General features: G+C 66.4%; 46 protein-coding genes. 25 read left to right on the top strand and 21 right to left on the bottom strand.

Features of this window, described 5'->3' with window-relative positions:
- From HB677_RS15360 to HB677_RS15345, 4 genes are all read left to right on the top strand, one after another.
- Positions 1-1,589 (top strand): DUF6119 family protein (locus HB677_RS15360; protein ID WP_213816616.1); only part of this gene is annotated, 1,589 nt, incomplete at its 5' end.
- Positions 1,590-1,744: 155 nt separating this feature from the next.
- Positions 1,745-2,422 carry a DUF1266 domain-containing protein gene (locus tag HB677_RS15355; protein WP_213816615.1) on the top strand — a complete coding sequence of 226 codons (678 nt, stop codon included), beginning with the start codon at positions 1,745-1,747 and terminating at the stop codon, positions 2,420-2,422.
- Positions 2,423-2,615: 193 nt separating this feature from the next.
- Positions 2,616-4,109 carry a PIN-like domain-containing protein gene (locus HB677_RS15350; RefSeq protein WP_255546660.1) on the top strand — a complete coding sequence of 498 codons (1,494 nt, stop codon included), beginning with the start codon at positions 2,616-2,618 and terminating at the stop codon, positions 4,107-4,109.
- 154 nt (positions 4,110-4,263) lie between these two features.
- Positions 4,264-4,605, top strand: coding sequence for a hypothetical protein (locus HB677_RS15345; protein WP_213816613.1), 342 nt, complete (start codon positions 4,264-4,266; stop codon positions 4,603-4,605).
- Between the two features lie 47 nt (positions 4,606-4,652).
- On the opposite strand, the gene HB677_RS15340 is transcribed toward HB677_RS15345, so the two are convergent.
- Entirely contained in the window at positions 4,653-5,090 is a 438-nt protein-coding gene (locus tag HB677_RS15340; RefSeq protein ID WP_213816612.1) for a MarR family winged helix-turn-helix transcriptional regulator, read from the bottom strand.
- Between the two features lie 80 nt (positions 5,091-5,170).
- On the opposite strand from HB677_RS15340, the gene HB677_RS15335 reads away from it, so the two are divergent.
- The gene (locus HB677_RS15335) at positions 5,171-5,626 is read left to right on the top strand and encodes a redoxin domain-containing protein (RefSeq protein WP_213816611.1); all 456 of its coding nucleotides are present in this window, start codon (positions 5,171-5,173) and stop codon (positions 5,624-5,626) included.
- 24 nt (positions 5,627-5,650) lie between these two features.
- On the opposite strand, the gene HB677_RS15330 is transcribed toward HB677_RS15335, so the two are convergent.
- The 5 genes from HB677_RS15330 to HB677_RS15310 all read right to left on the bottom strand — a co-directional run bounded on the left by HB677_RS15330 (position 5,651) and on the right by HB677_RS15310 (position 11,275).
- Complete coding sequence (locus HB677_RS15330) at positions 5,651-5,926, bottom strand: hypothetical protein (protein ID WP_213816610.1); 276 nt, start codon at positions 5,924-5,926, stop codon at positions 5,651-5,653.
- Complete coding sequence (locus HB677_RS15325) at positions 5,926-6,264, bottom strand: cupin domain-containing protein (protein ID WP_213816609.1); 339 nt, start codon at positions 6,262-6,264, stop codon at positions 5,926-5,928. The genes HB677_RS15330 and HB677_RS15325 overlap by 1 nt, the downstream gene beginning before the upstream one ends.
- A gap of 6 nt (positions 6,265-6,270) precedes the next feature.
- A complete protein-coding gene (locus HB677_RS15320) occupies positions 6,271-6,621 on the bottom strand; it encodes a VOC family protein (RefSeq protein ID WP_213816608.1) in 351 nt (116 codons plus the stop codon).
- A gap of 60 nt (positions 6,622-6,681) precedes the next feature.
- A complete protein-coding gene (locus HB677_RS15315; RefSeq protein ID WP_307852620.1) occupies positions 6,682-9,204 on the bottom strand; it encodes a glycosyltransferase in 2,523 nt (840 codons plus the stop codon).
- Positions 9,205-9,733: 529 nt separating this feature from the next.
- Positions 9,734-11,275, bottom strand: a complete 1,542-nt coding sequence (locus tag HB677_RS15310) for a glycosyltransferase family 39 protein (RefSeq protein WP_213816607.1) — start codon at positions 11,273-11,275, stop codon at positions 9,734-9,736.
- A gap of 125 nt (positions 11,276-11,400) precedes the next feature.
- Here HB677_RS15310 and HB677_RS15305 point away from each other — a divergent pair, with 125 nt between their 5' ends.
- Positions 11,401-12,600: a glycosyltransferase family 2 protein gene (locus tag HB677_RS15305; RefSeq protein WP_213816606.1), complete on the top strand. Its 1,200-nt coding sequence runs from the start codon at positions 11,401-11,403 to the stop codon at positions 12,598-12,600.
- A gap of 100 nt (positions 12,601-12,700) precedes the next feature.
- Here HB677_RS15305 and HB677_RS15300 read toward each other — a convergent pair whose 3' ends face one another.
- Positions 12,701-13,042, bottom strand: a complete 342-nt coding sequence (locus HB677_RS15300) for a carboxymuconolactone decarboxylase family protein (protein ID WP_213816605.1) — start codon at positions 13,040-13,042, stop codon at positions 12,701-12,703.
- A 165-nt stretch (positions 13,043-13,207) separates the two neighbouring features.
- On the opposite strand from HB677_RS15300, the gene HB677_RS15295 reads away from it, so the two are divergent.
- Entirely contained in the window at positions 13,208-13,609 is a 402-nt protein-coding gene (locus tag HB677_RS15295; RefSeq protein WP_213816604.1) for a cupin domain-containing protein, read from the top strand.
- A gap of 21 nt (positions 13,610-13,630) precedes the next feature.
- Here HB677_RS15295 and HB677_RS15290 read toward each other — a convergent pair whose 3' ends face one another.
- Positions 13,631-14,242, bottom strand: coding sequence for a TetR/AcrR family transcriptional regulator (locus HB677_RS15290; RefSeq protein WP_213816603.1), 612 nt, complete (start codon positions 14,240-14,242; stop codon positions 13,631-13,633).
- Between the two features lie 48 nt (positions 14,243-14,290).
- Between HB677_RS15290 and HB677_RS15285 the strand changes: the two genes are divergently transcribed.
- Entirely contained in the window at positions 14,291-15,205 is a 915-nt protein-coding gene (locus HB677_RS15285; RefSeq protein WP_213816602.1) for an NADP-dependent oxidoreductase, read from the top strand.
- A 19-nt stretch (positions 15,206-15,224) separates the two neighbouring features.
- Here the strand turns inward: HB677_RS15285 and HB677_RS15280 are convergent, their stop codons facing one another.
- The gene (locus HB677_RS15280; protein WP_213816601.1) at positions 15,225-15,824 is read right to left on the bottom strand and encodes a TetR/AcrR family transcriptional regulator; all 600 of its coding nucleotides are present in this window, start codon (positions 15,822-15,824) and stop codon (positions 15,225-15,227) included.
- A gap of 111 nt (positions 15,825-15,935) precedes the next feature.
- Here HB677_RS15280 and HB677_RS15275 point away from each other — a divergent pair, with 111 nt between their 5' ends.
- Positions 15,936-17,099, top strand: a complete 1,164-nt coding sequence (locus HB677_RS15275) for an epoxide hydrolase family protein (protein WP_213816600.1) — start codon at positions 15,936-15,938, stop codon at positions 17,097-17,099.
- Between the two features lie 63 nt (positions 17,100-17,162).
- The gene (locus HB677_RS15270; protein WP_213816599.1) at positions 17,163-17,807 is read left to right on the top strand and encodes a LysE family translocator; all 645 of its coding nucleotides are present in this window, start codon (positions 17,163-17,165) and stop codon (positions 17,805-17,807) included.
- An 83-nt stretch (positions 17,808-17,890) separates the two neighbouring features.
- Here the strand turns inward: HB677_RS15270 and HB677_RS15265 are convergent, their stop codons facing one another.
- The 6 genes from HB677_RS15265 to HB677_RS15240 form a co-directional block, all read right to left on the bottom strand.
- On the bottom strand, positions 17,891-20,434 hold the full coding sequence (locus HB677_RS15265) for a lamin tail domain-containing protein (protein ID WP_213816598.1): 2,544 nt from the start codon (positions 20,432-20,434) through the stop codon (positions 17,891-17,893).
- A gap of 164 nt (positions 20,435-20,598) precedes the next feature.
- Positions 20,599-21,351: an MBL fold metallo-hydrolase gene (locus HB677_RS15260; RefSeq protein WP_213816597.1), complete on the bottom strand. Its 753-nt coding sequence runs from the start codon at positions 21,349-21,351 to the stop codon at positions 20,599-20,601.
- Positions 21,348-22,322, bottom strand: a complete 975-nt coding sequence (locus HB677_RS15255) for an SDR family oxidoreductase (RefSeq protein WP_213816596.1) — start codon at positions 22,320-22,322, stop codon at positions 21,348-21,350. The genes HB677_RS15260 and HB677_RS15255 overlap by 4 nt, the downstream gene beginning before the upstream one ends.
- Before the next feature lie 158 nt (positions 22,323-22,480).
- Positions 22,481-23,158 carry a bifunctional 2-polyprenyl-6-hydroxyphenol methylase/3-demethylubiquinol 3-O-methyltransferase UbiG gene (locus HB677_RS15250; RefSeq protein WP_213816595.1) on the bottom strand — a complete coding sequence of 226 codons (678 nt, stop codon included), beginning with the start codon at positions 23,156-23,158 and terminating at the stop codon, positions 22,481-22,483.
- A gap of 89 nt (positions 23,159-23,247) precedes the next feature.
- On the bottom strand, positions 23,248-23,826 hold the full coding sequence (locus HB677_RS15245; RefSeq protein WP_213816594.1) for a TetR/AcrR family transcriptional regulator: 579 nt from the start codon (positions 23,824-23,826) through the stop codon (positions 23,248-23,250).
- An 87-nt stretch (positions 23,827-23,913) separates the two neighbouring features.
- Entirely contained in the window at positions 23,914-24,675 is a 762-nt protein-coding gene (locus tag HB677_RS15240) for an SDR family oxidoreductase (protein WP_213816593.1), read from the bottom strand.
- Between the two features lie 89 nt (positions 24,676-24,764).
- Between HB677_RS15240 and HB677_RS15235 the strand changes: the two genes are divergently transcribed.
- A complete protein-coding gene (locus HB677_RS15235) occupies positions 24,765-25,598 on the top strand; it encodes an SDR family NAD(P)-dependent oxidoreductase (protein WP_213816592.1) in 834 nt (277 codons plus the stop codon).
- A gap of 89 nt (positions 25,599-25,687) precedes the next feature.
- Here HB677_RS15235 and HB677_RS15230 read toward each other — a convergent pair whose 3' ends face one another.
- Positions 25,688-26,254: a helix-turn-helix domain-containing protein gene (locus HB677_RS15230; RefSeq protein WP_213816591.1), complete on the bottom strand. Its 567-nt coding sequence runs from the start codon at positions 26,252-26,254 to the stop codon at positions 25,688-25,690.
- 86 nt (positions 26,255-26,340) lie between these two features.
- On the opposite strand from HB677_RS15230, the gene HB677_RS15225 reads away from it, so the two are divergent.
- Positions 26,341-27,699 (top strand): NtaA/DmoA family FMN-dependent monooxygenase, encoded by a 1,359-nt coding sequence (locus HB677_RS15225; protein WP_213816590.1) that lies wholly within the window; start codon positions 26,341-26,343, stop codon positions 27,697-27,699.
- A gap of 649 nt (positions 27,700-28,348) precedes the next feature.
- Here the strand turns inward: HB677_RS15225 and HB677_RS15220 are convergent.
- Both HB677_RS15220 and HB677_RS15215 read right to left on the bottom strand, forming a co-directional pair.
- Positions 28,349-29,329: an aldo/keto reductase gene (locus HB677_RS15220; protein ID WP_213816617.1), complete on the bottom strand. Its 981-nt coding sequence runs from the start codon at positions 29,327-29,329 to the stop codon at positions 28,349-28,351.
- Positions 29,329-29,823, bottom strand: coding sequence for a MerR family transcriptional regulator (locus tag HB677_RS15215; protein ID WP_213816589.1), 495 nt, complete (start codon positions 29,821-29,823; stop codon positions 29,329-29,331). The genes HB677_RS15220 and HB677_RS15215 overlap by 1 nt, the downstream gene beginning before the upstream one ends.
- A 174-nt stretch (positions 29,824-29,997) precedes the next feature.
- On the opposite strand from HB677_RS15215, the gene HB677_RS15210 reads away from it, so the two are divergent.
- Together HB677_RS15210 and HB677_RS15205 are read left to right on the top strand one after the other, a co-directional pair.
- Entirely contained in the window at positions 29,998-31,011 is a 1,014-nt protein-coding gene (locus HB677_RS15210) for a sigma-70 family RNA polymerase sigma factor (protein WP_213816588.1), read from the top strand.
- Positions 31,012-31,087: 76 nt separating this feature from the next.
- Positions 31,088-31,462: a hypothetical protein gene (locus HB677_RS15205; RefSeq protein WP_213816587.1), complete on the top strand. Its 375-nt coding sequence runs from the start codon at positions 31,088-31,090 to the stop codon at positions 31,460-31,462.
- Here HB677_RS15205 and HB677_RS15200 read toward each other — a convergent pair.
- Together HB677_RS15200 and HB677_RS15195 are read right to left on the bottom strand one after the other, a co-directional pair.
- Positions 31,459-32,121: a PIN domain-containing protein gene (locus tag HB677_RS15200; protein ID WP_213816586.1), complete on the bottom strand. Its 663-nt coding sequence runs from the start codon at positions 32,119-32,121 to the stop codon at positions 31,459-31,461. The genes HB677_RS15205 and HB677_RS15200 overlap by 4 nt on opposite strands.
- A gap of 21 nt (positions 32,122-32,142) precedes the next feature.
- On the bottom strand, positions 32,143-32,583 hold the full coding sequence (locus HB677_RS15195) for a helix-turn-helix domain-containing protein (protein WP_213816585.1): 441 nt from the start codon (positions 32,581-32,583) through the stop codon (positions 32,143-32,145).
- A 143-nt stretch (positions 32,584-32,726) separates the two neighbouring features.
- Between HB677_RS15195 and HB677_RS15190 the strand changes: the two genes are divergently transcribed.
- From HB677_RS15190 to HB677_RS15160, 7 genes are all read left to right on the top strand, one after another.
- Positions 32,727-33,323 carry a GNAT family N-acetyltransferase gene (locus HB677_RS15190; RefSeq protein WP_213816584.1) on the top strand — a complete coding sequence of 199 codons (597 nt, stop codon included), beginning with the start codon at positions 32,727-32,729 and terminating at the stop codon, positions 33,321-33,323.
- 84 nt (positions 33,324-33,407) lie between these two features.
- A complete protein-coding gene (locus tag HB677_RS15185) occupies positions 33,408-34,508 on the top strand; it encodes an SDR family oxidoreductase (protein WP_213816583.1) in 1,101 nt (366 codons plus the stop codon).
- A 604-nt stretch (positions 34,509-35,112) separates the two neighbouring features.
- Entirely contained in the window at positions 35,113-35,337 is a 225-nt protein-coding gene (locus HB677_RS15180; RefSeq protein ID WP_213816582.1) for a hypothetical protein, read from the top strand.
- A gap of 40 nt (positions 35,338-35,377) precedes the next feature.
- A complete protein-coding gene (locus HB677_RS15175; RefSeq protein ID WP_213816581.1) occupies positions 35,378-35,848 on the top strand; it encodes a helix-turn-helix transcriptional regulator in 471 nt (156 codons plus the stop codon).
- 9 nt (positions 35,849-35,857) lie between these two features.
- Positions 35,858-36,268 carry a VOC family protein gene (locus tag HB677_RS15170; RefSeq protein WP_213816580.1) on the top strand — a complete coding sequence of 137 codons (411 nt, stop codon included), beginning with the start codon at positions 35,858-35,860 and terminating at the stop codon, positions 36,266-36,268.
- A 40-nt stretch (positions 36,269-36,308) separates the two neighbouring features.
- Entirely contained in the window at positions 36,309-36,683 is a 375-nt protein-coding gene (locus tag HB677_RS15165) for a hypothetical protein (RefSeq protein WP_213816579.1), read from the top strand.
- Between the two features lie 95 nt (positions 36,684-36,778).
- Positions 36,779-37,171: a DUF1801 domain-containing protein gene (locus HB677_RS15160; RefSeq protein WP_213816578.1), complete on the top strand. Its 393-nt coding sequence runs from the start codon at positions 36,779-36,781 to the stop codon at positions 37,169-37,171.
- Between the two features lie 64 nt (positions 37,172-37,235).
- Here the strand turns inward: HB677_RS15160 and HB677_RS18595 are convergent, their stop codons facing one another.
- Positions 37,236-37,820, bottom strand: coding sequence for a hypothetical protein (locus HB677_RS18595; RefSeq protein ID WP_255546654.1), 585 nt, complete (start codon positions 37,818-37,820; stop codon positions 37,236-37,238).
- A 158-nt stretch (positions 37,821-37,978) separates the two neighbouring features.
- Between HB677_RS18595 and HB677_RS15150 the strand changes: the two genes are divergently transcribed.
- The 4 genes from HB677_RS15150 to HB677_RS15135 all read left to right on the top strand — a co-directional run bounded on the left by HB677_RS15150 (position 37,979) and on the right by HB677_RS15135 (position 45,309).
- A complete protein-coding gene (locus HB677_RS15150) occupies positions 37,979-38,611 on the top strand; it encodes an alpha-ketoglutarate-dependent dioxygenase AlkB (protein WP_213816577.1) in 633 nt (210 codons plus the stop codon).
- Positions 38,612-38,701: 90 nt separating this feature from the next.
- Positions 38,702-39,865, top strand: a complete 1,164-nt coding sequence (locus HB677_RS15145) for an amidase domain-containing protein (RefSeq protein WP_213816576.1) — start codon at positions 38,702-38,704, stop codon at positions 39,863-39,865.
- Positions 39,866-39,994: 129 nt separating this feature from the next.
- Positions 39,995-43,954: a Pls/PosA family non-ribosomal peptide synthetase gene (locus tag HB677_RS15140; RefSeq protein WP_213816575.1), complete on the top strand. Its 3,960-nt coding sequence runs from the start codon at positions 39,995-39,997 to the stop codon at positions 43,952-43,954.
- A gap of 8 nt (positions 43,955-43,962) precedes the next feature.
- Positions 43,963-45,309, top strand: coding sequence for a M1 family metallopeptidase (locus HB677_RS15135; RefSeq protein ID WP_213816574.1), 1,347 nt, complete (start codon positions 43,963-43,965; stop codon positions 45,307-45,309).
- Positions 45,310-45,898 lie beyond the last annotated feature (589 nt).

The raw sequence follows: 45,898 nt of genomic DNA, 5'->3' as shown, positions 1-45,898 counted from the left end.
GCGTCACAAGACTGACGATTTATTTGCTTCAAGCCGGCACTTCCTTAGATGACGCAACCGATCCTGACAAGTCGCCACTTTCCGCGGAGCTTACTTCTGCGTCCGGCATGACTGGGCGGTTCTACTTCAGCAGGACCCCAGTCAATCCGCCCGCGTGGGTCGGCTTCGTTCAGCCGATTGTGTCGACGCCTATCGCCGGCGTCCTGTCGGCGTCCGCCTCCGGACTGCTCGTCGTTGAGGCTTCGGGCCGGCTGTTTGGCGTTTGCTTTGGATACGGACGAGGACTTCTTAACTCGGCCGCAATTGAGCGACTCTTCGGTCTCAAGGTTGCCCTGAACAGAATGGATCCGTCGCAAATCCGAAGCGTGGATACGAAGACGTTCGAAGACATGGTCGTGACGAAAAACACTCACACCAGCAAGAGCAGTGAGCTGCCCAGCTTTGGAGTAGACATTTCTCGGGACATTCTTCGGGCTGTAACGGGGAAGCCGAGAGATTCCACATTCGCTAAGCGGGTTTCCGGCTCGGATGCGCTCGTCATCGCTGTCGACCTACAGGCCCACGATTTGCTGAAGAAGTGCTCCGAGCTGTTGAGCGCATTTCAGGAGACGACTTACAAAACGAATTTTGGTTGGATCGATCAGCTCTCATTAGTGAACGACACGGCAGTCATTGGCAAACTGAGCCAGATGGTCGTGGCGCAGCTCCAATCGAGCGACACCGGATCGACTCACATGGCCATGCCTGAGCCGATCGAGTGGGAAGACAACGACAGTTTCAAGATTGCCGGCACCAAGAAATTGTCGTATGAGGACCTAGATCTCGATGACTATCTATTTGAGCTCGGGTCCGACACCAAAAAGCTGACCATCGACCTCCTGAAATCTAGGAAAGTCTCCGTGAAATTCGGTCGAAGCGGCAACTACGACGCGAGGTGGACTATCTACCAGTGTCTGGTGAGCGAACAAAGGATCGGCACCGACCTTTTCGTGCTGATCGAAGGGAGGTGGTTTGGCGTCAGCGACTCCTTGGTTAAGGAAGTCGACGCATTCGCTACTTCCGTTGTGGACGTGGCGCCCCGCTTACCCACGTCGCTGCCAAAAGAAACTGAACCGGAATACAACAAGCGCGTAGCAGGTGCTGAACCAGATGAGTATCTGCTGTTGGACGCCCGGATCAATCGACCGGGCGGAGCGACCACCGGAATTGAGTTCTGCGACTTGCTCGCGGCGGATGGCACTTTCATACACATCAAACGGAAGTCGAGATCGTCAACGCTCAGCCACCTGTTTTCGCAGGGCACGGTCTCTGCGGAGGCTTTCTTGTCTGATGCGCCTTTCAGGGACGCTGTAAGGGCGTCGATCGCCACGCTAGACGGCGCCAAATCGCGGTGGCTGGCACTGGTTCCGAGCTCTGCCGGCTTGGTGCGGCGGCAGGACCACCGGGTGTCATATGTCGTGCTGGCCGACTCTTCGAAGCCCGGCGTCGACTGGTTGCCCTTCTTCAGCAAATTAAACCTCATGCAGCATGGCCGGCAGCTGAGCACGATGGGCTTGGAAGTCTCGATCGCCCGCATTGGGTCCGTCTGACATCGATTCGCATCCTATGTTCCGCGAGTCGGGCGGCTGTCGGCGGTGCCCACCAGAGTTATGACGGGCCAGTCAAGAGCCGGGAAATCTCAGGAGTTCCGCCAAGATGAGGTGCACGCTTCAACCGCGCACCATCGATGCTGGGGGAACGACTCGTGGGACTGTTTGGCAAGAAGAAGAGCGACGAGCCGGCAGCGGCTGGCGGGGATCCAAACCAGCAGCTGCTGAGTTACGGCGCGATCTTGGTGACGGCGAACAAGCGGAAGCCGGAGACGCTCGGGATGGAGACATCCGGGAAGTTCGATGCGGCGGCGCTTCTGCGGAGTGCGTGGGAGGTGTCCAGCACCGAGGAAGCTCGCGCGACGATCGAGTGGCTGCTGACCGAGGGCGACCGGGACGAGCACGACGACGCCTTCCGTGCGTACCAGAACGGCGACCCGACGATGCTGCCCGCGGCGTCCCGGAAGATGCTCGACACGATTTACAAGGGCGTGAACGGCGCCACGATTCGCGGCGGGAAGATCACGAGGGATCAGCTCGGGTCATCCACCAGCATTCTTGCCTGGGACCTGGAGCGCGCTGCGTTCGTGGCGCGGCTGGCGTTCAACGCGGGGTATCTGAGCGAGGCCGAGGCGTGGGAGGTGCTGGCGCGCGTGCAGGCGGTGGCGCGGGCGAACTACTCCGAGTGGCTGGCGTACCTGATTTCGTTTATCTCCGGGCGCAGCATCGTGATGGCGAACTCGGATGCCGATGAGATGCACTACATCTTCCTCGATGGCCGGAACCTTGACTACATGAAGAAAGAGATCTGGTATCTGAATCCGCTTAGGTGACGGCAGAGCCTGTCTCGAATGCTCGCCTCGAGCAAGAGACGTGACCCCTGTACGTGGGCTAGAACGAGTGCGCGAAGTTTGTGAGACTTAATCAAAGTACGGACTTTGCGATCGTTTGCGCTCGCAGGGACCTCACTATTCGAGCTTTCATTTCAGTGACTTCTGATTTAGACCAATTGGGGCCCCCTTGAACATGTACCGAGGATTTGAGGGTTTCCAGGACCCTACTGAAGAGGAAGTGCTGGAGCTGCTTCGTTCGGCTCCCGTGATTCTCGATGCAAATGTGCTTCTGGATATTTACACTTTCGAGGAACCCGCTCGAGTGCTGGCCCTGAGTCGGCTCGAGGTGTTACAGGAGCGAGCGTGGGTTCCCCATCAGGCTCTGCTGGAATTCTGGCGTAACCGGCAGTCAGTTATTTCGACCCTACAAACTCCCGGGCCGCCCCTTGAAGCGGTTCGCTCTGAGCTGTTCGCGATTGTGAATGGCCTTCGGCCAGATCGGGAGCGGCCTGACGATATTCAACAAATCAGGAACACAATCGAAACTCAGCTGACGGAGATTTCCGACGCGGTGTCCGCTGCGCGAGGAACACCACTAGACGTTGATGCGTTGCTCGCGGATACTAGCCGCGATCCAGTTCTTGAGCGTTTAGAAGGCATCTTGGAGGACCGCGTCGGGGCGCCGTTCGAGTCCGACGAGTATACGAAAATGGTCCAAGAAGGTCTCGATAGATTCGCACTCCAAATTCCCCCCGGGTATGAAGATCTGAAAGATAAGAAAGATCAGATACCAGAAAGAGGAACCGGGGACTTCTTGCTGTGGGAACAGTCCTTGCGCCACGTAAAGGAGACTGGCCAGCATGCGGGGTTTGTCATCGTCACCAATGACAAGAAAGACGATTGGCGAGTCCTTCTCAGCAAGCCAAGGAAACGCGTCCTCGGCGTTCGTCCCGAATTAGTCTCAGAGGCACTGAACCGGACGGGCGCAAAGTTCGTCCTGCTGACGCAGTCGGACTTCTATCGCCTCATGGCCAAGTTGTACCCGGGCGATGACTCGGCGCTCGACTCCCTCATAGATGCGACGACGAGGGGAACCGAAGAAGAGTCGGAAACAGGGGTTGAGACCTGGACGGCGGAGACGTACGGGCGTCTCATTAGCGACCTTCGAGCAACGGGAAATCATGCTCAGGCAGCTGTGATAATTCTGGCCTCCGCCGGGGATGGTTTCGTCGACCGCGCCGCCATTTACGCCAGCGCAGGATTTGCGGAGGAGCGTTCCCTTAGGAGGTTCTCGCTGCCGGCTCAGCGCGCGATGTTGACGCTAATTGAGGAAGGGGTGCTTCGCGAAGAATCCCAGTTGCCGCTGGAGGCGATTTACGAACGACCTGGTAAAACCATTGGCTACAGGGTTCCCGCTGACTTCGTTGAGTTCGAAGCAGCTCGAATGTCGCCGAGGGAAATGACGTGGATATCGGCGGCTGTTGAGGTCGCGAGCCAAGAAAAGAGCCGAGGCTGGTCCGTCGCGGAATTAATAGACGGCATTCGAGATCAGGGTCTTAAAGACTTCTCATCGGCTAAGACGCCAGAAGCAACCCTGCGTAGAGATCTCAATAGTGAGCGGCAAAAAGCATTCACTAGGGGCAGCGACGGACTGTTCACACTGTCTGAGGACGCAGAAATGTTTTAGCGAGCAGCTTTTCAGTCGCACACAGTCCTACATCCGATGAAGAGGGGGAGCAACACCCGTTCGGGGTGAGGGCAGCGGGCGGCGGGGCGAGCACGGTTGGGGCGCCCGGGATGAGGCGTGGCCCGGGGCATCCACTCGTCTAAGGAGGCGCGGCGTGGGGGCGGGAGCGTATCCGATCACCATCATTGTGGTGGTCGCGATCATGATCGGGATCATCTTCTTGCTGCGCTTTGGGGTGCGGCAGGACCGTCGCGTGCGGGACGTGCGGGCGAAGCCCGGCGCGACGCAGAAGCTGGCGATCACGGCGCTGGTGGTGGCGTTCATCGTTCCGCCGGTCGGGGCGCTGCTCGGACACATCGCGCTGTACCGCATCGGCATGGGCGTCGCGCGCGGCCGGCAGATCGCGGAGAACGCGCTCTTCGTCGGCTACGGCCTCTGGGTGCTGGAGATGCTGACGTACGTGGTGCTGTATCCGGGGCTGCGCTGGTTCGACTGAGCGTCGGTCGGCTGGGCGAGTGCCGGTGCCCACTGCACTCGAGGGGGCTACTTGGTCTCGAGGTGCGTAGTCAGGCGGGTGATGGCGTCGCGGACCGCGGCGTACTCGGTTTCGCCGAGGTGATCCGCGAACTCGCGCTCCATCTGGGCGAGGATCTCGAAGGCCGTCGTGAACGCCGTGTGGCCTTTGTCGCTGAGAACGACAAGTTTCGCGCGGCGGTCGGCCGGGTCATCCACTCGTCGAATGTAATTGGTCTTCTCGAGGTCGTCGATCATCTCGCCCATGGCCTGCTTGGTCACGCCGAGCTGGGATGCGAGCACGCTCGAGCGGGCGCCACCCCTGGCGAGGAGTTCCAGGAGCATCGAGTGGCGCATGCGCAGATCGCTGTAGCCGGCCTCAGCCAGGCGGCGGAAGATCTCGGTTTCGAAGGCTTTGGTCAGGCGGGTGGAGTCCATGCCCAGTGGGATGAATTCGGTGTCCGTCATGTTCGAAGAGTAGCCGAATACGAAATAGTAAGGTAGCTTTACCGACAAGTTACCTTACTAATTTCTTCCGGAGGCTTCACATGATTGAAATCGGCTCAACGCCCACGCTCTCGCTCGTCAGCACGGAGGGAAAGTCCTTCGACCTGAAGTCCAACGAGGGTGACAAGGGCGTGTTCGTGTACTTCATGCGCGCGCTGTCGTGCGCGCAGTGCAACGCCGCTGTCGCGAAGATGGCGAAGGGACACGACGCGTTTGACAAGGCTGGCGTGCGTGTTGTGATTGCCGTTCCGGAAGACCTCGCCTCGGCCACCGCCTGGAAGGCGAAGAAGGCCCTGCCGTTCGACGTGGTGGTTGGCCAGTCGGGCACCGCCCACGAGGAGGTCGGCCTGCTGCGCAAGGTGTTCGGTCTGCTGCAGCAGTCGGGAAGCATCCTGCTCGACCGCGACGGTGTCACCCGCTACGCGCACGTGTCCACCAACCCGGGCGCGAGCTACAACGAGGCCGAGGTTGCTGGGGCTATCGCGCAGCTGGCGTAAGGCAGCCCGCGTTCGGCGCGACCGCTACGTGACGGGCTCCTGCTTGCCGGCATCCGCCCCATGCTTCGCCTCGAAGGCGAGCCGTAACTTGCGGGAGCTGCGCAGCTGCATCGCTCCGTTCAGGAGGATGAACGCGGCCAGTGCGGGGAAGTACCAGTCGAGATGGAGCTCGCTGTCCACGAAGGCGAGCAGCACCTCCCCGATGAGTAGCACGCCGCCGAGGGACGCGAGGCAGATACCGACGATACGGACACGGTTGATTCCGTGACGCTCCTGGATCAGGGACGGCCGCGTGTCCATCAGCTGACGAACACGAGTTCGGGCTGCGTGTCCGCCTCCAGCAGGAAGTAACCGAGGAACGTGACACCTTCGTCGGTCGCGTCGAACTTGGTGATGGTGGTAGCGGATGGCTCGTAGAAGGTGTCACCGGCGTGCAACGTGACCTCCGGGTCATCCGCTACCTGAAAGACGACAGAGCCCTGCTCGATGGTTCCGAACACGGGCCCGTTGTGGGTGTGGGCGCCGAGCGCGGTGGACGGGGCGATCGTGATGCGCCGCACCTCGACATGGGACACGGCCAATGCCGCGGGGAGAGAGTGGTCGGACAGGATGACGCGGGAGACGGGCGATTCGGTCACGGGGGCTCAGCCCAGCTCGGTGACGAAGCCGATGGCGTTGCCGTCCGGATCGGTGAGTTCGAAGTATTCGACGGCTCCCTCGAAGCGTTGCACGTCGGAGACTGTCAGGCCCTTGTCGGCGAAGAGTAGCTGCGTGGCCGTCGCGTCGTCGACGCTGATGTTCAGGGAGATGCCCTCGACGTCGGCGGTGTCGGGGAGCTCGGCGAGTTGCAGCCAGACGGGGCCGAGGTTCCACTCGGCGAGGCCGGGCAGTGGCTCCTGGTCGGGAGCGCCGAGGTCGAATGCGTTTTGGTACCAGGCCGTCGCGCGAGCCAGGTCGGTTACGGGGATGCCGATGGTCGCCTCATTGAACTTCATAGGGGGACCCTACTAAAGGCGGCTGCCGCGGCGGCACCCCTGTTCGCTGGGTGAACCGGCTTAGGCGGTGTCGGTGCGCTGGGCGAGCTCCGCGGTCCGCGTCGCGATGTGGAACTCGCGCACGGCCGCCGCGTTGTAGGCGTCCACGTCGAGGGCGGCGGGCTCTACCTCGCCACGGAGGAACGCTTCCATTCCCTGTGCGAGAGCCGCGTCATCCTGATCCACGACCAGAATGTGGGACTCGGGAAGCGCGTCGCGCACCGTCGCGAAGTCGACCGACACAATGGGCAGCCCCGCGATGGCGGCCTCGAGCAGCACCATCGGCTGACCCTCGTAGTTGCTCGACAGCACGAAGCAGTCTGCGTTGGCCAGCAGCGGGAACGGGTTCGAGAACGGGCCGACCACGAACGCGGCGTCGGTGAGTCCCAGGTGAGTGACGAGGTGCTCGAGGTGCGACTGGAGGGGGCCGTATCCCACGACCAGGAGGCGCGCTTCGGGGTGGCGGTCGCGAATCATGGCGAACGACCGGAGCAGGCGCTCCTGGTTCTTCTCGGGCGAGAAACGTCCTACCGAGACGAACCAGCGCAGGTCGTCGCGGTGCTCGAGATCGTTGAGCCAGGTGCCGGCGCTGGCGTCTTCGGTCTCCTCAAGCGAGGTCAGCGGCTCGAGGAGCCCCTGCTCGACGTGGGAGGCGTCGACCATGTTGCGGGCGGCGACGAAGTGCTCGGGCTCGAGGTTCCAGCGCGCGGCGAGAGACTTCGCGTTGACCTCGGCCAGGCTCTCGGAGACCGAGATGAGCGAGTCGAACCGGGAGTAGGTGGCGAACACCGCGGGCAGCGAGCGGCGCATGCGCATGCGGCCGCGGGTGACCCGGCGGGTCTCGGACTCCATGTCGTTGTGCAGCCAGATCGACCGGATCGCGTCGGGCGAGTGCGAGAAGAGATTGGCCCAGAAGGGGCTGTATCCGCTGAAGTCGATGACGGCGTCAAACGTGCTGTCGCCGAAGCAGCGTTCCCACTCGTCGGCCCACATGGTCTGCAGGCTGGCGGGCTCGGTCGGGCGCGGGGCTCGGGTCGTCGCGTTGCGCACGCGGCGCAGGGTGTGCGTTGTCTTGTGGCCGTTCATGCCGCCGAAGCGGTGGAACTGCCGCACGTGCGGCGGGATGCGCAGCTGGTTGGCGCGCTGGTCGTCACCGCCCGGCTTCTGCAGGATGACGGACACGTCGAACAGGGAGCTGTCGATCGCGTTCAGCAGGTTGAGCGCGGAGCTGGTGATGCCGTTCGAGCGCATGCCGCCGAGATGCAGCAGGATGCTCGTGCGCGTCGACGACGACAGGGAAACGAGGCGGCGGTCTGCCGTGCGTCCGCGGAACACGATGTCGACGACGCGAGCGGATGCCCCACCATCGTCAAACGGGACGAACTGGTCGAAGTACGCGAGCTGGGTAGGCGAGTACTGCGGTGAGGGCAGCCCGACGGCGTCGAGGATGCCCCGGGCGAGCTCGCTCACGGAGTCGAACACGGCGCCCGGCAGGTCTTCCAGATCGAAGTAGGTGCCGCGGTCGTCCGCGTATTGCTCCGCGTCGGGGATGAAGAAGAACGCCGGACGGTTCAGCGGCAGGTAGTCGACGATGATCGACGAGTAGTCGGTGATGAGCACGCTGGAGATACCCAGCACGGTGTTCGTCGGGATGTCGTTCGGCACCACGATGTGGCTGGCGCCGCCCGTCTTCTGTGCGAGTTCGTAGACGACCTGGTGCGTCTTGAGCAGCACAACGAAGCGGTCGCCGAGGCGAGATTGCAGGTCAGCGGATGCCTCGAGGAGTTCCCGTGCATCGTTGGCGGGGTTCGAGAACGAGGTGCCCTTCCACGTCGGTGCGTACAGCACGATCTCGCGACCGCGGAGATCGATGCCGGCAGCTTCGAGGCGCTGGCGTGCGGCGGTGTCGTCGGCGGGGGTCATCCACTGATGATCCATACGCGGGTAGCCCTCTTCGATCACCTGTCCGCGATAGAGGCCGCCGAGCTTGTACGCCTCTTCGTAGACGCGGTGGGTCATGAACGGGCCGCCGGAGAGGAGGTAGTCCGCCATGAGGAAGTTGCGGAGGGTGTTGGCCGACTCCGCGGCGCCGTCGGGCATGTCGTAGCCCATGAGCTTGAGCGGGGTGCCGTGCCAGGTGTTGACGTAGGTCTGGCCGGGGCGCTTGCTGAAGTCGGCGGGGAACGTCGAGTTGTTGATGAGGTACTGGCTCGTGGCGAGCGCGGCGAAGTACGCGGGGGTGCGGCGGGTGATGAAGCGCACGTTGGGGGCGGAGGCGAACTCCGCCTGAATCTCGGTGTGCCGGGCGAGGTTGTCGAGCACCCAGATGTGGGTGAGGTGCTGCATGTCGGGGGCGCGGAGCAGCTCGCGGAAGATGGCTTCCGGGTTGCAGAGGGCGCCGTTGCCGGCGAACGACTCGTAGAGAACGGAGCCGGAAACGATCGGGCGATCGCGGCTGAACGCGTGCAGTTCGGCGCGCACGCTTCGCTGCGCCTTGCCCAGGGTGCGGCGCAGCGGTGCCTTCAGCCGGTCCAACGGATTCACTGAGAATCCACCTCGGGTGCGGAAAGCACACCCGTTCCAGCTGTCATGCACGTCACTATTTCGTCCTCCATCGTTAGAGGACAGGGTACCAATCGTGCCTGCGAGGTCCCGGACCGCGATTCGGGATGACTCGGACCGCCGCCGCCTCGGCGAAACGAAAGCGGGCGATTGCGCTGAAAACGGTCAGGCGCGCTGGCCCGTTTTCAGCGCTTTCGCCCGTTAACAGCTCGCGCGCGCAAATCGGGCGGGTTTGCAGCGGCCGAGGGCCCGGTGCCGCGTAAACCGGGCGAGTTCGGCGGGGTGAAGCGCGGTGGCGTCCGGATCCGGGCGAGTTCGGCAGCCCCGGGACGCCGGGTGGCGCGCAATCCGGGCGACTTCGGCGCCGGTTCGTGGTTAACGGCGTCACAGCGGGCGAGTTCGGCGCGGACGGGATCACTGCCATTGCTACGACGGGCGAGTTAGGCGCTTCCGGGCGTGCGCGCTCGCCCCGAAGAGCCGCATTCGCCCGTGTTGTGGTCCGAGTGACGCGTCAGGCGCCGGGACGCTCGTACTCGTAGATGACGCTGCGGTGGGTGGCGAACTGGCGGGTCACGGTAAAGCCGAGGTGCTCGAGGTCGTCGCGCCCGGCGGTGTGGGTGGAGCCGTCCACGGAGTACTCGACCATCCACAGTCGGTGCACGCCGTCGAGGCGGCCCAGCGCTGCGGCGTCGGCGATCGAGTACGCGCGGTCGTACCAGCTGAGGCTGGTGCGGTACGGCGACTTGAGAGTGACATCCTCGAGGCCGGTGTAGTCCGCCGGGTACACGTGCATCGCCAGCCGGGGTCGGAGGGAGGGGCGGGTCGTCTCGTCGAAGGCGATGGCATCCCCGGGTTCGGCGTGGGCGCCAATCACCTCGCTGATCTGGGCGAAGTCGCTCTCGTTCTTTGCGTAGGGCTGGCGCTGGTTGAACCAGACCGGGACGGCGCACAGGGTGATGATGACGAGGCCGGCCGCGACCAGTGGGGCACGGCGACGCGCGGCCCAGTCGAGTCCTACGGCGATGAGAAGTGCCACGGCGGGCGCACAGTACGAGAGGTAGCGGGGTGTGTAGATGTGGGCGATGGGGTCGGTGCTGATGAGGATGACGGCGGGCACGAAGGCCCAGGTCGCGGCGAGAACATCGAGGCGGGGCATCCACCCCTCCGACGGCAACCGGGGCAGGCGGCTGCGCGACCTCCATGCGAGGATGCCGGCGACGAGGGCGAGGAGGATGAGCGTCCACGCGACAATGGCGAACAGGGGCTCGCCGAACCAGAGGTCGACGGTGACCTTGCGCCCGCTCACCTCGTCGTAGCGCTGGAGGAACGAGATCTGCCCGCGCTCGACGTATCCCCACACGATGATGGGGCTGGCGGACGCGACGACGATCGCGATGGTTTTCAGCCACCGCAGCATAAAGGCGCGGGAGACGCGCGCGCTCAGCAGCACCAGCGCGTGCGCGATGATGATCAGCACCACATAGAGGAACACGTAGGTGCCGAACGCGAGCAGCGCGCCGTACGCGAACCACCAGCGGCGCGAGGCGGTGCGTCGCTCGAGCAGCACCAGCAGCAGCACCGTCAGCCATGCGACGATGGCGGCGGAGAAGGCGTACGAGCGGGTTTCCGAACCCATGTAGGTGACGCGGGGGAGCACCGCGCAGATGATTCCGGCGGCGATCGCGATGCGGGTGCCGCCGAGGCGGCGGGCGATCACCATGACCGCGGCGACGGTGACGCCGATCGCGAAGGCGCTCGGCAGCCGCACCGAGAACGGGGAGCTGCCGAAGATCCCGACCCACACGTGCAGGCCGAGGTAGTAGACGGCGTGCACGGCGTCCACGTGCGTGATCATTGCGGCGAGGCTCACGACGCTGCGGTTGGCGGACATCACGCTGGCGGCCTCGTCGCCCCAGAACGACGGAATCCACGACCCGATAGCCGAGACCAGCACCGCCGCGACCGACACGACCACGACGACGATCGCAAACCGGGGTCGCCGCGGCACGCCCGGTCGAATGCGGGAGGTGTCGATGGAAAGGTTCGTCGTCATGAGGTTGGTTAATGGTCACACGCCGCATTCACTCATTCTGTGATGTTCATCCCAAGGATGCTCGGAGTTCTCTGCCGCCCCGTATTCTTAGTGCTTTCTGGCACGCGTGCGGCGAAGGTGGGGGTATGGACGTCACGATCATTGTCCCGACCTTCAACGAGGCGCCGAATGTGCGCACGCTGGTGGGGCGCATCACTGCCGCGCTGGATGGGCGTGTTGCCGAGATTGTCTTTGTCGATGATTCGACGGATGACACACCCGCCGTGATTCGCGCGGTGGCGGCCGAGTCCGCCCTGCCCGTGCGGCTGATTCATCGTGCAGAGCCCGTCGGCGGGCTGTCCGGTGCCGTGCTCGAAGGAATCGCCGCGAGCACGGGCAACTGGATCGTCGTGATGGACGGGGATTTGCAGCATCCGCCGGAGATGATCCCGGTGCTGCTGGCCAGCGGCGTGGAGCAGAATGCCGACGTCGTGGTGGCCTCACGGCACCTCGACGGTGGGTCATCCCGCGGCCTCGACAACCAGTTTCGGCATCTCGTGTCGAGCGGCAGCACGGTGCTGACCCGGGCGATGTTCCCGATCAAGCTGCGCAACGTCACCGACCCGATGACGGGGTTCTTCGCCCTGCGTCGCGATTCCGTTGACCTCAGCGACCTGCGCCCGCGTGGTTTCAAAATTTTGCTCGAGATTCTCGCCCGCACGAACCTGGTCGTGGTCGAGGAACCGTTTGTGTTCGGCAAGCGTGAGGCCGGGTCATCCAAGGCCGACCTGCGCCAGGGACTGCGGTTCATCACACAGCTGGGTGCGCTGCGGTTCGGGCGGCTCTCGGGCTTCGCCGTGGTTGGCGCCATCGGAGCGATCGCCAATGTCGCGATCATGGGTGCGCTGCAGGCGTTCGGCGTTTGGTACCTCGCGGCCGCGATCACCGCCGCGATCATCACGATCATCGGCAACTTCGTGCTGCTGGAGCGCTTCGTGTTCCACGATCTGCGGGATGGCGGGCGGTCGGTCTGGATCCGCTTCGCACAGTCGCTGGCGTTCAACGGCACCGAAACAGCCGTGCGCACGACCGCGCTCTACTTCATCGTGGAAGCGCTGCCCGTGCCGAGCCTCATCGTGCAGGCCCTGCTCATCGCGGTCGGCTTCGTCGTGCGCTTTGTGTACCACTCCCGCATCGTGTACCGACCCGCGCGCACGACGGCCCCGGCCCCCTCGGTCGCGTTGTCGGTTGCGCCGGAGTCGGAGATCGCGTCGGCGTCGGCCTCCTCGTCGGCATCAGCCTCTGGTTCTGCCGAAGACGATGCGGCGTCGCCCACCGAGGCCTGATCTAGCTCTCGTAGTTCGGTGGGGCGCGGCCTCCCGTGCTTCGGCAGGAACGCTCTCTCGTCGTTCGGCGCGCGAGCAACGCCGGTCACGCGGGCGCTGGCTACTCGGAGAAGACGCGCTTGGCGACGTTCATCGAGCCCATGCCCTTGGGCCAGCCCGCGTAGAAGGTGACGTGGGTGATGGCTTCGATGAGTTCGTCCTGGCTGACGCCATTCTCGACCGCGCGGCCGAGGTGGAAGGCGAGCTGGTCGTAGTCGCCTCCGGCGGCGAGCACCGCGACCGTGATCAGGCTGCGGTCGCGGGGAGAGAGCTCGGGGCGGTTCCAGACATCCTCGAACAGCACATCGTCGGTGAGTTCGGCGAGCTTCGGAGAAAAGTCGCCGAGGGTGCGGCGGCCGCCGCCCACCTGCGTGGGGTACTGGTTGCTGGTCGAGTCAGTCATGCGATGTGTCCTTTGTGTCGATGGAGTAGTGGTGGTTGGGTTCCACCCAACCGCAGATCCCGCGCGCGAGGGAGACCCTGCTGATGGGCGTACCAGCAGGGTCTCCCTCACCGAACGTGACCGTCGTAGCGTCGTGAGGAGTACAGCCAAGACGAAGGAATACCCATGGAAATCCGGCCTCAGAAGCCGACCATCCTGAACCCGAGCGAGCAGTTTCCCGGCCAAGTCTGGCTCGACCTCATCGCGACCCCACAGACCGACGACCAGCGCGTGACCGTTGCCAAGGTGCGATTTGCCCCCGGGGCCCGCACCGCCTGGCACCACCACGCCCGCGGTCAGTTCCTCCACGTCACCGAGGGAGTCGCCCGCTTCGGCACCCGTGACGGCAAGGTCATCGAGGTTCACCCCGGACAGACGATTTATGCGGCCCCCGGCGAGGAGCACTTCCATGCTGCCAGCCAGGGCACCTTCATGGAACACATCGCAATCATCGAAGCGGCGGATGACCCCACGAAGTCGACCACCTGGCTCGAGCAGATCACCGACGAGGACTACAACGGCAAGTAGTCGCCGGTATCGGGATAGCGCTCAGCTGCGGGTGAGCGGGAGGCGAACCGCGGGCGGAAGCGGCGCCTCCGCCTGAAATGACTGCAGCATCAGGGCCGCGAAGCGCCGGGACGCGGCCACCCGCATCTCGGGCGTCTCGGCGCGAATGCCCTCGTTTGCCATGAGCGCGAGGCTGATGTCCTCGATCACGAAGTCGCCGCGGAGGACACCGGTGGCCTTCGCGCGGCGGACGAGTCCGGCCATGAGGCGCAGGGAGGTGTCCCGCTGCACGGTGAAATCCTCGGCCCTCGGCAGCTGCGAGGTGAAGGCCCGCGCGAAACCCCGGTCGAGGGCGTGCATCACCATGAGTTTCTCGATGGCGACGGAGAAGCCGCGCCATGGGTCATCCGCTGCCAGGCCCTCTTCGACGATCGCCGCGCAGGACGCGAGCTGATCCGCGAAGGCCTCGGTCAGGAGCGCCTCCTTGGTGGGGAAGTGGCGATAGAGCGTGGCGGGGCCGACCGCTGCGCGCCGGGCGATCTCGCGCAGCGGGACGTCGATGCCCTCGGCGGCGAAGCTGGCGCGGGCGATGGCGAGGATGCGGGCGCGATTGTCGCGGGCGTCCGATCGCTGCGCTATCACTTCGGTGGTCATGGCTTTCACTTTAGTCAAACGGACGGGGTGCTCCGTTAGCGTCGGGGCATGAGAGCTGTGCAATTTGATGAATACGGTCCGGCCGATGTGGTGCACGTCGCGGAGGTGGCGGAGCCGCACGCGGGTGCCGGGGAGATTCGGATCGCGGTGCGGGCGTCGGGGGTGTCGGCCGGCGAGATGCGGATTCGCGCGGGGGAGATGCGCGCGATGCTGGCGATCGAGTTTCCGTATCGCACCGGGTTTGATGCGGCGGGTGTGGTCGATGAGGTGGGCGACGGCGTCCTCGGGGTGCAGGTCGGCGACGAGGTGTTCGGGTACACCGGATCCGCGTCGCGCGGCGCGAACGCCGACTTCGCGGTGCTCGTGGCGTGGGCGGCGAAGCCGTCCGCCTGGAGCTGGGAGGAAGCCGGCGGTGCCGCGGGCGGTGTGGAGACTGCGACGCGCGTGCTTGACCTTCTCGGTGTGAGTACGGGCGACACGGTGCTGGTGCAGGGCGCCGCCGGCGGGACCGGGAGCATTGTGGTGCAAATGGCCGTGGCGCGGGGAGCCGCGGTGATCGGGACGGCGCGGGAGGCGAATCATCCGTTCCTCGCATCGTTGGGGGCCGTGCCTACGACGTATGGTGACGGGCTCGTCGAGCGCGTGAGTGCGCTGGCGCCCGAGGGTGTCGACGCGGTGATTGATTGCGCGGGCGGCGCGCTGGCGCACCTGGTGGCGATCGCCGGAGACCCGGCGCGAGTGGTGACGATTGCCGACATGACGGCGGCTGAGCATGGCGTGCACATGTCCCGTGGCGGAGTGGATCCGTTGGCGGTGCATGGGCTGGCGCTCGCGGGCGCTCTGGCGGATGCGGGCGAGCTCAGGATCCCGGTGGCGGCGGCGTTCGCGTTGACCGATGTGGCCGACGCGCATCGGCTGAGCGAGAGCCGGCACGCGCGCGGAAAGATCGTCCTGGTGAACTGAGCGCCGCGGGCGACGCGCGTTAGTGCTGGGTGGCGACGAGCTCCGTGGCGCGTGCCTCGGGGACTCCGAGGATCAGCAGGCTCGTGACGGTGGCCGCGCTGGCGCTCAGGCTTTCGCCGGCGATGTTGTTGTCCGCGATGCTGAAGACGGCGGCGTAGGCGACCTGGCTGAGGATTTTCGCTGGCAGGTGGTGACCGAATGCTCCGCTGTCCTGCCCCTTCTGCACGAGAGTGGCAAGGGCCTCATCGACCGGTCCGAGCAGCGCGTGGATTTCCTCCCCGTACTCGCCGCGCCGCAGGGCAAGCAGTACGCGGTACCGGTGGGCCAGAGGCCACAGGCGGGAAATGAAATCGACCCACACCGCTTCGGCGGCGTCATGGGAGGCGTTGGCTTCGTCGAGCACCGCCGCGAACTCGTCCACCGCGCGTTGCGAGAGAGTTCGCACGAGGTCGGCGCGAGTGGGGAAATATCCGTAGACCGTGCGCCGCACCACGCCTGCGGCCGAGGCGATGTCGCCCATGCCGGCGTCCGGGTTCTGCCCCAGTACCTCGAGGGCAACATCGAGGAGGCGCTTGCGCGTGTCATCCATGGATCGCGTGCGGACGGATTCGGTGGTCACCCGTGAAGTATTGCACACTCGTGTGCAACGGAGTAGATTGCACACCGGTGTGCATTTGCACATCCGTGTGCAACGAAATGTTGCACGGTGATTTGTTCAGAAAGCACGGTCATGACCACATCGACGCCCGCACCCGCATCGCTCATCCGCCCGTTCACCGTCGCGATTCCGGACTCCGAGATCGACGACCTGAAGCTCCGGCTGGCTAGAACCCGCTGGCCGAACACGGAAACCGTTCCCGACTGGTCGCAGGGTGTTCGGGTGGACAACGCCCGATCGCTCGTTGACTACTGGCAGCACGAGTACGACTGGCGTCGGTTCGAGCGGGAGCTCAACGGACTCCCGCAGTTCGTGACGGAGATCGACGGACTCGACATCCACTTCATCCACGTCCGGTCGAAGAATCCGAAGGCCATGCCGCTGATCCTGACCCACGGGTGGCCGGGCTCGATTGTCGAGTTCCTGAAACTCATTGGACCCCTCACCGACCCGGTGGCGTTCGGGGGAGACATCGACGACTCGTTCGACGTCGTCATCCCTTCATTGCCAGGGTTCGGTTTCTCGGGCAAGCCGGCCGAGACGGGGTGGACCATTCAGCGCATTGCCGCGGCATGGGTGGAGCTCATGAACCGCCTCGGCTATGAGAAGTGGACAGCCCAGGGTGGTGACTGGGGTTCTGTCGTCACCACCGCGCTGGGGGCGATGCAGCCGGAAGGTCTGCTCGGGATTCACCTGAACTCGCAATACGCGTTCCCCGCCGTGATTCCCGACGTGCTGTCACCGGAGGAGCGCTTCGCCGTCGATGGGCTCGCTCTCTATGGCGGTTACCTCGGCGGGTCCAACCACCTCCAGGGAACGAAGCCCGAAACTGTCGGCTTCGCCCTGGCGGATTCTCCGGCCGGGCAGGCGGCCTGGATCTACGAGAAGTTCCAGTCGAAGACCGACAATGATGGCCTCGCCGAGGACGCGCTCAGCGTCGATGACATGCTCGACGCGATCTCGCTGTACTGGTTCACCAACAGCGCGGCATCGTCCGCGCGCATCTACTGGGAGAACAGGTCCGGCACCATGGCGGGACCGCAACTCACGCTGCCGGTGGCGGTGACGGTGTTCCCCCGGGACATCCCACGCTTGCCGCGAAGCTGGATCGAAGACACCTACACCAACCTCATTCACTACGGTGAGGCGGAGCATGGTGGCCATTTCGCAGCGTTCGAACAGCCCGACATCCTGGTCAGCGAGATCCGCGCGGGGCTGAGGAGCCTTCGCTCGTAGCCCACTGCCGGGGCATCCGCCACAATGGTGCTGTACCGCACCCCTACGATGACCGGAGGCCCCATGCTGCCCGCTGCTAACGCCGGTGCCTTCGCTCTGACGGCGCTCGCGCTGATCGTCATCCCGGGACCGACGGTGCTCTTCGTCATCGGCCGATCCCTCGCGCTCGGACGCAAGGCGGGCTTCGTCAGCGTGCTCGGCAACTCGATCGGGATGGTCCCCGCCATCGTCGCCGTCTCGTTCGGCGTCGGCGCGCTCGTCGCCGAGTCGCTGCTGCTCTTCACGATCATCAAGTTCGCGGGCGCGGCCTACGTCATTTACCTCGGTGTGCAGACCATCAGACACCGGGATGCCACGACCGAGGCGGTCACGGCGGCGGCGTCGGGTCCTTCGCCCTCGACCATTCGGTTGCTCCGCCAGGGGTTCCTCGTCGGGGTATCCAACCCCAAAACGATCGTGTTCTTTATCGCGGTGCTGCCGCAGTTTGTGGACTTCAGATCGGACGCGATTCCCGCGCAGATGATGCTGCTCGGTCTGATCTTCCTCGGCATCTCCGTCGCGAGCGACACCGTCTGGGCCGTCGTCGCGGGCACCGCACGCGCCTGGTTTGCGCGCAGCCCGAAGCGGCTGTCGCAGGTGAGCGCGGGAGGCGGAATCACCATGATCGGCCTGGGCGCGGTGCTCGCCGTCAGCGGCAACAAGCACTGAGCCCGGGCTGGCCCCCGGATCGAACGCAACAGGGGCGCCTCACCGTTGTCTGGTGAGGCGCCCCTGTGTACGTGACGTGTTAGCTAGCGGCTGCGGACCACGGCGACGGTGTTGCCCGTGCGCGTGGGGACGAGCCCGCGCACCACGAGGCTGACGGCGCCGCGCGCGGATGACGGCGTGGTGACCTTCACTGCGAAGCTCCCCGAGCCGGACGCGTGCGCGGTTGCAACCGAGATGCGCTTGCCGCCGTAGGTGAGCACGAGCGGCTCGCCCGGTGCCAGGCCCTTCACCGAGATGGTGAAGGTGAGTCCGGCGACCACCGAGGAGCGGGACAGCGTCAGCCCGAGCGACTTCGACTTCGCCACAACGTACGTTGCGGTGGTGCCGGTGCGCTCGGTCGTGGAGCCCACGAACAGCAGCGCCTGCTTGCCCTCAACGATGTTCGCCGCGATCGAGAAGCGCGCCTCGCCCACACCGTCGGCGTCTGCCGTCCCGGTGTAGACCGTCGTGCCCTGCAGACGAACGTAGAAACGTTCCTTCGGAGCAAGACCGGATGCGCTCGCCGAGATCGTCGAACCCTGCACGTGCAGTCCGGCGGTCGTTGTCGCGCGGAACGTGGTCGCCGGCAACGGGGTGTTCGTCGGCGCGCCCGTGGGTGTGCCAGTGGGCGTGGGTGTCGCGGTCGGCGTTGGGTCGGACGGGACGGTGGATGCCACGCAGTCGATGGTTCCCTGACGCAGCGAGTATCCGCCGTCCTGGTCGTCGTCGGCCCAGAAGACCGGCTTCGATCCGTTGACACACAGCGCCTGCGGGGCGGTGACGAATCCCTCGTTGTTGAGGTTGCCCATGTTCGCCGGGCGGTTGTAGACCGTGGTCACCGCAAAGTGTCCCGCGGTCGTCCCGGTCGCGGCGACATCCAGCAGTGCGAACTGACCGCCACAGGTGTTGTCGCAGACGGCCCAGAGAGCCGACTTCTCGGCGTCCCACTGCACCTCCATGACTGCGGGGAAGCCGGTCGTGATCGTCGCGAGGCGCGTCAGTTTCGAGCCATCCGTCTGGTCCAATGCGTAGGCGTAGATGGAACCCGTGCCCTCAACGCCGACGAAGAACAGTCCGGCGCCGTGGTTGGGGTAGCGGCTCGGGTCGTAGGTCTTGCCGGTGGTCTCGTCGATGAAGCCCTTGCTCACGAGCGCCGCGTCGGGCACAAGGGCAACGCCCTCCGGGCCCAGGTTGGAGCCGAGCACCGGCAGATCGGCGGTGAGGTTCCACTCGATCGTGGCGTTGATGGACGTTGTGGTCCCGGTGGTGTCGAACCGCAGCACGGCCGGACGGCTGACGCCGCTCGCGCTGTTGTTGCGTTCCACCGAGGCGTAGACGGCTCCGGGCGTGACAACCAGGCCTTCGGTGTCGGGGTCTCCGGTGCCGTCGGCGTAGTGGAGCGCCTTGCCGTTAGCCCAGCCGTCGGTGGTGACGGGCACCCACTGCGTGCCGACCTTCTGCAGTCGGTACAGGGTGCTGGGGCCGTTCTTGATGGCCCGCAGGGTGTCCGGCGCGCCGTTGGTGCCGAGCTCGTAGGCGAGGCCGCTCATGTTGGTGCCGAAATAGTTCTGCACGTTCGCGGTGGTGACGTCGGGGCTGCCGGGCCAGGTCAGCGCCGTCGGCACTGTCGGTGGTGTCGTCGGCTCCGAGGTGGGCGGCGTGGTGCTGGTGGAGCAGTCGTTGACAGCGCCGCGGGTCTTCGAGCCCATGACGACAAAGGCACCGGTGCCGTCGGGGCAGCGGCCCCAGGTGGATGGCGCGGAGTCGGTGGTCCACGAAAAGCTGTCGATCAGCGTGGTGCCGTCGGACCGGAACAGGCGCGCGGAGTCCGCACCCTTGCCCAGGCCGAAGCTGTCGGCAACGTCGAACACGACGTAACCGCCAGCCGCGACGGTGGTTCCGGCGGGGATGGTGAAGGACTTCTCGGTCTCATCCTTGAGGACAAGGCCGGATGCATCGAACGCGGCGGTGCTCGTGTTCTTGAGCTCGATCCAGTCCTTGGGGTCTCCGCTGGCATCGATCTCGTTGATCACGAGCGGTGCGGCTGACGGCGTGCCGGTCGGAGTCGCCGTCGGCGTGGCCGTCGGAGTCGCGGTGGGGGTAGCCGTCGGGGTCGAGGTGGGCGGGGTGGTGCTCGTGGTGCAGGTGTTCGGGGCATCCCGAGTCTTCGACTGAGTGATGCCGAAGGCGCCCGTGCCGTCGGGGCAACGGCCCCACGTCGCGGGGGAGGCGTCTGAGGTCCAGGTGTAGCCGTCGATCAGCGTGGTGTTGTCGTTCAGGTAGAGGCGGGCGGCGTCGCCCTTGGCCCCAAGACCGAACGCGTCAGCGACCTCGAACGATGCGTAGCCCCCGGCCGGAATGACCGTGTTGGCGGGGATGTCGAAACGGTCGGCGGCTTTGTCGTCCTTGAGGATCAACCCGCTGGCGTCAACGGCGACCGTGCCGGTGTTCTTGAGCTCGATCCAGTCCTGCGGTGCTCCGCTCGCATCAACCTCGTTGACGACGAGTGTCGGAAGAGCCGGAGCGGCGCTGGCGGAAGGCGCCGCGATGGGGGCAACCGCACTCAGCAGGAGCACGGCCAGAGCCACGGAAGAAGTCGCGGCCGTTACCGGTCGCCAGAATCGTCTTGTCAAGAAATCGCCCTTCGCGAGCACGTCAGTGGGCCCGGACAGGACCCCCAGTACGTTCCCGCGACAAGGCAAACGGGAGGTAAACCCGAGGCGACTAGCGCGCGCGGATTAAGCTCCGCAGGTTAGGAGGGGCCGGCCTCCAGGGCCCGCGCGACGGCGCTCTCGACGGAGGTGCGCCAGCTCGGGCCATGCCCGGGCAGCACTATTTCGGCGCCGGTGGCGGCCAGCTTGTCGAGGGACGCGAGCGCCCGCGAGCTGTCGGCGGTCGCCGCACCGGACACGATCTGTGGCCCCTTCGCCCCGGTGTAGGGGTTGAAGGTGACGAGCGCATCGCCCGACAGCAGCGTCGACGCCGAGCGCAGGAAATACGCGCAGTGCCCGTACGTGTGACCGGGAGTAAAGACGACTTCCGGATGCCCGGGCACATCGAGGGTGATGCCCGCGTGCACGTCGAGGATGCCGGTCAGCCCCTTCACCTGCAGCGCGCCGGCTCCGACCATGCCGAGCAACGCGGGAAGGGCGGCCGGGTGCCTGATGGGGTAGATCAGGCGCGGATTCTCATGCGCGTATTGGTACGGATGCTCCGCAATGGCGTGATCCGCCCGGTGCGCGTAGACCGGGATACCCCACTCCTGCCGGGCGCGCAAGGCGAAGCCCAGGTGATCGAAGTGCGCGTGAGTGAGGATGAGCGCCCGCACATCGGTCGGCTCGTAGCCGAGCGCGGTGATGGCGTTCTTCAGGTACGGCCACGTCTTGGGGTGGGCGGCATCCACGATGGTGAGCGCGCCCTCCTCCTCGAGGATGTAGCAGTTCACGTACGCATGCTGCAGCCGGTGAACCCCGGGAGCGACGTTACGCGTCAGGCGCGCGCTCATCGACGTCCCCACCTGACCAGCACCGTGGTGGCGGCTACCACCGCCGTCAGCACGAGCAGCTTGCGGCCGCGGTATCGGGCCGCCCCGTGCCATCCGCCATTCACCGTCTTGTCCTCGCCGAGTTCGGGCTCGAAGACCGCGCCGGAGGTGTCCTCGGCGTGCGAGCGATGCGGCCGCTGGGTCACGTTGACGAGGGCGCTCATCTCCGCCTCGACGATGCGCGGGGCGAGTCGGTGCTGGCGGGTGAAGGCGCGTCCGAGGAAGCCGACGACGATCTCGGGCCTCGGCGACTTCGCCATGCGCTCGATCGTCTTGGCGATGAGCTCGGGAGGATAGACGGGAGGGATGGCTCGCGCGGTGCGCCCCGAGTAGTTCGCGGCGTGGGCGAAGAACGGAGTGTCGATCGTGGGCGGCAGGATTGTGCTGATGCGTACGCGGCGGAAGCCCTCGATCTTCAGCTCGCGGCCGATGGCGACACCGAGGGAGCGGACGGCGGCCTTGGACATGCCGTAGGCGGAGGTGTACGGGGTGGCGATCTCGCCGATGATCGATCCGATGTTGATGATCGTGCCGCGCTTCTGCTTCTTCATCACCTTCAGCGCGACGCGGGAACCGTGCACGACGCCCATGATGTTGACGTCGAGGACGCGGCGAAACTCGTCAAGGGGAGCTGTGTCGACCGTGGCGAACAGCCCGATGCCTGCGCCGTTGACCCATACATCGATCTGGCCGAACGAGCCGACCGCGATGCGGCCGAGCGCCTCGACGTCGTCGTTGCTCGTGACGTCGGTCGGAACCGCGATGGCGTCGGCGCCGAGTCGCACGCACTCGTCGGCGAGCATCTCGAGGGCTGCGCGGTCGCGGCTGGCGAGCACGAGGTTCGCCCCGCGCCGGGCGAAGCGCAGAGACGTGGCGCGGCCGATGCCGCTGGAGGCGCCGGTGATGACGATGACGGGTGCCTTCTTCGGCATGGTGCTGGTCCTTTGCGTCGCGGGAGGCGGCCGCGCGGTCGGCTGACCGCGTGCCTGTCCTCCGACGCTAAACGCGAAGCGGCACCCGGGACGCACGGTTGACGTGGTGCACTGAGTGCCTATAGTGCGGGTGCTTCCTGCGGGTGCTTCGCAACACCTCAGGCGGGACGCACCGCCACCACGACGATGTCGCGGACGTCGCCGGTGGTGCCGTCGGGACGCCTTCCCACGCGGGACCGCGACTCCGCCGCCTCGATGCGCAGGTGCTCGCCCTCGATGGCCGCGACCACGTCGGCGGCGGTGAACATCATGTCGCTGTGGTGCTGGTGCGCGTCGGGGGCGAAGTCGGCGGCGTCGTGCCCGACGATGAGCAGTGTGCCGCCGGGTGCCACGGCCGCGGCCAGCGCACGGAAGAGATTCGTGCGGATCGGATTGGGCAGGTGCATGAACTGCGACGACACCAGATCGAATGAGCCGGGCTCCGGTGCCCATTCGGCGAGGTCGTGCTGCTCCCAGGTGATGCGGGTGGCAGCAGTGGGGGCGGATGCCTCGGCCCGGCCCCGCGCTTTATCCAGAGCGTTCTGCGAGATGTCGATGCCGGTGACCCGCCACCCCTGCGTCGCCAGCCAGATGGCGTCGCCACCCTCGCCGCTGCCGATGTCGAGTGCCGTTCCGGGAGTCAGCGGGGTCGACTCGGTGACCAGCACCGGGTTGGGGTTGCCACTCCAGGTGAACCCCGGCTCTGCGTAGCGGTCCTCCCAGTACGGGCGCCCGAACGGGGTCGCCTCTGCGTCGGTTGCGGCATCCGCTGCGGGCGAGGTGTGGTCGTGAGTCATGGGTGGGGCCTCCTCCGCAATGATGGCGGTGTCGGTTGAGTCCTGCCAAGCGGATTTGCCGGGGTAGCAAATGGATGCCCCGGGGCCCGTTACTTCGGCGCGTTGAAGCGCAGACCGTCGAGTTGCAGGTCGAGCAACTGATCCGTGAGGCCGGCCTCGTGGAACTCGTCGGCGATGAGGACGATTCCCGAGATTCCCATGAGGATGCGCAGCGGGGGGAGATCGGTGCGGATCGAGCCATCCGCTTCCGCCGCCGTCAATAAAAGGGACAGCGCATCGACGAGTCGCTGACGGGTTTCCATGCGTAGCTCGCCGCCATCGAGCAGTACCGCCTTGAGGGCTTCGGCCATGCCGTACTTGGCGAGCATGTAGCTGACGAACATTCCCATCCACGTGCGCAGCGCGGTGATGGGGGTCATCGTCTCGAGGAGCGTGGCGGCCGCTTCCGCAAGCTTGGTGGTCTCGGTGCGGTAGACGGCCTCGATCAGAATCTCCCGCGATGGGAAACGGCGGTACAGGGTGCCGACCCCGACGCCGGCGGCCGTGGCCAGCGACTTCATCGAGGTGTCGGCGCCGTCCGTGGCGAACAGCTCAGCGGCGACCTCGAGCACGCGGTCATGGTTGAGCTGCGCGTCGGCACGGAGTGCGCGGGACGGGCTGTCGGTCATGAGCGGCTTTCTCTCGGGGGAAGTGCTGCGCAAAGAACGATACCCGGCGCGGCCCGGCGCCTCGTCCCGATGGCGCGGCACCCCCTGTCACCAGGTCTGTGCGCTGGCACGCACCAACATCTCGTTGACGGAGACCCGGCGATCGCGGGTGACCATGTACGACACCGCGTCGGCGATGTCCTCGGGGCGCAACACCTCGAACGCCGTGACCATCTGTTGAATGCCCTCGCGTACGCCGTCGCGCGCGTGGGAACTCAGCTCGGTCGCGACCGTGCCGGGCTCGACCAATCCCACTCGCACGCGCTGGCCCATGACTTCCTGTCGCAGCCCCTCCGAGAAGGCAGTGACACCGAACTTCGTGAGGCTGTAGACGGCGGTGCCCGATCGGGCGAGACGTCCACCCGTCGAGCTGATGTTGACGAGATCGGCGACGCGGCGAGCGGATGTCTCGGCCGCATCGATCACGTGAGGAAGGGCCGCCTTCGTCATGTACAACACTCCATTGAGGTTGACGGCGATCATGCGGTCCCACTCCTCTGGCGCCGCGTCGACCACCGGTCCTGGCAGCATCAGGCCGGCGTTGTTGACGAGGATGTCGAGTCGTCCAAACTCGGCGATCACGGCGTCGACAGCGCCGGCCGCCGCCAGCTGCGAAGTCACATCGGCTTCGACCACGAGCGCCTGGGTGCCGCCAGCACGAAGTGACGTCGCCAGTTCTTCGAGGCGATCGCGGCGGCGTCCGAGAAGCGCAAGGGAGGCGCCGTCGTCGGCCAAACGTCGCGCGGTTGCCTCGCCTATCCCGCTGCTGGCGCCGGTGACCATTGCGACCGTAGTACTCAGGATGCTCATGTGGATTGTCCCTTCGAAACAAATTAAGCGGATTGGGTTCCGCTTATGTAAACTATACGGAACCTCATCCGTTTAGCAAGGAGCATCCCATGAGTACCTGGTTCATCACCGGAACGACCAGCGGCATCGGTCACGAAACAGTCGTTGCCGCGCTCGCCGCGGGGCACAACGTCGTGGCGGCATCGCGCCGACCTGTCGCTGTCGACGAGCTCGTCTCCGCATACCCCGAGCGCTACCGAACTGTGGCGTTGGACGTCACCGACGCCGGGTCATCCGCCGCCGCCATTGCCTATGCCGTCGAGGAGTTTGGCGGCCTCGACGTCATCGTCAATAACGCCGGGTATGCCAACACCGCGTCGATCGAGGAGGGAAGCGAAGAGGACTTCCGGGCCCAGATCGACGTGAACTTCTACGGCGTCTACAACGTCACCCGCGCTGCCCTTCCCCTCCTTCGTCGCCAGCGTTCTGGGGTCATCGTGCAGATTTCCTCTATCGGTGGCCGGGTCGCCGGGTCCGCCGGCATCGCGGCGTACCAGGCGGCCAAGGGTGCCGTTGAAGCGTTCTCCGATGTGCTGCGCACCGAGACCGAGCCGTTCGGGGTGAAGGTCATCATCGTCGAGCCGGGCGGATTCCGCACCGGATGGGGATCCGGCGCCACCGGTTCCATCGTGGAGCCCGGCCCCGACTACGACGCGAGTGTGGGCGACCGCCTGCGCGCATTTGCCACGTATGTCGGCAACGAACCGGGTGACCCGGCGCGGGCGGCCGCGGCGATACTCGACGCCGCCGAGGCATCCACCCCTCCCCGCCGGTTGATTCTGGGAAGCGACGCCCTCGAGCGGGCCCGCACGAATTTCGCGTTCGAGATCGCGGAAGCGGATGACTGGGAGAAGGTCAGCCGGTCAACCGACTTTGCCGCATAGCTGCCGCCCCTAGGTCACTCCGTGGGCTGAGCGAGCAGGTCGACCGGGTGGTCACGCGGGAAGACGGTGCCCGGGTCGGCTGGAGGGGGTCAGTGGCTGCTGACGAGCAGCACGCGGGTGCGGCCGGCGGCGTCCGCGGGGACCCGCATTCCATGGGGGAGTGCTCCGTCGATCCACAGCGACTCACCCGCGGCCAGCTCTGTTGCGGCGGCATCGCCGATCCACACGTGCAGAACCCCGTCGAGCACGTAGATGAAGTCCTCTCCGTCGTGGGCGAAGGGCGTGGCATCCGCATATCCCGGCGCAATGTCAAAGAGGAATGACTCGAGCGCCTTGCCGGGGCCGCCGCTGAGAATCTGTGCGGTATCGGTCGTGCCGTCGGTGGCGGCCAGGTGAACGCTGGCGCTGCGGGATGACTCGGTCGGGGGCATCAGCTGGGCGGGTGCGATTCCCAGCGCCGATGCGAGGGCGTACAGCGTGGGAACGCTCGGGTAGATGCGGCCGTTTTCGACGTTGGAGAGAAAGGGCTGGGATACCCCGGCGAGCCCGGCGAGTTTGCGCATGCTCCATCCGGCCTTGGCGCGCTCGAGCCGCACGGCGGTGCCGAGGGCCTGGGACAGGCCGTCCGAGGGGCTTGGTTCGTCCGCGACATCCACTCGTCCACAGTATCGAGCTTGCGGTGAGGCGGGCCGAACTGATAACTATTAGTTATCACAATGTCACGTTGGACGAAGGGCTCGTTTTGACCAAGAAGATTTTCCTCGGTGCGTTCGAAGAGCTCACGCCCAACTTCATCAGCAACGCGTGGCATCACGAGCGCGGTGACACCGGCGATTTCGCGACGCTCGAGTACTGGCAGGACATGGCGCGCAAGCTCGAGGCCGCCGGGTTCGACTTTCTGTTCTTCGCCGAGGCGATCGGTTACCCCATGAGCGGGGACGACGTGCCCGAGGTCGTCATTCGTGAGGCAGTGCAGTTTCCGGTGCACGACCCGATGACGATCATCTCGGGGCTGGCGGCGACGGTCGACCGGCTCGGCTTTGTCGTGACGGCGTCGACCACGGCGCAGCAGCCGTACCTCAACGCCCGCGCGTTCACGACGCTCGACCACTTCACCAAGGGCCGCATCGCCTGGAATGTGGTGACCAGCGACAACCAGGTCGCCCTCGTCAAGATGCTCGGCCAGACCGAAGTCACGCCGCACGATGAGCGCTACCGTCGCGCGACCGAGTTCCTCGAGCTGTCGTTCAAGCTCTGGGAAGGTGCCTGGGAGGACGACGCCGTCGTCAACGACAAAGCCACCCGCACGTTCGCCGACCCCGCCAAGGTGCACCGCATCAAACACGAGGGCGAGTACTTCCGGCTCGACGGGTACTACCCGGCGACGCCGTCCATCCAGCGCACGCCGATGCTGCTGCAGGCCGGTGCTTCGCCCACGGGTCGCGCCTTCGCTGGTCGCTTCGCCGAGGCCGTGTTCATCCAGGACCGCGGAATCGACTCGGTCAAGAAGACCGTCGCCGACCTGCGCGCCCGCGCGGTGGCCAACGGCCGCGACGCCGACTCCATCAAGATCATGGACGCGGTAGCCATCATCGTCGCGGACACCGAGGAAGAGGCGCTGCGCCTGCGAGCAGAGTTGGATGCCACGCCCACGCGTGAAGCCGCCGCCGCCCTGTTCATGGGCTGGAGCGGGGTGGACCTGATGAAGTTTGACCTCGAACAGACGCTGGACGAGGTCACCACTGAGGTCGGGCAGACCATGCTCGCCATGTTCCAGGTGCCCGGCGCGAGCCCCACCGTCGCCGAGATTCTCGACCGCATCACCACGTCGATCGGCGGGCCGCGCATCACCGGGACGCCCGAGCAGGTCGCCGACGAGCTGCAGGCCTACATCGAGGAGGGCGACCTCGACGGCTTCCTCATCGAGTACACCTACGGCGGCATGGCTACATATGAGGACTTCATCGAGAAGGTCATGCCCATCCTGCGCGAGCGGGGCATGCTGCCGGATGTCCCGCGGTCGGGCACCATGCGCGAGCGCCTCACCGGTGGCGGACCCCGCCTGCCCGCAAACCACCCCGCGGCCCAGTACCGCCGCTAGCCTGCGGGGCCGCCCAATTCGACGTTGCGGCGGCTGCAACCTGCGCTGTTCGTCGCGTGCCGCCGGTCCGGTACCGGCCCCGTGTCGCGTGATGCCAACCCGGCGCCGGCCGTGCGTGCCGCCCGCCCCCCGGCTCGCGAAACTGCATCGAAGGAGCACAAATGGCTGTTGTCTGGCCCCGCCGACGACAAAGTTTGCTCCTTCGATGAACTTGGGCAGCTGTTTCACTCAATCCGGGCATGTTTGGCGGCAGCGGATGCCCCAGATCTCGGCAATCACTCGAATCCGGGCGTGTTCGGCGAAGGCGGATGCCTCGGGCCCCGACAATCGCCCCAATCCGGGCGAGTTCGGCGCCCCGGATGCCCCGGGCTGCGGCAAATCGCCCGAATCCGGGCCAATCCGGGCACGATCGACCGCCCCCACTCCGATGGATGTCATAACCCGGGCGAATGCGGCGCTACGGGGCGAGCGCGCACGCCCGGTTGCGCCGGACTGACCCGTTTTCGGTGAAGAGACGTTCGCCCACGGGGTCGGCGGCGGCGAAATGCCCCGGCGCAGCGCAAACGGGCGAAAGCGCTGAAAACGGTCAAGCGCGCTGGCCCGTTTTCAGCGCTTTTGCCCGGATTGCACGGGCAGCGCCCACCCCGGGCTAGCGGTCGGCGCCGACGGGGAGCGCCAGTCCATCGCGGGAGCCGGCGATGTCGTCCGCGGGAAGTGCCTCGGCCAGGCGCCGGCGGTCGTCCGAGGTCAGCTCGATTTCCGCGGCCCCCATGTTCTCGTCGAGACGCGCACGCCGACGGGTACCCGGGATCGGCACCGCCCCTTCCGCAAGCAGCCACGCGAGAGCGACCTGGGCCACGGTGACGTCCTTCTCGGCAGCGATGGCCTCGACCCGCTCCACGAGCCGCCGGTTCGCCGCGAACGCCTCGGGCTGGAAGCGCGGGAGACCCCGGCGCGCGTCATCCGCGTCCAAATCATCCAGCGAACGCACGCCACTCGTCAGCACACCGCGGCCCAGCGGAGAGAATGCGACGAGGCCGATGCCCAGCTCGTCCATGACCTGCTTCTCGCCGTTGTGCAGGACGTCGCGGCTGAACAGGGAGAATTCCGACTGCACGGCGGCGAGCGGATGCACCGCGTGAGCCTTGCGGATGGTGTCGGCTCCTGCCTCCGAGAGGCCCACGTGGCGAACCTTGCCCTCGGCGACGAGCTCGGCCATCGCGCCCATGCTCTCCTCGATGGGGACGTTGGGGTCGACGCGGTGCAGGTAATAGAGGTCGATCACGTCGGTGCCGAGGTGCATGAGGGAACGGTTCGCGGCGCGCTTGATGTATTCGGGGGTGCCGTTGCGGCCGTGGACCGTGCCGTCGTCGTCGGTCTCGGACGACGCCTTCGTGGCGAGTATCACCTCATCGCGGCGATCGCCCAGCGCGCGGGCGATGAGCTTCTCGTTCTCGAAGGGGCCGTAGGCCTCGGCGGTATCGATGAAGGTCACGCCCTCGTCGACCGCGTGGCGCAGGGTCGCGATGGATTCCGCCTCATCGCTCGAGCCGTAGAACGCGCTCATGCCCATGGCGCCGAGTCCGATCGCGGATACCCGCAGCCCATCGCCCAGCAGTGTTGTCTTCATCATTTGGTGTCCTCTTTCGGTAGGGGGAGTCGTGTGGTGGGTGCCGCGGTGGCGGGGTGCGCGGCGCCGGGGTGCGCGGCGGTGCCGGGGCTGGCAGCAGCCGCGCGATACGCCGCGATCTTCGTGTCGATGGCGACCAGGTGCCGCTTCGTGCGTTCGAGATCCTCGATCACGCGCTCGCGGTGCCGCTCGAACTCGACGACCCGCTGCGCCTCGGTACCGGGAGTGCGGCTGAGATCGGCGATCACGCGCACATCGGCGATGGGCATGCCGGTCTCGCGCAGCATCACCAGTCCGCCGATCCACTCGAGGTCGCGCAGTCCATACCGCCGGCGCCCGCCCGCATCCCGCGGAGTCGGGTCGAGCATGAGCCCCTCGCGCTCGTAGTACCGCAGCGCCTCGACGCTCACTCCGGTGGCCTCCGCGGTGGCGCCGATCGACAGCCCCTCCGGCGGAACGGCGACCGTGACTTCGGGGAGCAGTTTTTTGTCCATGGGCTCATCCTGCAACCTGTAGTGCGCTACAGGTCAAGCGGATGCCACGAATTGACGCGATCCGAGAAAACTTTCGCGATCCCGTCACAAACGCCCGGGGCATCCGGTCTTATAAGGTGAACGGCTCTCTGATTCCTGATCCCGACCCGCGATGCCGGACCGAAAGGCCACCGAATGAGTGCGAACGACGAAGCCACAGTGGATGACCCGGAGCGCGCCATCCCGGCAGCCGCAGTCAGCGCTGGCCTTGCAGACCGGGCCGAGCTCGTCGGCCCGGCGCGCGCAGACCTGGCCGATCTCGACGAACCGGCCGACCCGGCCGAGCTCGCCCGGGCGCTCGTCATCTTCGAGGACACCCGCCCGCGTCTGTTCGGCATCGCCTACCGGATGCTCGGCAGTGCTGCCGAGGCCGAGGAGATCGTGCAGGAGGTGTGGCTGCGCTGGCAGGCGTACGACCGCAGCGTCGTGGAGAGCCCGGCCGCGCTGCTCGCCACCATCTGCACGCGCCTGGCGATCAATGCCGCGCAGTCCGCACGGGCGCGCCACGAGACGTACATCGGGCCGTGGCTTCCCGAGCCGGTGGATACCAGCGCCGACCCGGCCCTCGGTGCCGAGCGGGGTGAGGCCCTTGAGTTCGCGGTGCTGATCCTGCTCGAGAAGCTCACCCCCACCGAACGCGCCGCCTACGTGCTGCGCGAGGCCTTCGACTACGCATACTCGTCCATCGCCGAGATCGTGCGGCTGTCGGAACCCGCGGTGCGCCAGCTGGTCAGCCGTGCGCGCAAGCACCTCGCGGCCGAGCGGCGCGCGCCGGCGACCACGGCAGAACAGCGTCGCCTGCTCGCCGCATTCCTCACCGCGGCGCAGTCGGGGGATCTCACCGCGCTCGAGAACCTGTTCGCGGCCGATGTCGTCAGCTACTCCGACGGCAACGGCGTGAAGCTCGCCGCCCGCATCCCGATCATCGGGCGCACGCGCGTGGCGAAGTTCGTCGCCGCCTTCTCGTCCCACTTCTGGACGGGCGCCGAGCTGCGCTGGATCGAGACGAACGGCCAGCCCTCGGTCGTCATCTCCCGCGATGGTGAGGCCTACGCCGTGCTGGCCGTGTCCGCCTCCGAGGGCATCGACCAGCTGCTCTGGATGATGAGCCCGCCGAAGATCGCCGCCGTCAGTGCGCTTCGGGCGTGAGGACCGACCGCCCCGCACGAGCCGGGCGTTCGCGCTGGCGGGGCGCCGGGTCATCCGCACCGCCCAACTTGCTGGCTTGAGGCTCGCGCATCACGAGGATGCGGTGCACGCGATGCACCGCGCGTGGGCGGATCGGGATGCCCCGGGGCTGGCCGCCCTCATGGCGCCAGACGTCGTCGCGCTGACCGATGGCGGCGGGGTGGTGCCGACCGAGCTGTTCCCCGTGCGCGGGGCGGGGGACGTCACCGAGCTGTTGCTTCGGTCATCGGCAGCGTGCAGCCAGGTCGAGATCGTCGAGCACCCGGTCAACGGGCACACCGGGCTGGTGGTGCGCGACGCCGGGCGGGTCATCGCGATCGTGATTCTCAACGTGCGGGCGCGACTCGTGTGCGATGTATGGGTGGTGCTCAACCCCGACAAACTCCGAAGATGGAATGGTGACTACGACTAAGCGGAGCGGACTGAATTAGGCCGGTCCGCTTCGTAAGACGAGCCGCGGACACCTGAGTTGAAATCCCCCCGAGCAGTCGGCCCGCTGAGAACCCTCAGATGTTCATGAACCCGAGCAGCAAATGCTGGGCAACCACTCTTGGTGAGCGCCTCCACCAAACCCATTGGAGTTTCGCCGGCTGTGGCCCGACGAGACCAATATGCGCGTTGCTCATCGACGACCGCTCGCACGCTCAGCGCAGCGGAGTCGTCGATAAGCACGAAAAAATCGTCGGCCGAATACACCGAATAACTGAGGTCGACATTCCCTGCGAGAGTCGAAAAACCACCATCGTTAGTCAGCAAGATATCGGCCTTGCAGTGAACTGCAGCCGCGTGCACATGTCGGTCGTTGGCGTCTGAGCCGTCGAAGTCGATGGAGGCGTCGAATTCGCCGAGTACCTCATCGACGTTTTCCACGAAAATGTCGTGAAGACGCGCAGTGACGCTCCCGTTCCATTCCGGGTTCTTGCGTCGCAGTCGATAGAGCGCTTCGGCGATGACATCGTGCGTGGTATGAAGCTGGAACATAGTGCCGACCTGGTTATGGAGCATGAAGGTCCAGTCCCGCAAAGTGCGACTAAAGAGAATGTTCGCGTCTATGAATATTCTCTGTGCCACAGATGTACCTTACGACGGAGGTCAGACTTCTCCGACTTCCTCTTCCAGTTCGCGCAACTTTTCGAAGGCAATCTTGCGTGCAGCAGCACGCTTTGTCCTCAACTCGAGCACGTCGGCTGACCTGAGCCGTGAGTGCGATCCCACTTTGTGAGATCGAATCTCACCCGCTTCAATGAGCTTCATAAGCGTGGGACGCGAGACTCCGAGCATGTCAGCGGCCGCGGTCGTAGTGAGTTCCTCAGGCGTGGACATTAACGTCATGGTGCCGCCTTCGGCAGCACGTTCGATAACTGCCACGAGGAAGCTCGAGAGCGCCGCCGGGATTTCGACTGCTGCACCACCGACGGAGACTAACAGTCTCTCTAGCGGCTCGTCGCACGCGTCGTCGATAAGCCCAGCTGCCTCAGCTCGCAGTTCTTCGGTGACAATTACAGTTTCTCTATTGAGCAGGGTCGTAGTCATGACGATGCCAGTTCTTTCGTATCGGTTCTTAGTGTGTCGAATAGTCCTAACGTTAGTGGTTTCACTTGTAAGTGCAATGGGTGTTAGTAAGTTCGCGGTGCGGACGGGTAGCCGGGGAGTCCGCGACGATTCAAGATGGAGAGGTGCACGTCACATCCATCGTCCCCGCGAACGAGGCCTCCTGGGAGGACCTCACCACCATCTTCGGCCAGCGCGGGGCGGCGGCCGATTGCCAGTGCCAGTGGTTCAAGATCCCGCACCACGACTGGCGGTCCGTGCCGCCCGAGGAGCGCGCGGAGCGCTTCCGCGAGCAGACCGCGTGCGATCACCCGCGGGCCCGCGCCACGACGGGACTCGTCGCCTACCTAGGCGGCGAGCCGGTCGGCTGGTGCGCGGTCGAACCCCGGGTCGTCTACGTGCGGCTGCAGCGCACGCGCATCCCGTGGCTCAATCGCGACGAGGACCCGCTCGACGACGGTGTCTGGACGGTCAGCTGCTTCGTCACCCGCGTCGGCTATCGTCACCGCGGCATCAGCAGGGCGCTCGCCGCGGCCACCGTGGACTTCGCCCGCTCCCGCGGCGCGCGTGCCCTCGAGGGCTACGCGATGATCACCGAACCCGGCAAGAACATCACCTGGGGTGAGCTCTACGTCGGCAGCCGCAGCGTCTTCGAGGCGGCCGGCTTCGCCGAGGTGAGCCACCCGTCCCCGCGCCGCGTGGTGATGCGCATCGACTTCTGAGCTGTCACGTGCGGCTTGGCTGCGCATCGCCTGAGTGGATGCCCCGGGCGGAATGCATCGCCACGCGCGCGCCTTGTACTCCTAATGAGTAACGGCAATCACCTGGCCCATCCGTCCGAAACCGGCACCGCCCTCGTGGTCGGCGCCAGCGGCATCACCGGCGGCGCACTGATCGAGCAGCTCGTGACGGACGGCTGGAGCGTCATCGGGCTGTCGCGCTCCGCGGTCTCCTCGCCCGGCGTCACCGGCATCGCCGCGGATCTGCTCAGCCCCGACAGCCTGCGCACCGCGCTCGCCGAGGCCAAGCCCACGCACGTGTTCTTCACCGCCTGGTCGCGCCGCGCCACCGAGGCCGAGAACATCGAGGTCAACGCCGGAATGGTGCGGGACCTTCTCGCCGCGCTCGACCACGCACCGGTGCAGCACGTCGCACTGGTGACCGGGCTCAAGCACTACCTCGGCCCGTTCGAGGCATACGCCGCGGGCGAGATGCCTGATACCCCGTTCCACGAGGAGGAGCCGCGCCTCGACACCCCCAATTTCTACTACGCGCAGGAGGACGAGCTGTTCGCGGCCGCCGAGCGGCAGGACTTCACGTGGTCGGTGCATCGCTCCCACACCGTGATCGGCTACGCCGTGGGCAACGCCATGAACATGGGCCTCACGATCGCCGCGCAGGCCGCGATCACCAAAGAGCTTGGCCGTCCGTTCATCTTCCCCGGCAGCGAGGCGCAGTGGAACGGCCTCACCGACATGACCGACGCCGGCATCCTCGCCGAGCAGATGATCTGGGCCGCGACCGATCCGGCCGGAGCCAACGAGCCGTTCAACATCGTCAACGGCGATGTCTTCCGCTGGCGCTGGATGTGGCCGCGCCTCGCCGCGCACCTCGGCATCGACCCTGCGCTCGTCGAGGGATTCGACACCGAGCCGCGTCCGCTCGAGCAGCAGATGGCCGGGCTCGAGGGAGTCTGGGCCACGATCGTCGAGCGCAACGGACTGGTCGAGCCCGACCTCGGACGCATCGCGTCGTGGTGGCACACCGACGCCGACCTCGGCCGCGAGATGGAGGTCGTCACCGACATGGGTAAGAGCCGGGTGGCCGGGTTCCTGGGATTCCGTCGCACCGAGCAGGCGTTTGCGGACCTCTTCGCGAGGTACCGCGCAGCCCGCATGATTCCGTAGCCCCGGGGCATCCACTGTCCGTCCGTCGGCGCGGCCCCCTCCACGCCCCGGCGGCTGTTTCCGACCCCGGCGCCGCACCCCCGCTTCTCCACATGCGGAGTTTTCGCCTCTCGAGCGACCCAGGCTCCGCAGCTGGGTCAATTCGTCCAAAAGTTCCTAATCTGGCGCGGGGCAGGCGCGGGGCTGGCGAAACAGCCGGCGCGGGGCTGGCGCGGGGCAGGTGAAACGGCCGGAGAGCAGGTGGCACGCAGTTGGCCGGGCAGCAAAGGCTTGGCGGGCCGCGTCGCCCCGGTTTGGAGGATTCCGAGACCGACCGACCGGTCACTTTGTACGTTTCACAACACGTGTGGCCGAAATAGCGTATGCTGAAGGCACTGGACATCGAGAAATCTGTTCTGGACGCCATTCCCCTGTGAATGCCGCGCACCGGATTTCTTCCAGAAGCGCCCGCTGAAATCAGAGCAGACAGCGCGAAACCCCGCCGACACCGTCGGCACACAACTCGAAGCCATCCAGCTCGATCGAGTATCGATGGCTCGCCTGCGGCATTTTCGCCGCGATACTGCGCTGCGAATCAGCGCCACTAAACGAAAGCACTACAGCAATGACTTACACGAATACCCTTTCACGCCAAAACGTCGAGTTCATCGTCGGCGGCTACGCACTTCTCGCCACCGACCCGATGTTCTACTCGCGAGCCCGTGAGCTCGCCGCCATCCGCTCGAATGCTGCCGAACACGGCATCTTCGACATCTCCGACGCCGACTTCGATTTCGCTCTCACTGAGCGTTTCGGCAACGGCGCCACCTACGAATTCCCCACCGCGTAACGCCTGTTCCGCGGGCAGGCGTGCGGTGTAGCCTCATCGCATGCTCCCGCAGGACCTCGCCGCACTCGCATCGCTGCGACGCGCGCGGGACCTCATCGATCGCGACTACGCGAAACCGCTCGACGTGCCGACCATGGCACGTCGAGCTTTTATGTCTCCGGCGCACTTCTCGCGCCAATTTCGCGCGGCCTACGGCGAGACCCCCTACAGCTACCTGATGACGCGGCGCATCGAACGTGCCATGGCACTGCTTCGGTTCGGGATGTCGGTGACCGACGCCTGCATGGAGGTGGGGTCCACCTCGCTCGGATCCTTCAGCTCGCGGTTTACCGAGATCGTCGGCGTGACCCCGAGCGCCTACCGCGCGATGGATCACCACGCCGTCGACGCCATGCCCGCGTGTGTGGCCAAGCTCCGCACCCGACCCGCCCGAGCGCAACAGGCGCCAGCGCAGCAGACCCGAGCGCAACCGAGCAGGATCGAAGAAGCGGACCTCGTCCCCGTTTCCTAACGTGGACGCATGAGCATAAATCTCCAGTACCGCAACATCACCGTCAACGACGTGGATGAGTCCCTGCCCTTCTACCGAGATGGCCTCGGTCTCGAGGTGCAGAACGACGTGGCATCCAATGGCTATCGCTGGGTGACGCTGGGAAGCCCGACGCAACCCGGCCTCGCCATCGTGATCTCGGAGCCGCATGCCGGCCGGTCGCAGGCCGACGGCGACGCGCTCCAAGAGCTCATGGTCAAGGGTGTGCTGCCCATGCTGGTCTTCAGCTCCGGAGACGTGGATGCCGCGTTCGACAAGGTGCTCTCGACGGGCGCCGAGGTTCTGCAGGAACCGATCGACCAGCCGTGGGGTCCGAAGGACTGCGCATTCCGCGACCCCTCGGGCAACATGGTGCGCATCTCGCAGGCGTCCGCCGCGTAGCCCGGAGCAAATGCCGCTGGCTGCTGTGCTTCACTGAGCCATGCGAGTCGAAGAGCACACCTTTGCCGATGACGAAGGCGACGGTGGCGTCGAATCTCACCCGACTTACATGGTCGAGTTCTGGACCGTCAAGGATTACCTCGGTGTTGAGACACGGCGCGTGCTCGACGCGCGGGATCTCCGCGAGGTTGAGACGTGGGCCGAGAGCCAATCTCCGGACCAGTACACGATCTATTGCGAGGTCTCGTACTCGGCAGGCGATGCCCGTTGGGTGACATGGGTCAGAGTGAGTGGATTCGGTCCGGATCAGCCTGGCTCTGTTGCAGACCACCTGTCGGATCCCGAGAAAGTGCGGCGGGTTCGGGCGATCATGGGCCCCGACTACGACGCCGACTCTCCCACCTACAACCAATAGCGCCGGGCCCGCGCATCCAAAAGTGGCTGCGATTCGCACAGAGGGGTTGAGCCCTGGCCGGGGACCCGGACTAGCCTGACTCACAGGAGGGCATCGTGGCTGACACCTACGCGAACGTTGACGAGTACATCGACTCATTCCCCGAGGACGTGCAGCACATCCTGCGCGAGGTCCGAAAGCGCTTGCTCCTGGCCGTTCCCGGCGCCGAGGAAAAGATCCGTTACGACATGCCAGCCGTCATGCTGGGCGGCAGTTACGCGATTCACTACGCCGCCTGGAAAAAGCACGTTGGCCTCTACCCCGTACCGCGCATGGACGAGGCCTTCGAGCTCGACATCGCCCCGTACCGCGCAGCCAAGGATTCGGTGAACTTCCCGTATCCGGCGATCGACTACGACCTGATTGAGCGGATGGCCCGGGCATCGTTTCCCTTCGCCGCGAGTCCGTCGACCCCGCGTAGCGCAACGAAGGCCCGCACTCGGGAATGAGTGCGGGCCTTCGGTTACTGCTGCCTGGCGTATCACCGGCTGGCGTGGTGCCATGCGGTGATGGCTAGCCGGCGATGATGCGCTTGAGCTCGGTGATCGTCTCGTCGAGCTTGGCGATGGCTTCGGCGCGCTGCGCCTTCGTGGCGGTGCCGCGGTACTCGCGGAGGGTGTGCAACAGCTTGCTGGCCCGATTCATCAGGCGGATGTCGCCCTTCTTGGGCGCCTGGCGTCCGGCGAACGGGCCGAAGCCCGCCGCGGCGGCGAAGGCGCCGGGGCCGAACCCACGGCGTCCAAAGCCGCGCGGGCCGAAGCTCTGCGGGCCGTACTGCTGCGGGCCGAACCCAGCCTGCGGTCCGAAGCCCTGCTGGGGGCCGAACTGCTGCGGGCCGAATGCCTGGGGGCCGTACTGCGGACCGAAGCCCTGCGGGCTGAACTGGCGAGGGTCGACACCCTGGGGTGCGAAGCCGCGGACGAAGTGCTCGTGGTTGTGGTGATGGTGGCCGCGGCCACCGCGCTTTCCGCGTCCGCGTCCGCGGTCGTGCGTGTCGGTGTGGGTGGTGGCCGATTCGTCGGTGGACGTGGTGTCGGTCGTGACGCCGTCTGTGGCGTTGTCAGCGGTGTTGTCGGTGGTGTCTTCAGTGGTGTTCATGAGGTGTAAGTCCCTTCGAGTGAATCACCCGATGTGATTCTTCGCCATGTTCTTCGGCGATGCGTTAACGATATATCGGTATGTATCGAAACGTCAAGTGTGGCCGAAAAACTTTCTCGTGACTAGAACATACGTTCGAATGTCTTTAGGCTGAGGTCATGAGCATTACCTTCCAAGCCTCGATATTTGACGACCTCACCGCCGACCCCGAACTGAACCCCCTCACCGGATTTGTCACCCGCATCGAGCTCGGCGAGGGTGCGTGGCTCGACATCCGTCCGGGCTGGGTCACCAACTCCGATGCCCTGTTCGAGCGCCTCGTCGACCGCGTGAGTTGGAAGGCCGACACCGTCGCGATGTACGACCGCGTGGTCGAGGTGCCGCGTCTCGTCTCCTGGTACGGCGCAGGCTCCCGCTTTCCGGATCCCAGCCTGTTCGACGCGCAGGCGAATTTGAACGACTACTACGGGCGTCCGAAAGACCAGGTCTTCGAGACCGCTGGCCTGTGCTTTTATCGCACCGGTGACGACAGCGTCGCGTGGCACGGGGATCGGGTCGGTGCGGGCATCGACCGCGACACCATGGTCGCGATTCTCTCGGTGGGAGCGGCGCGCACGCTGTCACTCCGGCCCAAGGGTGGCGGACTCACCCGCAAGTTCCCGCTCGGCCACGGCGACCTCGTGGTGATGGGTGGCAGCGCCCAGCGCACGCACGAGCACGCCATCCTCAAGACGAAGCAGGCGGTCGGGCCGCGCATCAGCGTGCAGTTCCGCCCGGTCTGGTCAAAATAGGTGGACTAAACGTTCCACCGTTTGTATATGCTCGGGAGCACTGCGCGAGTTGACGGCACCTCGCTTCGCTGAATCGCAGTGCCTGGAGCCATGACACCGCACGATTTGCCCTCGACCCGCCGCGCGCGCGCCCGCGCCGGTATCTCGATCGCCGCCGGTCTCGTTCTGGCTCTCGCCATTCCGATGGCGGCGTCGGCGGCCCCCGTGCCGACGACCGCACCCACGGCCAGCGCGACGCCTTCCGCGACACCGAGCGTGACTCCCAGTCCCACGGCATCCCCGACCGCCTCGGCCACGCCCTCCGCCACTCCGTCGGCGACGGCCAAGCCGACTTCGGCGCCGACCGCCACCGCGAAGCCCACGGCATCCCCGAGTGCGACGCCGAAGCCGACTGCGACGCCGAAGCCGACGGTCACGGTGAAGCCCACCGCGACGCCGACACCCACCCCGAAGCCGACGGCAACGCCGACGCCCACCGCGACGCCGAAGCCTCCGGCACCGGTCATCCCGGCCCCCGTCGCCAAGCTCATGTCGATTTCGTCCGGGCACACCGCCGGGGCGCGCACGATCGTCATCACGGGAACCAACCTCAGCTCGGTAGTCGCCGTCGACTTCGGCGGCACCCGCGCGACCGGCCTGCGGGTCACCTCGAACACCCGCATGATCTTCGTTCTGGGCGCCGCGTACAACTACCAGCCCGGCAGGGTCCCGGTGATCCTCACGCAGAAGACCACCCTCAAGCGGTTCTCGACCCCGCTCATCTTCACCTACAAGGTGGTCAGCGCGGTCGACAAGGAAATGAACTACGCCTTCGACAACTGGAACACCCGCGGCACCAAGCGCTGGGTGTACATCGCGAACAACGACTGCGTGAACTTCGCCAGCCAGGTGCTGCTCGCCCGTGGCTGGAAGATGAACAACTCCTGGTACAACAACGGCGGGTGGAAGATGAGCGCCAGCTGGAGCTCATCCACCGCGCTGCGCAACTACCTGAAGGCGCGCCCCAAGCTCGCGACCGCCCTCACCGAGAAGCAGCGTGCCTCGGTCAAGGTCGGCGACATCGTGCAGTTCGACTGGGACGGCAACGGTAGCCCCAACCACACGGCGATCATCTCGAAGAAGACCGTCGACGCCGACGGTCACATCACCCTCCTGTACGCGGCGCACACGAACCACCAGCAGTACGCGAACGTCGACTGGGCCTACACGAAGAAGCAGCCCCACGTGAAGATCATGTACTGGAGCGTCAAGTAGTCGCGAGCGCCACCCGCAGGTAAACAACGGGTGAACACCGGGCCCCGTTGGCGCCCTCACCGTTTGCCCGAGGCGTGTACCCTCTGGCGCAATGATCCTCATATCTGAGGTGCCGTCGGAGAGGATGCAGTGAGCGAGATCACCCTGCAGCAGGACGTACTTCTGGCGGGATCACGGGTGACCGAGGCGCGCACGCTCGTCGACATTCTGGTGGCCACGGCGCAGAGTCATCCCGACGCCCTCGCCCTTGAAGACGCCGACGGCGCCCTGACCTATCGCAGCCTGCTCGGCATCGTCAACGAACGCGCGGTCGGCCTCGTCGAGTCGGGCGTGCGCCGTGGGGACAAGGTCGGTATCCGCATTCCGTCCGGCGGTCGCGACCTCTACATCTCCATTCTCGCGACGCTGGTTGCCGGCGCCGCCTACGTGCCTGTGGACGCGGATGACCCGGAGGACCGCGCTCGTCTCGTCTTCGGCGAGGCCCACGTCGTCGGAGTGATCGGCGTGGGCGGGGTGTTTGTCACCCGCGACGTGGTGGACGCCGACGCGCTGGCGGACCGCCCGATCCCGGATGGCTTCGCCCCCGACCTGCTCACCGTCGGCGGCACCGGCGTCATCGCCACGGTCAGCGCACCGCGCACCACCGACGATGCCTGGGTGATCTTCACGTCCGGGTCGACCGGCGTGCCCAAGGGCGTGGCCGTGTCGCACCGCTCGGCCGCCGCGTTCGTCGATGCCGAGGCGCAGCTGTTCCTCGCCGGCGATCCGATCGCCCCCGGTGACCGCGTGCTCGCCGGCCTCTCGGTCGCCTTCGACGCGTCGTGCGAGGAGATGTGGCTCGCCTGGCGTAACGGCGCGTGCCTGGTGCCCGCGCCGCGCTCGCTCGTGCGCTCGGGCGTTGACCTCGGCCCGTGGCTCATCGCGCACGGCATCACCATCGTGTCGACGGTGCCGACGCTCGCGTCGCTCTGGCCCGAGGAATCCCTCGAACTCGTGCGCCTGCTGATCTTCGGCGGCGAGGCCTGCCCTCCCGAACTCGTCGCCCGCATCTCCGCCCGCGGGCGCGAGGTCTGGAACACCTACGGCCCGACCGAGGCGACCGTCGTCGCCTGCGCGTCCCTGCTCGGCGGCCCCGGCCCGGTGCGCATCGGCCTGCCCCTCGACGGCTGGGATCTCGCCGTCGTCAACGACCGCGGCGAGCCCGTCGGCGAGGGCGAGAGCGGCGAACTGATCATCGGGGGAGTCGGCCTCGCGCGCTACCTCGACCCGGCCAAGGACGCCGAGAAGTACGCACCGATGCCGTCCCTCGGGCCCGGCTGGGAGCGCGCCTACCGCAGCGGCGACCTCGTGCGCTTCGAGCCGGAGGGGCTCGTGTTCCTCGGCCGCGCCGATGACCAGATCAAGATCGGTGGCCGCCGCATTGAGCTGGGCGAGATCGAGGCAGCGCTGCGCGCGCTGAACGGAGTAGCGGATGCCGCGGCCGTCGTGCAGACGTCCGCCGCGGGCAACAAGCTGCTAGTCGGCTACATCACCCTCACCGACGGCGCCGAATTCGACCGTGCGGCAGCCAACGACGCGATCCGCGACGAACTTCCCGCCGCCATGGTTCCCCTGCTCGCGGTCGTCGACGCCATGCCGACCCGCACCTCCGGCAAGGTGGACAGGTCCGCGCTGCCGTGGCCCCTCGTGGGCGCGGCCGACGGCGAGGGCGCCGGAGCCGGCCTCACCCCGACCGCCGAGTGGCTCGCCGAGAAGTGGACCGCAATTCTCGGCTCCCCGGTCGCCGGGCCCGACGAGGACTTCTTCGCCTCCGGTGGCGGCTCGCTCACCGCGGCCCAGCTCGTGTCTGCGATCCGCGAGCGCTACCCGGACACCCGCGTCTCCGACATCTACGACCAGCCGCGCATCGGCGCCCTCGCCGACGAGCTCGACTCGCGCGTGCCGATCGCGAGCGCACGCGAACGCTCGGTGCTGCCCACCCCGCTCGGCAGCCGCATCGCCCAGACCCTGCTCGGCATCCCGCTGCACGTGCTCGTTGGCCTGAAGTGGCTGGTGTACCTCGCCGCCGCGAACAACCTCCTCACCGCGTGGGCCGACGTGACCTTCGCGCCGACCGTTAACTGGTGGTGGATCGTTGCCGGGTACCTGCTCATCATCACGCCGCTCGGCAAGATGGCCATCAGCGTGGTGGCCGCACGCCTACTGTTGCGCGGAGTCGAGCCCGGCAACTACCCGCGCGGTGGTTCCGTGCACCTGCGCCTCTGGCTGGCCGAACAGGTTGCCCTGCTGGTGGATCCCGCCAGTCTCGCCGGCGCCCCCTGGATCAGTTATTACGCCCGCGCTCTCGGCGCGAAGATCGGCCAGGGCGTCGACCTGCACTCCCTTCCTCCGGTCACCGGCATGCTGACGATCGGCGCCCGCGCCGCCATCGAACCCGAGACCGACCTCGCCGGCTACTGGATCGACGGCGACCAGCTGCGCCTCGGGGCCGTGCACATCGGCGCCGACTCCAAGATCGGCTCACGCAGCACCCTGCTCGGCGGAACCGACATCGGGCGTGGCTCCGAGATCGAACCGGGATCCGCGGTCAGCGGTAGCGTTCCCGACGGTGAACGCTGGGCCGGATCTCCCGCCACGCGCGTCGGTTCGGCGCGCAGGCCCTGGCCCGCGGAACGTCCGCCGTCGGCCCGCCGCTGGCTCGTCGCCTACGCGCTCGGCTCGGTCGGGGCATCCGCTGTCCCCGCACTGTCGGTCATCGTGGGGCTGCTCGTCGTGGCCGCGACCATCGGCGATGCGAGCGAGTTCGGCCAGACCGTGCTGCGCGCGGCGCTCGGGGTGCCGCTCGCGGTGATCGCCGCAGGGATCGTGTACGCGGTGCTCGTGATCGCCGTCGTGCGGCTGCTCGGCCTGGGGCTTGCCGAGGGACACTTCCCGGTGCGCAGCCGCATCGGCTGGCAGGTGTGGATGACCGAGCGCATGCTCGACGCCACCCGCACGCTGCTGTTCCCGGTGTACGCGAGCCTGATTACGCCGCTGTGGCTGCGCCTGCTCGGGGCGACAGTTGGCGCGAATGTCGAGGCGTCGACGGTGCTGCTGATCCCGAAGCTCACGACCATCGCACCGGGGGCCTTCCTCGCCGACGACACCATGGTTGCCACCTACGAACTCGGCGGCGGCTGGGTGCACATTGGTCGCGCCAAGATCGGTCGGCGCGCATTCTTGGGGAACAGTGGGATGACCGGACCCGGCCGCAGCGTGCCGCGCAACGCGCTCGTGGCGGTCTTGTCGGCCACCCCGCGCAAGGCCAAGCGCGGATCGAGCTGGCTCGGCAACCCGCCGGTGCGACTGCGGCGGACGGCCACCGAGTCCGACGAGGCGAGGACCTTCCTTCCGCCGCTGCGGTTGCGCGTGGCTCGTGCCCTCTGGGAGATCTTGCGTATCGTGCCCGTGATGGTGTCCGCGTGGATCGGCCTGGGCGTGCTCGCGTCCCTCGAGCTGCTGTGGATCGCGATCGGACCCTGGTGGGCGCTCGCGCTGTCGGGCGTGATGATGCTGGCCGCCGGCGCGGTGGCCGCGGGCGTGACCACGGTGGCGAAGTGGGCCTTCGTCGGCAGGATCGCGGAGTCGGAGCATCCACTCTGGTCCTCCTTTATCTGGCGCAATGAGGTGCAGGACACCTTCGTGGAGATGGTCGCCCGCCCCTGGTTCGCGCAGGCCGCGACGGGAACGCCGGCGCTCGCGTTCTGGCTGCGCACGCTGGGCGCGAAGGTCGGTTCGGGCGTGTGGTGCGAGTCGTACTGGCTGCCCGAGGCGGATCTCGTGACCCTGGCCGATGGCGCCACCATCAACCGCGGGTGCGTGGTGCAGACGCACCTCTTCCACGACCGCATCATGCAGCTCGACACGGTGGCGCTCGGCGCGGGCTCGACGCTTGGGCCGCACAGCGTGATTCTGCCGGCCGCGTCCATCGACGCCGACGCGACCGTGGGCGCCGCGTCACTGGTGATGCGGGGCGAGCGGGTGCCGGCGGGGTCGCTGTGGTCGGGCAATCCGATCGCGCCGTGGCGTTCACCGCCGTGGAATACTTGAGCACGCTCATGTCCCAGAATCCGAACGCAACCTATGGCTCCGCTTCGGCCGGGGACCCGTACCTTCCGGCTGCCGGAAACGACGGCTACAGCGTCGAGTTCTACGACCTCGAGCTCGACTACCGGGTGGCCACGAATCGCCTGAGCGCGATCGCGACCATCACCGCGCGGGCGACCATGCCGCTGGATCGCTTCAGCCTCGACCTTGCCGGCCTCACCGTCGAGAAGGTGCTGATCGATGGCGTGCGGGTGCAGAAACACACCCATAGCGCGCGCAAGCTCGTCATCACCGCCGCGCACACCATCGAGGCGGGTGAGCAGTTCGAGGTCGAGGTGCGCTACCGCGGCGCCCCGCATCCGGTGCGCAGCCCCTGGGGCGATGTCGGCTGGGAAGAACTCACCGACGGCGTGCTCGTCGCCAGCCAGCCGAGCGGCGCCTCGTCGTGGTTCCCGTGCAACGACCACCCGAGCAACAAGGCAGGCTTCCGCATCGCGGTCAGCTGTGAGGCCCCGTACACGGTCGTCGCCAACGGCTCGCTTGTCTCGCGGATGACCCGGGCCGGGCGCACCTCCTGGGTGTATGAGTCGCCCGAACCGATGGCTACCTACCTCGCCACGGTGCAGATCGGACGCTACAAGGCGACGGCCGTGGCATCCGCCCCCGTTCCTCACCAGGTGTTTCACCCTGCGGACCTCGCTAACCATGTCGCCGTCGACTTTGGCCGCCTGGGTGACATGCTCGCGCTGTTCGAGAAGCTCTTCGGGCCGTACCCGTTTTCGTCCTATGTCGTCGTCGTGACCGATGACGAGCTGGAGATCCCGCTGGAGTCGCAGGCGCTCGCCACCTTCGGGCGTAACCACGTCGACGGGTTGCACGGCAGCGACCGGCTGATCGCGCACGAGCTCGCGCACCAGTGGTTCGGCAACAGCCTGACCGTGGCGCTGTGGAAAGACATCTGGCTGCACGAGGGTTTCGCCTGCTACGCCGAGTGGCTGTGGTCGGAGGGCAGCGGTGGCAAGTCCGCCCACGAGAACGCGATCGCGGCCGCCCGTCGGCTCGAGGGTCTGCCGAAGGAGATCGTGATCGGTGATCCGGGAGCCGCCGACATGTTCGACGACCGCGTCTATAAGAGAGGTGCGCTGGCGCTGCACGCGATTCGGCTGCACCTCGGCGACGAGCGCTTCTTCGGGCTGCTGCGCACCTACGTGGACGACCGCAAATTCGAGAACGTGTCCGCAGAGATCTTCGTCGAGTTCAGTTGCGCGTATTCCGGGGACCGGGCGCCCGAGCGTCTCGTGCAGGACTGGGTCTACTCGACCGCCTTGCCAACCCTTGTCGGGCAGCCCACGCCGTAGGGCCCACCCGCACCTCGTTTCCGCTTTGGCGGGAGTAGTTGCAGGCTTTGGCGGGAGATGCTGGCAAGCGGCGGGAGTCTTAGCTCCCGCCAGCCGCAAGTTTCTCCCTCCGGGTTGCTCTCTGGTTCGCCCTCGGCGCCCATTACCCGCCGACACCGACCCGGACGGCCAACGATCGCGGCCGAGAGCTGTCACCTGCACCCGATTTGCCCAGATTGCGGCCTCGCTGGGCGCCATGCCCTGGGTCCTCGGGCCTATTTTCGTGAAAACGGGCGAATGCGCTGAAAACGGTCAAGCGCGCTGGCCCGTTTTCAGCGAACTCGCCCGCTTTCCGGTCCGAGCGCGCGTCAAGCGCACGGCTGGAGCGTTGAATGCGCCGCTTTCGGGTCCACGCGCGCCGAATTCGCCCGGATTGAGGGCTCCACTGGCCGATTTTTCGCCTGATTCGCGTCGATCGCCCCGGACGGGTGCGATGTGCGCGCCGCACTCGCCCGCTTGGCGGCAGGAAGGTGTCATTCCGGCGCCGAACTCGCGCGGTTTCGGGGGCCGGGGGCCGGTCTCAACGAAAAAGCGGTCCAGTTAGGCCGTT

Source organism: Glaciihabitans sp. dw_435 (genome assembly GCF_018449675.1).
Taxonomy (GTDB): domain Bacteria; phylum Actinomycetota; class Actinomycetes; order Actinomycetales; family Microbacteriaceae; genus Glaciihabitans.
Note: the sequence above shows the minus strand (reverse complement) of the source record. Positions and strands in the feature narration are given on the sequence as shown.

Bases quoted from the DNA above. Each gene is read 5' to 3' on its own strand.
- HB677_RS15275 (WP_213816600.1), top strand. From the start codon at position 15,936: ATGACCACATCGACGCCCGCACCCGCATCGCTCATCCGCCCGTTCACC.
- HB677_RS15255 (WP_213816596.1), bottom strand. From the start codon at position 22,322: ATGCCGAAGAAGGCACCCGTCATCGTCATCACCGGCGCCTCCAGCGGC.
- HB677_RS15235 (WP_213816592.1), top strand. From the start codon at position 24,765: ATGAGTACCTGGTTCATCACCGGAACGACCAGCGGCATCGGTCACGAA.
- HB677_RS15210 (WP_213816588.1), top strand. From the start codon at position 29,998: ATGAGTGCGAACGACGAAGCCACAGTGGATGACCCGGAGCGCGCCATC.
- HB677_RS15150 (WP_213816577.1), top strand. From the start codon at position 37,979: ATGAGCATTACCTTCCAAGCCTCGATATTTGACGACCTCACCGCCGAC.
- HB677_RS15320 (WP_213816608.1), bottom strand. From the start codon at position 6,621: ATGAAGTTCAATGAGGCGACCATCGGCATCCCCGTAACCGACCTGGCT.
- HB677_RS15175 (WP_213816581.1), top strand. From the start codon at position 35,378: ATGCTCCCGCAGGACCTCGCCGCACTCGCATCGCTGCGACGCGCGCGG.
- HB677_RS15245 (WP_213816594.1), bottom strand. From the start codon at position 23,826: ATGACCGACAGCCCGTCCCGCGCACTCCGTGCCGACGCGCAGCTCAAC.
- HB677_RS15270 (WP_213816599.1), top strand. From the start codon at position 17,163: ATGCTGCCCGCTGCTAACGCCGGTGCCTTCGCTCTGACGGCGCTCGCG.
- HB677_RS15260 (WP_213816597.1), bottom strand. From the start codon at position 21,351: ATGAGCGCGCGCCTGACGCGTAACGTCGCTCCCGGGGTTCACCGGCTG.
- HB677_RS15220 (WP_213816617.1), bottom strand. From the start codon at position 29,329: ATGAAGACAACACTGCTGGGCGATGGGCTGCGGGTATCCGCGATCGGA.
- HB677_RS15310 (WP_213816607.1), bottom strand. From the start codon at position 11,275: ATGACGACGAACCTTTCCATCGACACCTCCCGCATTCGACCGGGCGTG.
- HB677_RS15290 (WP_213816603.1), bottom strand. From the start codon at position 14,242: ATGACCACCGAAGTGATAGCGCAGCGATCGGACGCCCGCGACAATCGC.
- HB677_RS15335 (WP_213816611.1), top strand. From the start codon at position 5,171: ATGATTGAAATCGGCTCAACGCCCACGCTCTCGCTCGTCAGCACGGAG.
- HB677_RS15240 (WP_213816593.1), bottom strand. From the start codon at position 24,675: ATGAGCATCCTGAGTACTACGGTCGCAATGGTCACCGGCGCCAGCAGC.
- HB677_RS15185 (WP_213816583.1), top strand. From the start codon at position 33,408: ATGAGTAACGGCAATCACCTGGCCCATCCGTCCGAAACCGGCACCGCC.
- HB677_RS15180 (WP_213816582.1), top strand. From the start codon at position 35,113: ATGACTTACACGAATACCCTTTCACGCCAAAACGTCGAGTTCATCGTC.
- HB677_RS15165 (WP_213816579.1), top strand. From the start codon at position 36,309: ATGCGAGTCGAAGAGCACACCTTTGCCGATGACGAAGGCGACGGTGGC.
- HB677_RS15305 (WP_213816606.1), top strand. From the start codon at position 11,401: ATGGACGTCACGATCATTGTCCCGACCTTCAACGAGGCGCCGAATGTG.
- HB677_RS15170 (WP_213816580.1), top strand. From the start codon at position 35,858: ATGAGCATAAATCTCCAGTACCGCAACATCACCGTCAACGACGTGGAT.
- HB677_RS15330 (WP_213816610.1), bottom strand. From the start codon at position 5,926: ATGGACACGCGGCCGTCCCTGATCCAGGAGCGTCACGGAATCAACCGT.
- HB677_RS15350 (WP_255546660.1), top strand. From the start codon at position 2,616: ATGTACCGAGGATTTGAGGGTTTCCAGGACCCTACTGAAGAGGAAGTG.
- HB677_RS15215 (WP_213816589.1), bottom strand. From the start codon at position 29,823: ATGGACAAAAAACTGCTCCCCGAAGTCACGGTCGCCGTTCCGCCGGAG.
- HB677_RS15250 (WP_213816595.1), bottom strand. From the start codon at position 23,158: ATGACTCACGACCACACCTCGCCCGCAGCGGATGCCGCAACCGACGCA.
- HB677_RS15300 (WP_213816605.1), bottom strand. From the start codon at position 13,042: ATGACTGACTCGACCAGCAACCAGTACCCCACGCAGGTGGGCGGCGGC.
- HB677_RS15340 (WP_213816612.1), bottom strand. From the start codon at position 5,090: ATGACGGACACCGAATTCATCCCACTGGGCATGGACTCCACCCGCCTG.
- HB677_RS15135 (WP_213816574.1), top strand. From the start codon at position 43,963: ATGTCCCAGAATCCGAACGCAACCTATGGCTCCGCTTCGGCCGGGGAC.
- HB677_RS15295 (WP_213816604.1), top strand. From the start codon at position 13,208: ATGGAAATCCGGCCTCAGAAGCCGACCATCCTGAACCCGAGCGAGCAG.
- HB677_RS18595 (WP_255546654.1), bottom strand. From the start codon at position 37,820: ATGAACACCACTGAAGACACCACCGACAACACCGCTGACAACGCCACA.
- HB677_RS15285 (WP_213816602.1), top strand. From the start codon at position 14,291: ATGAGAGCTGTGCAATTTGATGAATACGGTCCGGCCGATGTGGTGCAC.
- HB677_RS15195 (WP_213816585.1), bottom strand. From the start codon at position 32,583: ATGACTACGACCCTGCTCAATAGAGAAACTGTAATTGTCACCGAAGAA.
- HB677_RS15145 (WP_213816576.1), top strand. From the start codon at position 38,702: ATGACACCGCACGATTTGCCCTCGACCCGCCGCGCGCGCGCCCGCGCC.